This window comes from Streptomyces sp. NPDC004051 (assembly GCF_053604275.1).
On sequence record NZ_JBSGHG010000022.1, the window covers coordinates 1 to 56,931 of the forward strand.

The 56,931-nt window shown below is 68.9% G+C and carries 53 protein-coding genes and 2 rRNA genes (1 of these 55 only partly in view); 27 read left to right on the top strand and 28 right to left on the bottom strand.

What is annotated here, in order from left to right; all coding sequences use genetic code 11:
* The 3 genes from ACWEQO_RS21850 to ACWEQO_RS21860 all read left to right on the top strand — a co-directional run.
* Positions 1-212 (top strand): 23S ribosomal RNA (locus tag ACWEQO_RS21850); the annotation flags it as partial.
* A 90-nt stretch (positions 213-302) separates the two neighbouring features.
* A 5S ribosomal RNA gene (rrf, locus tag ACWEQO_RS21855) occupies positions 303-419 on the top strand.
* A gap of 108 nt (positions 420-527) precedes the next feature.
* Positions 528-1,082: a GNAT family N-acetyltransferase gene (locus tag ACWEQO_RS21860; protein ID WP_452984878.1), complete on the top strand. Its 555-nt coding sequence runs from the start codon at positions 528-530 to the stop codon at positions 1,080-1,082.
* A 10-nt stretch (positions 1,083-1,092) separates the two neighbouring features.
* Here ACWEQO_RS21860 and ACWEQO_RS21865 read toward each other — a convergent pair whose 3' ends face one another.
* From ACWEQO_RS21865 to ACWEQO_RS21900, 8 genes are all read right to left on the bottom strand, one after another.
* The gene (locus ACWEQO_RS21865) at positions 1,093-2,544 is read right to left on the bottom strand and encodes a type IV secretory system conjugative DNA transfer family protein (RefSeq protein WP_452984879.1); all 1,452 of its coding nucleotides are present in this window, start codon (positions 2,542-2,544) and stop codon (positions 1,093-1,095) included.
* Positions 2,545-2,599: 55 nt separating this feature from the next.
* Entirely contained in the window at positions 2,600-4,009 is a 1,410-nt protein-coding gene (locus tag ACWEQO_RS21870) for an ATP-binding protein (protein WP_452984880.1), read from the bottom strand.
* A 12-nt stretch (positions 4,010-4,021) separates the two neighbouring features.
* On the bottom strand, positions 4,022-5,581 hold the full coding sequence (locus ACWEQO_RS21875; RefSeq protein WP_452984881.1) for an SCO6880 family protein: 1,560 nt from the start codon (positions 5,579-5,581) through the stop codon (positions 4,022-4,024).
* Complete coding sequence (locus tag ACWEQO_RS21880; RefSeq protein WP_452984882.1) at positions 5,578-6,930, bottom strand: hypothetical protein; 1,353 nt, start codon at positions 6,928-6,930, stop codon at positions 5,578-5,580. Before ACWEQO_RS21880 ends, ACWEQO_RS21875 begins: the two co-directional genes overlap by 4 nt.
* Positions 6,920-7,747 (bottom strand): hypothetical protein, encoded by an 828-nt coding sequence (locus ACWEQO_RS21885; protein ID WP_452984883.1) that lies wholly within the window; start codon positions 7,745-7,747, stop codon positions 6,920-6,922. The genes ACWEQO_RS21880 and ACWEQO_RS21885 overlap by 11 nt, the downstream gene beginning before the upstream one ends.
* Positions 7,748-7,947: 200 nt before the next feature.
* Entirely contained in the window at positions 7,948-8,256 is a 309-nt protein-coding gene (locus tag ACWEQO_RS21890) for a hypothetical protein (RefSeq protein WP_042174769.1), read from the bottom strand.
* A gap of 208 nt (positions 8,257-8,464) precedes the next feature.
* On the bottom strand, positions 8,465-8,821 hold the full coding sequence (locus ACWEQO_RS21895; protein ID WP_452984884.1) for a DUF397 domain-containing protein: 357 nt from the start codon (positions 8,819-8,821) through the stop codon (positions 8,465-8,467).
* A gap of 15 nt (positions 8,822-8,836) precedes the next feature.
* Complete coding sequence (locus ACWEQO_RS21900) at positions 8,837-9,688, bottom strand: helix-turn-helix domain-containing protein (RefSeq protein WP_452984885.1); 852 nt, start codon at positions 9,686-9,688, stop codon at positions 8,837-8,839.
* A 203-nt stretch (positions 9,689-9,891) separates the two neighbouring features.
* On the opposite strand from ACWEQO_RS21900, the gene ACWEQO_RS21905 reads away from it, so the two are divergent.
* The 4 genes from ACWEQO_RS21905 to ACWEQO_RS21920 all read left to right on the top strand — a co-directional run bounded on the left by ACWEQO_RS21905 (position 9,892) and on the right by ACWEQO_RS21920 (position 13,537).
* Positions 9,892-10,299, top strand: coding sequence for an ATP-binding protein (locus ACWEQO_RS21905; RefSeq protein WP_452984886.1), 408 nt, complete (start codon positions 9,892-9,894; stop codon positions 10,297-10,299).
* Between the two features lie 129 nt (positions 10,300-10,428).
* Entirely contained in the window at positions 10,429-11,439 is a 1,011-nt protein-coding gene (locus tag ACWEQO_RS21910; RefSeq protein WP_452984887.1) for a C40 family peptidase, read from the top strand.
* Between the two features lie 212 nt (positions 11,440-11,651).
* The gene (locus ACWEQO_RS21915; protein ID WP_452984888.1) at positions 11,652-12,344 is read left to right on the top strand and encodes a phosphatase PAP2 family protein; all 693 of its coding nucleotides are present in this window, start codon (positions 11,652-11,654) and stop codon (positions 12,342-12,344) included.
* Positions 12,345-12,682: 338 nt separating this feature from the next.
* A complete protein-coding gene (locus ACWEQO_RS21920; RefSeq protein WP_452984889.1) occupies positions 12,683-13,537 on the top strand; it encodes a hypothetical protein in 855 nt (284 codons plus the stop codon).
* Positions 13,538-13,715: 178 nt separating this feature from the next.
* Here the strand turns inward: ACWEQO_RS21920 and ACWEQO_RS21925 are convergent, their stop codons facing one another.
* From ACWEQO_RS21925 to ACWEQO_RS21950, 6 genes are all read right to left on the bottom strand, one after another.
* Positions 13,716-14,945 (bottom strand): SufS family cysteine desulfurase, encoded by a 1,230-nt coding sequence (locus ACWEQO_RS21925; protein WP_452984890.1) that lies wholly within the window; start codon positions 14,943-14,945, stop codon positions 13,716-13,718.
* 110 nt (positions 14,946-15,055) lie between these two features.
* The gene (locus tag ACWEQO_RS21930) at positions 15,056-16,342 is read right to left on the bottom strand and encodes an MFS transporter (protein ID WP_452984891.1); all 1,287 of its coding nucleotides are present in this window, start codon (positions 16,340-16,342) and stop codon (positions 15,056-15,058) included.
* Positions 16,339-17,580 (bottom strand): ATP-grasp domain-containing protein, encoded by a 1,242-nt coding sequence (locus tag ACWEQO_RS21935; RefSeq protein WP_452984892.1) that lies wholly within the window; start codon positions 17,578-17,580, stop codon positions 16,339-16,341. The genes ACWEQO_RS21930 and ACWEQO_RS21935 overlap by 4 nt, the downstream gene beginning before the upstream one ends.
* 71 nt (positions 17,581-17,651) lie before the next feature.
* On the bottom strand, positions 17,652-18,875 hold the full coding sequence (locus ACWEQO_RS21940; RefSeq protein ID WP_452984893.1) for an ATP-grasp domain-containing protein: 1,224 nt from the start codon (positions 18,873-18,875) through the stop codon (positions 17,652-17,654).
* Between the two features lie 53 nt (positions 18,876-18,928).
* Positions 18,929-19,654, bottom strand: a complete 726-nt coding sequence (gene mtnC, locus ACWEQO_RS21945; protein ID WP_452984894.1) for an acireductone synthase — start codon at positions 19,652-19,654, stop codon at positions 18,929-18,931.
* The gene (locus tag ACWEQO_RS21950) at positions 19,651-20,244 is read right to left on the bottom strand and encodes a 1,2-dihydroxy-3-keto-5-methylthiopentene dioxygenase (RefSeq protein ID WP_452984895.1); all 594 of its coding nucleotides are present in this window, start codon (positions 20,242-20,244) and stop codon (positions 19,651-19,653) included. Before ACWEQO_RS21950 ends, mtnC begins: the two co-directional genes overlap by 4 nt.
* Before the next feature lie 490 nt (positions 20,245-20,734).
* Here ACWEQO_RS21950 and ACWEQO_RS21955 point away from each other — a divergent pair, with 490 nt between their 5' ends.
* From ACWEQO_RS21955 to ACWEQO_RS22005, 11 genes are all read left to right on the top strand, one after another.
* Positions 20,735-22,468, top strand: coding sequence for an amino acid adenylation domain-containing protein (locus ACWEQO_RS21955; protein ID WP_452984896.1), 1,734 nt, complete (start codon positions 20,735-20,737; stop codon positions 22,466-22,468).
* A 6-nt stretch (positions 22,469-22,474) separates the two neighbouring features.
* Positions 22,475-26,035 (top strand): SDR family NAD(P)-dependent oxidoreductase, encoded by a 3,561-nt coding sequence (locus ACWEQO_RS21960; RefSeq protein ID WP_452984897.1) that lies wholly within the window; start codon positions 22,475-22,477, stop codon positions 26,033-26,035.
* 140 nt (positions 26,036-26,175) lie between these two features.
* Positions 26,176-27,387, top strand: a complete 1,212-nt coding sequence (locus tag ACWEQO_RS21965) for an aminotransferase class V-fold PLP-dependent enzyme (RefSeq protein ID WP_452984898.1) — start codon at positions 26,176-26,178, stop codon at positions 27,385-27,387.
* A complete protein-coding gene (locus ACWEQO_RS21970; protein ID WP_452984899.1) occupies positions 27,384-28,133 on the top strand; it encodes a thioesterase II family protein in 750 nt (249 codons plus the stop codon). Before ACWEQO_RS21965 ends, ACWEQO_RS21970 begins: the two co-directional genes overlap by 4 nt.
* Before the next feature lie 44 nt (positions 28,134-28,177).
* The gene (metK, locus tag ACWEQO_RS21975; protein WP_452984900.1) at positions 28,178-29,401 is read left to right on the top strand and encodes a methionine adenosyltransferase; all 1,224 of its coding nucleotides are present in this window, start codon (positions 28,178-28,180) and stop codon (positions 29,399-29,401) included.
* Entirely contained in the window at positions 29,398-30,963 is a 1,566-nt protein-coding gene (gene mtnA / locus ACWEQO_RS21980; protein ID WP_452984901.1) for an S-methyl-5-thioribose-1-phosphate isomerase, read from the top strand. The genes metK and mtnA overlap by 4 nt, the downstream gene beginning before the upstream one ends.
* Complete coding sequence (gene mtnB, locus ACWEQO_RS21985; protein WP_452984902.1) at positions 30,960-31,676, top strand: methylthioribulose 1-phosphate dehydratase; 717 nt, start codon at positions 30,960-30,962, stop codon at positions 31,674-31,676. Before mtnA ends, mtnB begins: the two co-directional genes overlap by 4 nt.
* 35 nt (positions 31,677-31,711) lie before the next feature.
* A complete protein-coding gene (locus tag ACWEQO_RS21990) occupies positions 31,712-32,542 on the top strand; it encodes an S-methyl-5'-thioadenosine phosphorylase (protein ID WP_452984903.1) in 831 nt (276 codons plus the stop codon).
* Complete coding sequence (locus ACWEQO_RS21995; RefSeq protein ID WP_452984904.1) at positions 32,539-33,735, top strand: pyridoxal phosphate-dependent aminotransferase; 1,197 nt, start codon at positions 32,539-32,541, stop codon at positions 33,733-33,735. Before ACWEQO_RS21990 ends, ACWEQO_RS21995 begins: the two co-directional genes overlap by 4 nt.
* A gap of 88 nt (positions 33,736-33,823) precedes the next feature.
* A complete protein-coding gene (locus ACWEQO_RS22000; RefSeq protein ID WP_452984905.1) occupies positions 33,824-34,153 on the top strand; it encodes a hypothetical protein in 330 nt (109 codons plus the stop codon).
* A 66-nt stretch (positions 34,154-34,219) separates the two neighbouring features.
* Positions 34,220-34,435 (top strand): hypothetical protein, encoded by a 216-nt coding sequence (locus ACWEQO_RS22005; RefSeq protein WP_361460162.1) that lies wholly within the window; start codon positions 34,220-34,222, stop codon positions 34,433-34,435.
* Here ACWEQO_RS22005 and ACWEQO_RS22010 read toward each other — a convergent pair.
* On the bottom strand, positions 34,424-34,873 hold the full coding sequence (locus ACWEQO_RS22010; RefSeq protein ID WP_452984906.1) for a metal-sensitive transcriptional regulator: 450 nt from the start codon (positions 34,871-34,873) through the stop codon (positions 34,424-34,426). The two genes, ACWEQO_RS22005 and ACWEQO_RS22010, sit on opposite strands and share 12 nt — an antisense overlap.
* A 241-nt stretch (positions 34,874-35,114) precedes the next feature.
* On the opposite strand from ACWEQO_RS22010, the gene ACWEQO_RS22015 reads away from it, so the two are divergent.
* A complete protein-coding gene (locus tag ACWEQO_RS22015) occupies positions 35,115-35,735 on the top strand; it encodes a DUF47 domain-containing protein (RefSeq protein ID WP_109379201.1) in 621 nt (206 codons plus the stop codon).
* Positions 35,736-35,743: 8 nt separating this feature from the next.
* On the top strand, positions 35,744-36,745 hold the full coding sequence (locus ACWEQO_RS22020) for an anion permease (protein WP_452984907.1): 1,002 nt from the start codon (positions 35,744-35,746) through the stop codon (positions 36,743-36,745).
* 112 nt (positions 36,746-36,857) lie between these two features.
* Here ACWEQO_RS22020 and pstB read toward each other — a convergent pair whose 3' ends face one another.
* The 8 genes from pstB to mshD all read right to left on the bottom strand — a co-directional run bounded on the left by pstB (position 36,858) and on the right by mshD (position 47,077).
* Positions 36,858-37,634: a phosphate ABC transporter ATP-binding protein PstB gene (gene pstB / locus ACWEQO_RS22025; protein WP_361460168.1), complete on the bottom strand. Its 777-nt coding sequence runs from the start codon at positions 37,632-37,634 to the stop codon at positions 36,858-36,860.
* Positions 37,635-37,677: 43 nt separating this feature from the next.
* Positions 37,678-38,736 (bottom strand): phosphate ABC transporter permease PstA, encoded by a 1,059-nt coding sequence (gene pstA, locus ACWEQO_RS22030; protein ID WP_452984908.1) that lies wholly within the window; start codon positions 38,734-38,736, stop codon positions 37,678-37,680.
* Positions 38,733-39,731: a phosphate ABC transporter permease subunit PstC gene (gene pstC, locus ACWEQO_RS22035; RefSeq protein WP_452984909.1), complete on the bottom strand. Its 999-nt coding sequence runs from the start codon at positions 39,729-39,731 to the stop codon at positions 38,733-38,735. Before pstC ends, pstA begins: the two co-directional genes overlap by 4 nt.
* Positions 39,732-39,837: 106 nt before the next feature.
* Positions 39,838-40,968: a phosphate ABC transporter substrate-binding protein PstS gene (pstS, locus tag ACWEQO_RS22040; protein WP_361460173.1), complete on the bottom strand. Its 1,131-nt coding sequence runs from the start codon at positions 40,966-40,968 to the stop codon at positions 39,838-39,840.
* Between the two features lie 604 nt (positions 40,969-41,572).
* Complete coding sequence (locus ACWEQO_RS22045) at positions 41,573-41,953, bottom strand: NUDIX hydrolase (RefSeq protein WP_452984966.1); 381 nt, start codon at positions 41,951-41,953, stop codon at positions 41,573-41,575.
* Between the two features lie 119 nt (positions 41,954-42,072).
* Positions 42,073-43,305 carry a CHAD domain-containing protein gene (locus ACWEQO_RS22050; protein ID WP_452984910.1) on the bottom strand — a complete coding sequence of 411 codons (1,233 nt, stop codon included), beginning with the start codon at positions 43,303-43,305 and terminating at the stop codon, positions 42,073-42,075.
* A complete protein-coding gene (locus ACWEQO_RS22055; protein WP_361460179.1) occupies positions 43,286-45,523 on the bottom strand; it encodes an RNA degradosome polyphosphate kinase in 2,238 nt (745 codons plus the stop codon). The genes ACWEQO_RS22050 and ACWEQO_RS22055 overlap by 20 nt, the downstream gene beginning before the upstream one ends.
* A 573-nt stretch (positions 45,524-46,096) precedes the next feature.
* Complete coding sequence (gene mshD, locus ACWEQO_RS22060) at positions 46,097-47,077, bottom strand: mycothiol synthase (protein ID WP_452984911.1); 981 nt, start codon at positions 47,075-47,077, stop codon at positions 46,097-46,099.
* Between the two features lie 279 nt (positions 47,078-47,356).
* Here mshD and ACWEQO_RS22065 point away from each other — a divergent pair, with 279 nt between their 5' ends.
* Positions 47,357-49,225 (top strand): bifunctional metallophosphatase/5'-nucleotidase, encoded by a 1,869-nt coding sequence (locus ACWEQO_RS22065; RefSeq protein ID WP_452984912.1) that lies wholly within the window; start codon positions 47,357-47,359, stop codon positions 49,223-49,225.
* A gap of 135 nt (positions 49,226-49,360) precedes the next feature.
* Here ACWEQO_RS22065 and ACWEQO_RS22070 read toward each other — a convergent pair whose 3' ends face one another.
* The 4 genes from ACWEQO_RS22070 to ACWEQO_RS22085 all read right to left on the bottom strand — a co-directional run bounded on the left by ACWEQO_RS22070 (position 49,361) and on the right by ACWEQO_RS22085 (position 51,068).
* On the bottom strand, positions 49,361-49,561 hold the full coding sequence (locus ACWEQO_RS22070) for a DUF1737 domain-containing protein (protein WP_361460184.1): 201 nt from the start codon (positions 49,559-49,561) through the stop codon (positions 49,361-49,363).
* A 65-nt stretch (positions 49,562-49,626) separates the two neighbouring features.
* Entirely contained in the window at positions 49,627-49,866 is a 240-nt protein-coding gene (locus tag ACWEQO_RS22075) for a hypothetical protein (RefSeq protein ID WP_279335185.1), read from the bottom strand.
* Positions 49,863-50,189 (bottom strand): DUF6247 family protein, encoded by a 327-nt coding sequence (locus ACWEQO_RS22080; protein WP_361460187.1) that lies wholly within the window; start codon positions 50,187-50,189, stop codon positions 49,863-49,865. The genes ACWEQO_RS22075 and ACWEQO_RS22080 overlap by 4 nt, the downstream gene beginning before the upstream one ends.
* Positions 50,190-50,471: 282 nt before the next feature.
* Positions 50,472-51,068, bottom strand: a complete 597-nt coding sequence (locus tag ACWEQO_RS22085) for a TetR/AcrR family transcriptional regulator (protein WP_452984913.1) — start codon at positions 51,066-51,068, stop codon at positions 50,472-50,474.
* Positions 51,069-51,132: 64 nt separating this feature from the next.
* Here ACWEQO_RS22085 and ACWEQO_RS22090 point away from each other — a divergent pair, with 64 nt between their 5' ends.
* Entirely contained in the window at positions 51,133-52,029 is an 897-nt protein-coding gene (locus ACWEQO_RS22090) for an SDR family oxidoreductase (RefSeq protein ID WP_452984914.1), read from the top strand.
* A gap of 108 nt (positions 52,030-52,137) precedes the next feature.
* Here the strand turns inward: ACWEQO_RS22090 and ACWEQO_RS22095 are convergent, their stop codons facing one another.
* A complete protein-coding gene (locus ACWEQO_RS22095; protein ID WP_452984915.1) occupies positions 52,138-52,767 on the bottom strand; it encodes a class I SAM-dependent methyltransferase in 630 nt (209 codons plus the stop codon).
* 164 nt (positions 52,768-52,931) lie between these two features.
* On the opposite strand from ACWEQO_RS22095, the gene ACWEQO_RS22100 reads away from it, so the two are divergent.
* The 5 genes from ACWEQO_RS22100 to ACWEQO_RS22120 form a co-directional block, all read left to right on the top strand.
* The gene (locus ACWEQO_RS22100) at positions 52,932-53,507 is read left to right on the top strand and encodes an immunity 49 family protein (protein WP_452984916.1); all 576 of its coding nucleotides are present in this window, start codon (positions 52,932-52,934) and stop codon (positions 53,505-53,507) included.
* 202 nt (positions 53,508-53,709) lie between these two features.
* Positions 53,710-53,853, top strand: coding sequence for a hypothetical protein (locus tag ACWEQO_RS22105; protein ID WP_452984968.1), 144 nt, complete (start codon positions 53,710-53,712; stop codon positions 53,851-53,853).
* A gap of 27 nt (positions 53,854-53,880) precedes the next feature.
* On the top strand, positions 53,881-54,267 hold the full coding sequence (locus tag ACWEQO_RS22110; RefSeq protein ID WP_452984917.1) for a DUF6507 family protein: 387 nt from the start codon (positions 53,881-53,883) through the stop codon (positions 54,265-54,267).
* Positions 54,264-56,462, top strand: a complete 2,199-nt coding sequence (locus ACWEQO_RS22115) for a hypothetical protein (RefSeq protein WP_452984918.1) — start codon at positions 54,264-54,266, stop codon at positions 56,460-56,462. The genes ACWEQO_RS22110 and ACWEQO_RS22115 overlap by 4 nt, the downstream gene beginning before the upstream one ends.
* A 24-nt stretch (positions 56,463-56,486) precedes the next feature.
* Positions 56,487-56,931: the 5' portion of a hypothetical protein gene (locus ACWEQO_RS22120; RefSeq protein WP_452984919.1), read on the top strand. Its footprint extends 20 nt past the window's final position; the window shows 445 of its 465 coding nt (coding positions 1-445); its start codon is at positions 56,487-56,489; its stop codon lies beyond the right edge, outside the window.

Below are 56,931 nucleotides of genomic sequence, written 5' to 3' on the forward strand. Positions count from 1 at the left end.
TGCCAGTTGTTCTGCCAAGGGCATGGCTGGTTGGCTACGTTCGGGAGGGATAACCGCTGAAAGCATCTAAGCGGGAAGCCTGCTTCGAGATGAGGGCTCCCACCCACTTGATGGGGTAAGGCTCCCAGGAGATGACTGGGTTGATAGGCCGGATCTGGAAGCCCCGTAAGGGGTGGAGGTGACCGGTACTAATAGGCCGAGGGCTTGTCCTCAGTTGCTCGCGTCCACTGTGTTGGTTCTGAAACCACGAACGACCCCGCACCCCTTTGGGGGGTGTGGTGCGGTTGAGTGTTTCATAGTGTTTCGGTGGTCATAGCGTGGGGGAAACGCCCGGTTACATTCCGAACCCGGAAGCTAAGCCCCAGAGCGCCGATGGTACTGCAGGGGGGACCCTGTGGGAGAGTAGGACGCCGCCGAACAATTTGTGGGAGAGCCCCGCACCGACAGGTGCGGGGCTTTCTGCATTTCAGGGGTGCCGGCAGTAATTCGGGTGAGGACGGTGGCGCCCCGGTACTACGGTGGCCGGCATGACTACTTTCGGGGACTGTGTGGTCCGGCAGGTGCGGGCCGAGGAGTGGGCCGCGGTGAAGGAGCTGCGGCTCATCGCCTTGCGGGACCCGGTCGCGGACATCGCCTTCCTGGAGACGTACGAGACGGCGGTGACGCGGCCTGACACGTACTGGCAGGAGCGGACGGCGCGGGCGGCCGAGGGTGCGGACGGGATGCGGCAGTTCATCGCGGAGACGACGGACGGCACCTGGGCCGGGTCGGTCGCCGTGGTGGTTGAGGAGGCCGGTACGAAGGACTTGGCCGGCTTCACCGTCGAGCAGAGGCAGGGGCATCTCTTCGGGGTGTTCGTACGGCCCGAGTACCGGGGCGGCGGGCTCACCGAGGCGTTGTTCGAGACTGCGCTGGAGTGGGCGTGGGGGGTGGGGTTGGAGCGGGTGCGGCTCATCGTGCACCCGGACAACGCGCGTGCTCTCGGTTTCTACCGCAAGGCGGGCTTCGTGGAGAGCGGGGTGAGCCTGCCGCTGGCGGGAAGGCCGGGCGAGCACGAGGTGGAGATGGCCGTCGAGCGGTGACCTGCGGTGTCTACACCGGTAGTTCGTCGTGGGGCCAGCGGGTGCGGGCCTGCTCGGGGGAGCGGAGGAGGGCCAGGGTGGGCATGCCCCGGTCCGCGCCGGTGGACAGGAGCTCCGGGAGCTGGGGGAGGGGGGCCACGGCCGCCACGTCGTCCAGGACCAGGGTGAGTGGTGGGTCGAGCCGACCGGAGGATGACCGTTCGGCCATGCGCCGGCCGTGCTCGACCACGCTTGCGGTGAGGGCCGTCAGGAACGGCATCGCACCCGGCTGGGTGCGGGGATCCTCGTTGGATTCACCCACCACATAAAGCGTGCCCGTTTCGTGGACGAAGGAATCCAGGGCGAGGGCATCAGTTCGGTTCGGGGTGCAGGCTTCGCGGATGTTGACCGTGAGCAGGGCGGAGAGCGCACGCGTCGTCAGTTGCTGGGCGATGTCCCGGCGTTCCGGGTACGCGGTGAGGGCCGCCTCGAGTTCGCCCGCGGCGCCCGGGGCGGCCTTGGGGTTGGTCCGCAGGACGCGTACCGCGTCCTGGACCTGGGCGCCCTGCGCCCAGCGGTGGACGTGGCGGACGGTGCGGCCGTCGATGGCGGCGGCGTGCAGGTAGCTCCGCAGCAGGGTCTGGGCGGTGTCGCTGACGGCCTGGTCGAGCCGGGAGGCGGGGCGGACCGGGGCCAGCAGGGCGGCGGCGCGGGCGACGGCCGTGTCCTTGTCCTCGCAGCCGGCCGTGGGAGACCAGTGGAGGCGGGCCGGGGTGTCGCAGCGGTGGGTCGGGTCGTAGAGGTGGGTGGGGCCGAGCTTGGCCCGTGCGTCCTTGGTCTCCGCCCAGAGGGAGGCGTCGGAGGTGACGACGAGGACGGGGCCCTCCGCGTCCCGTACGACCGAGGCGGCGGTGGTGTGCCGGGTGTCCGGGGATCCGTAGAACACCGGGTGGGTCGAGAGGGCCGGAGGTGCCGCCGGGTGCGCTGGGGCCGCCGAGGGGGTGGCTTCCTGGGGTGGCACCGTTTCCCGTTCCCGTACGGGCTCGGGCTCGGGTGCCGTTCTCGGTGTGGGTACCTCGTGCCGGATCGGCGCCGGCGCCGCCCGTTCGGCCTTCCGGCGGGCCCGTACCGCTCGCCAGCGGGCCACCGTGCCCAGGACGAAGAGGGTGAGGACCAGCAGCAGCATCAGCTGGCCGATGAACAGGCCCCAGAACAGCCCGTACCCCGAGAGGGCGGAGGCGGGGGCGTCCGGCCAGGCTCCCGGGATGTCGTGGGGTTCGGCGACGAGGTGCCGTATGGCGACCGGGGTGCGGGTGAAGGTGACGCCGGACGGCCAGGAGCCGCGGGCGACGAGGCCCGCGAGGCCGGTGGCCGTCCAGACCAGCAGGGTGATGCCGAGCAGGAACGCGAGCAGTCCGACCAGGAGCCCGTCCGGGACGCCGCCCTGGCCGTTCCGGACGTTGCCGTTGCCGTCAGGTCTCATGCGTGTCGCTCTTCCCTGTCGCCCGAAGCCTCGAAGCCCCGCAACCTCGACGTCCTTACGCCACCGTCGACCGTGAGTCGCCGACGTGCTGTTCCACGAAGGCCGCGGCCCGCTCCTCCGCCTCCAGTTCGGCGGCGAGCAGGGCGTCGTGGGACGGGGCGGTGGAGGACTCGGTCATCGCGCGGTCGGTGAAGACCAGCGGACGCTCGGTCTCGGTGATCAGGTGCTTGACCACCTGCACGTTGCCGTTGACGTCCCAGACCGCGATGCCCGGGGTGAGCGAGGGGATGATCTCCACCGCCCACCGGGGCAGGCCCAGCACTCTGCCCGTCGCCCGTGCCTCGTCGGCCTTCTGGGCGTAGATGGTCCGGGTCGACGCCATCTTCAGGATGGCCGCCGCCTCCTTGGCCGCCGCCCCGTCCACCACGTCGGACAGGTGGTGGACGACCGCGACGAAGGACAGGCCGAGCCGGCGGCCGAACTTCAGCAGCCGCTGGAACAGCTGGGCGACGAACGGGCTGTTGATGATGTGCCAGGCCTCCTCGACCAGGAAGATGCGCTTCTTCCGGTCGGGGCGGATCCAGGTGTGCTCCAGCCAGACGCCGACGATCGCCATCAGGATCGGCATGGCGATGGAGTTGCGGTCGATGTGGGACAGGTCGAAGACGATCAGCGGCGCGTCCAGGTCGATGCCGACCGTCGTCGGGCCGTCGAACATGCCGCGCAGGTCACCGTCGACGAGCCGGTCGAGGACCAGGGCGACGTCCAGGCCCCAGGCCCGTACGTCGTCTATGGCGACGTTCATCGCCTCCGCCGACTCGGGTTCGGGGTGGCGCAGCCGCTCGACGATGTCGGTGAGGACCGGCTGGCGTTCGACGATCGTCTCGGTGACGTAGGCGTGTGCGACCTTGAGGGCGAAGCCGGAGCGCTCGTCGAGGCCGCGGCCCATCGCGACCTCGATGATGGTGCGCAGCAGCGCGAGCTGGCCCGTGGTGGTGATGGTCGGGTCGAGCGGGTTGAGCCGGATGCCGTGGTTCAGAGCGGCCGTGGGGTCCAGCCGGATGGGGGTGATGCCCAGTTCCTGCGCGATGAGGTTCCATTCGCCGACCCCGTCCTCGCCCTGGGCGTCCAGGACGACGACCTGGCGGTCGCGGAAGCGCAGCTGGCGCAGGACGTACGTCTTCTCCAGGGCCGACTTGCCGTTGCCGGACTCGCCGAGGACCAGCCAGTGCGGCGCGGGCAGCTGCTGGCCGTAGAGCTGGAACGGGTCGTAGATGTAGCCCTTGCCGGAGTAGACCTCGCGGCCGATGATGACGCCGGAGTCGCCGAGGCCGGGGGCGGCCGTCGGCAGGTAGACGGCCTGCGCCTGGCCGGTGGACGTGCGCACCGGCAGCCGTGTCGTCTCGACCTTCCCGAACAGGAAGGACGTGAAGGCGTCGGTGACGACGGACAGCGGATCCCGCATCGGACTCAGCCCCTACCTTCGAATGCCGGTGGCGAACGGGAGTGTGTTCACGAAGGCGCGGTGGTGCTCGCGGTCGCACCACTCCAGCTTCAGGTACGACTTTCCGGCCGAGGCGCGGATGGTCCGCTTGTCGCGGGCCAGCGCCTCGGGGCTGCGGGAGGAGACGGTGATGTAGCCGACGAGGTTGACGCCGGCCGCGCCGCTGGCGAGGTCCTCGCCGCGCTGGTCGAGCCTGCCGTGCGCGGCGATGTCCCGCGGGTCGACCGTGCGGTTCATCTTCGCGGCGCGGGACGCCTCGGCCTCGTCGTTGGTCTTCTCCGTCAGCATCCGCTCGATGGCGACCTCGGTGGGTTCGAGGTCCATCGTGACGGCGACGGTACGGATCACGTCCGGCGTGTGGACGAGGAGGGGCGCCAGGAAGTTGACGCCCACCGGGGTCATCGGCCACTCCTTGATCCAGGCCGTGGCGTGGCACCAGGGGGCGCGGGTGGAGGACTCGCGGGTCTTGGCCTGGAGGTAGGTGGGCTCCATGGCGTCCAGCTCGGCCGGCCAGGCGTTGCGCTTGGTCATCGCCTGGATGTGGTCGATCGGGTGGTCCGGGTCGTACATGGAGTGGATCAGCGAGGACAGCCTGCTCTGGCCGAGCGGCTGCCGCACGCGGATGTCGGCCTCCTGGAGCCGGGAGCAGATGTCGGTCAGCTCTCGGGCCATGACGACGGCCAGTCCGGCGTCCCGGTCCACCTTGCGGCGGTTCTGGGTGCGCATCGCGCGGGCCATCGCGTTGGCCTCGGCGGCCAGCTCCCGCGTGTAGTGCATGCAGGCGACCAGGTAGGCGCGGTGCTGCTCGCTGCTGGTGGACACCATCGACTGAAGCTGGTCGTACGACTGCTGGAGCCACGGCGGCGCCTTCTCGTCCCCGCGCAGGGCGACGTCCTTGGCGTGCGCGTCGGGGTCGGCGGGCAGGGTGCGGGCGAGCATTTGGATGCGGGTCACGAAGCCGTCGCCGTTCGCCACGTGCTTGAGCAGCGTGCCGAAGCGGTCGACGAGCGCCTCCTGGTCCTCGGAGTCGCGCAGGCCCACGCCGGGGCCCTCGATCTCGATGGCCGCGGTGACCGTCTTGCGGTCCGCGTGCAGCTGTACGGCGATCTCGTCGGGCCCGAAGGGGGCGGAGAGCCAGGTGATCCGCCCGATCCCGGGCGGCGGCCCGACCTCGACCTCCCGGCCGTCCAGCCGGGTGCCCGCTTCCACGACGTCCGAGCGGTACGTGGTGCCCTGGCGCACGGTCCGCCGGTAGCTCCGGTTGATCTCGAACCACTTGTAGAACGTGCGGCCCCGGTACGGCACGTACACGGCGGCCAGCGCGATCATCGGGAGGCCCGCGAGCAGCACGATCCGCAGGGACAGCACGGGGACGAGGAGACCGGCCATCATGCCGAAGAACGCGCCCAGGACGATCAGCGCGATCTCCCCGGTCTCCCGATTGCGGCCGACGATCGCGTTCGGCCGGGCCCGGCCGATCAGATACGTACGGCGGGGCGTGACCGGATGGGACAGGTGGGAATCGGTCGTCAACGCCCTTCACCTCCCGTGCTGTTGGTACTGCTGCTGTTGCTCCGGCCGGCGTGCGGCGTGGTCACCGGGCTGCCCGAGCGGGGTGCGGGTGCGGCGGGTGCGGCGGAGGGGACGGATCCGCCGCCACCGTTCGAGGGGCGCGAGCTGTGCGCGGCGACTCCGCCGGAGGCGGGGTTGGAGGGGCGCGCGCCGCCGGACGACGAGGACTGGCCGCCCCCGTGGCTGTCGGCGCGGGTGCTGTGGGTCTTGATGCCCTGCGCGACCATGGTCGCGGGGGAGCTCATGACCGCGGCGGCCTTGCTCTCGGCGCCCTGCATGATGCGGTTGTGGCGGGAGTTCGCGATCTCGTCGCCGAAGCCCGGCACGAAGCGGTAGATCATCGCGCTGGCGAAGATGGCCAGCAGGATGATGGCGAGGCCCGACACGATCGCGGCGAGCGAGTCCGGACCCTCGTCCGACGCCAGCGCGCCGGCGAGGCCGAGCACGATGACGATCACCGGCTTCACCAGGATCACTGCGATCATCACACCGGCCCAGCGGCGGACGTGACCCCACAGGTTCTTGTCCACCAGCCCCGCGTACACGACGACACCGAGCAGGGCACCGACGTACAGGAGCACCGCCCGCAGATACAGCTCCAGGTAGAGGACGCCCGCCGCGACGATCGACACCAGCGAGACCACGATCAGCATGATCGGGCCGCCGCCGATGTCGTTCCCCTTGGACAGCGCCTCGGAGAACGTCCCGAAGAACGCGTCCGTCTGGTTCCCGGTCGACTTCGCCAGCACGTCGGAGACGCCGTCGGTCGCCGAGACGACGGTGTAGAGGATCAGTGGTGTGAACGCCGATGCGAGCACCGTCAGCCACAGGAACCCGATGGCCTCGGACATGGCCGTGACGAACGGCACACCGCGCACCGCGCGCTTGGTGACCGCAAGCAGCCAGAGCAGCAGCGTCAGAATCGCCGAGGCGCCGAAAACGATCGCGTAGTGCTTCAGGAACTGCGGATTCGTGAAGTCGACGTTCGCCGTCTCCTGCACGGCCTCGCTGAGCTTGTCGACGGTCCAGGCGGCGGCGTCGGCGCAGCCCTTTGCCAGGGCGGCGAGGGGGTCGAGGGTGGTGGTGGGGTCGTTGAACCTGTCGGCCCCGCTGGACCCGCCGCTGCCGTCTCTGCCGCGGTCACAGTAGTCCTTGGCGGGGCCGTGGATCAGGTCGCAGGGGTCGTTGCTGCCCGTCGGTGTCGGCGTCGGTGTGGGCGCTGCGAAGGCACGCGTGGCGAAGAGGACGGTTGATGCCTGAACAGCCGCGACTACGCCGACCAGCTTGAGCAGGCGACATTTACCGGGCATATGTGAACCCTCCGTACTCCTCGACGGCCTTCGCCATCTCTTCGGCGCTGGAGGCCCGCTCGTCGCCGGGAACCGGCACGGGGCCATCCTTCTGGGAGTGGGTCACGATCTTCCAGTCGTCGTTGGTCCACTCAAGCTGAATGGCGATGGTGAACCAGCTGCTGGTAACCGGGTTGGTGGAGCTCTCGCCCGCGAGGCCCAAGAGGCCACTGCACCAAACTTCGACCGTCGCGGTGTTGTCAGACGACTCGATGACCTTGGTACCGATCGGGCTTGTACGAGAGACGAACGTGGCGCCCTTGGGTGCGGTGCCGTCCTCGTTCAGGCCCACGTTCTTGTTGAACTCTGGCGTGTACGCCTTGTCCAGGCTGGCCTTGAAGTCCGCGACCCGTGCAGGGACGATGACCGCGCCCAGTATGGCGTCGCGCCGAATCTTGTTGAACATCTCGGCAGAGCCCAGCGCCACCGCGTAGTTCGCTGCCGCGCTCTCCGCGCCCTGGCGGTTGTGGGCGAAGCCTGAGGGGATGCCTGCCGCCTTCGACTGGACCGGCTTCTCTCCGGAGGGGGCCGTCGCGGCCGCCTTCGGGGAGTCGTCCTCCTCGCCCGATGAGGAATCGTCTCCTCCACGGTTCGCGAAGGCGATCGCGGCGATCAGGAGCACCACCACGCCGACCACCGTGACCAGGCTGCGCGACGACGTACGGCCACCTCTGCGCCCACCGGCGTACGGGCTGACGTCGGTCTCCGGCAGGCGGGTGTGGGTCTGGCCCGTACCGCCGTACCCACCGGAGTTCCCGTGTTCGTCTCCGAGACTCATGCCGCGTACGCCCCCTCAGCGTCGTGCGGAAACACCTCGTACTCCGCGTACTCCATGTACGACGGTAGCCGTGCTGGTCTCCGCGCGGGCGCGGTGTTATGAGTCGACATCAGGGAAACGCAACCTCAACCGGTGGGCGCGACGGGCGGGTGGGGTGGAAGGAGAGGCCGGACGGGCCCGGTCGGAGGCATGGGGGTCCCCTACACGGCCATTCCGTACACGATGGTGAACACCGTGCCGAGGGAGCCGATGATGAAGACCCCTGTCAGGCCCGCGATGATCAGGCCCTTGCCCTGCTCCGCGCTGAAGGTGTCGCGCAGCGCCGTCGCGCCGATGCGCTGCTTCGCCGCTCCCCAGATGGCGATGCCCAGGCAGATCAGGATGGCGAGCGCCATGACCACTTCGATCATGACCTTGGCCTCGTTGCCCAAGCTGCCGAAGGGGCCCCAGTCGGGAGCGATCCCGCCGATGATGGTGTTGATGTCTCCCTCGTCGGCCGCAAAGAACATGTAAGTCACCGCCCCTGTCGGGTCGTTCCGTGCCCCCTGCGGGCATGCAGAGGTCAGGCCTCATTGTCGCCGACGATGACGCCGTCGGACGTCGACTCGGCGTCATTAGTTGGCGGGTTTCATATGAAGAAAGCTTCTCACCGGCGCGCGCCGGTCCCTGGGAGGGGAGCACACCGATGGGTGATGAGTCGTATCGTCACTCTGTGTATCACGGTTCGGCCACGAAATGGTCGAACTCACCCGCGCGTACGCCGAGGACGAAGGTGTCCCACCGGTGTCGGTCCGTGGTGACGGTGGTCCCGGGGGTCGCGCCGGCGTGGATACGGACGGTGAGGTCGTCGTCGACGGTCACGTCGACGGCGGTGGACCGGTCGGCGGCCACCGCCCGTTCCTCCTTGAGTTCCTGAAGGAGGATCAGGAAGTCGTCCGGCGTGGTGGTGAGGATCGCTCCGCCGGGATCGGCGGACTCGGTTATGTGGATGGCCGCCCGGGGAGCGGTGGTGGCTGCGACGTGTATGCAGGATTCGCCTTCGCCGCAGTACGAGGACTTCTGCCAGTGGAACATGGGCGTGACTGCCTCTCAGATCGACTGGATGATGCGGTGGATGAGGGCCCGGGACTCGATCTCGATCAGGCTGAGGGCCAGCAGGCGGTCGAGGACCTTGCGGTACTTCTCCAGCTGGGCGTCGGCGTCCAGCAGGGCGATGCCGTGGGACTGGTCGAGCTGGACGGTGTCGAGCGCCGGTACAGGGCCGTGCACGTAGTAGATCGGCTGTCCGGCTCCGGGAAAGCCGCCCGCGTCGAAGGGGATGACGTGGATCGAGATGTTGGGGTGCTCGCTCATCTTGAGCAGGTGTTTGAGCTGCCGTTTGGCCACATCCCGCCCGCCGAACCTCATCTGCAGGGCCGCCTCGTGAATGATCGCCTGGTAGGGGGCCGGCTGCTGGCGGAAGATGACGGCCTGGCGCTTGATGCGGAACGAGGTCCGGTGCTCCACCTCGGGGGGTGAGAGGTCGGGGACGACCTGGAGGAACACCTCGCGGGCATGGTCCATCGTCTGCAAGAGGCCGGGGATGCCCGAGGTGTGGGCAGTGCGCAGGGCGGTGCCGTGGTGTTCCAGTTCGGCCAGATCCAGCAGGCCCGACGGCAGGATGTCCCGGTACTCCTCCCACCAGCCGCGTCGGCGCTCGCCGGTCATTGCGGCGAGCCCTTCGACGAGGTCCTTGTCGGGGCAGTCGTATTGGCAGGCCAGAGTGCGCACGCGATCGGCGCTGACCGGCTGTCGTCCTGACTCCATGTTGCTGACCTGGGCTTGCTTGGTCCCCAGGAGTTGTGCGGCCTCCGTCGAGGTCAGGCCGGCGCGCTCGCGCAGTTTGCGCAGCTCGACACCGAAGCGGCGCTGCCGGGCAGTGGGGTTGGTTCTCACGGGCATGCCCGTCGCTCCTCCGTACCACTCGTCACCCACACAGGTGGAAAGAGTAGTTATAGCTCCGATCGGGACAAAGAAAATAGTCCCTGACTGCTAGCTTCCTTCGTGGCGCCCCACCCCAGAAGTGCACTGGTCGACGGACCGGCATGCCACTGGGGAGCAACCGTACGCAACCCTCCAACTTCCCACGGTGATCGGAGACTTCCATGCCCACCGTAAACCCGCCCTGGTCGTACGTCCTTCAACTCCCGCACGATCCCCGTGCTCCGCGCATCGCGCGGGTCACCCTGCGGACCGTGCTGGGGGCGCACGGTCTCGCCGAGCTCGCGCCCACCGCCGAGCTGGTGGCCGCCGAACTCCTCGCCAACGCCCATGTGCACACCACCGGTCCCTACGCCCTGCGGCTGCGCTCCGTCGAGGACGGGCGGCTGCGGATCGGGGTGTGGGACACCGATCCGCGGGTGCCGCCCGGGTTCGGCGACGGGGCGCCGCTCGACGTGCCGCCGGACGAGGCCGAGAACGGGCGGGGGCTGCCGCTGGTGCGGGCCTGCGCCTCCTCGTGGGGCGTAGGGGCGCTGACCGGGGGGAAGGTCCTGTGGGCGGAGTGCGGCTGACGTCGTGCGTCCTGACCCACGCGGCACAGGTGTTCCCGTCCCTCCCGTGATCACCCCGGAGAGGGACGGTCGCCTCTATGCTGACGTGACGCCGGCATGGGCAGCGGACTTTGGTACGCAGAGGGGCGGTTGACGGTGCGTAAGGCCTGGATCGCGGCAAGCGTCGCTGTGGGTTCCGCGCTCGCCTTCGTCATGCTGCTCGCCGTCGGCGTCTTCCTCGTCGCCGGGAACCTCGCGGGCGGGGTCGGCGGCGGTGCCGCCAAGACGCTGGCGAAGGGGACCGTGCCGGCCGCGTACCAGGCCCTCGTGCAGAAGTGGGGCAATCTCTGCCCGGCCATCAACCCGGCTCTGCTCGCCGCGCAGTTGTACCAGGAGAGCGGGTTCAACCCGAGGGCGCAGAGCCATGCGGCGGCGCAGGGCATCGCCCAGTTCATCCCCGGCACCTGGGCCACCCACGGCGTGGACGGGGACGGCGACGGCGACCGGGACGTATGGGACCCGAACGACGCGATTCCCTCGGCGGCGACGTACGACTGCGCCCTCGCCGGCTACGTGAAGGACGTGCCGGGGAATCTGACCGAAAACATGCTGGCCTCGTACAACGCCGGGGCGTACGCGGTCATCAAGTACCAGGGTGTGCCGCCGTACAAGGAGACGCAGAACTACGTCAAGCGCATCCTCTCGCTGGAGGAGAGCTTCGCCGCGCCGGTCGGCCGGGTCGACCCCTCCAAGCAGGCCGCCGGAGCCATCGACTACGCGCAGAAGAAGCTCGGCACGCTCTACCTCTGGGGCGGCAACGGCACCGCTGACCAGGGAGGACGCTTCGACTGCTCGGGGCTGACCAAGGCCGCGTACGAGAGCGTGGGCATCACCCTCCCGCGGGTGGCGAACGATCAGTACAACGCGGGACCGCACCCCGCGCGGGACGAACTGCTCCCCGGCGATCTGGTCTTCTTCTCGGACGACCTCACCGATTCGCGGGCCATCCGGCATGTGGGCATTTATGTCGGCGGCGGGTACATGATCGACGCGCCGCGTCCAGGCGCCGTGATCCGATTCGACCCGATCGACACACCTGACTACTTTGGTGCCACCCGCGTCACCGAAGATGGCGCGAAAGCACTCCCCACGACGGTCTGAGCGATGCCTGAACCAGCCTCCTGAACTGCGGCGACGCATCTCTCTTCGATAACGTCTGAGTGATCATTCGATGGAGGACGGAACGTATCGGCTAGGGCCGTGCGTTCCTGTTGTCGTAGCCGAACAGGCCAGCGGATCTACACCACGGGGGTGGGGTAGCGGCGTACGCACGGTGCGCCGGAGGAAAGATATGACGAAGGGGCCTCAGCAACATGGCTGGACTCGCAGAATCCGGGTCGAACCCCGACGTCGACCTGCTCTATGACATCAACGGGCTGGCGAAGGCCGCACCGCCGTGGTTCGACCGCCTCATGGAGTTCGTGGGCGAGTTCGGTCTGCTGTTCGCCTTGTTGGGAATGCTGTTGTGGTGCTGGTGGGGCGTCAGGAAGCGGGGCGGCGAGGAAGCGGCCCCGACCGTGGCGGCCCTGGTGTGGGCCCCGCTCGCGGCGGGCGTCGCGGTCCTGGTGAACGTGCCGATACGCGAGTTCGTGGAGCGGCGCCGGCCCTTCCTCGACCACGAGGGGCTCGAGGTCCTGGTCGACGGCAAGACCGACTACTCGTTCGTCAGCGACCACGCGACGCTCTGCATGGCGCTGGCGGTGGGGCTGTTCCTGGCCAACCGGAAGCTCGGGCTCATCGGCCTGGTGTTCGGGGTGCTGGGCGGGTTCATCCGGGTCTACATGGGAGTCCACTACCCGACGGACGTCGTGGGCGGGCTCGCGCTCGGTACGGCCGTCGCGCTGCTGCTGTCGCCGCCCGCCATGGCGCTGCTGACCCCGCTGATGCGGGCGATCGAGCAGTCGCGGCGGGGGGCGTGGCTGATCCAGGGGAACGGGGCCGGGGCGCGGGTGACCCCCGGAGAGGCCCGGCGGTCCGGTCCGGGGGAGCGCGACCTGGCGGCGTAGCCGTCGTCCCGGGTGACGGGTGACGGGTGACATGAGGTGGAGTGGCCCCGGGGTGGTTCCCCGGTCAGGGTCACTCCACCGAGTGTTTCTGGGCGTCCGTACGGGCCTGGCTTCTGGCTCTCCTCGCGGGGCCGCGCCAGCCACAGGCGCAGCGGGCGACGCAGAAGCGCCCCTGCTCGGAGGTGGTGGTGCTGTGTTCCTGGAGGCTTACCGGGGCTTCCTGCTGTTCCACCCGACCAAGGTACCGCTCCGGGTGTGTCTGCGTGACGGGGTCCCCCACCTGTCGTTAACCGGGGGGACAGGCGGCCCGTGTCGGACGTAGCGGGGGTAGGCGGAGCATGGCAGGACGGGAACTGCGGCGTGGGCGGACCGGTGGTGCGGTCGTCGCCCTCGGGGCTGTCGGCTGTCTGCTGCTCGGCGGCCTGGCGGGGTGCGGTGGCAGGAGCGGGGCCGCGACCGGTGGTTCGTCCGGCGGCTCGGCGGCGGTGGAGGCGGTGCGGGAGGCCGCGGACGCGCTGGTGGAGGCGGGCAGTTCCAAGGCGCGCACCTCGATGGAGATGGCCACCGGCGGCACCCGGGTGACCATCCGCGGGGAGGGTGTGTACGACTACCGGAAGCGGCTGGGGCGGCTGAAGGTGCTGCTGCCGCAGGACCCGTCCGGTACGTCGGTGCGCCGGCCCATCACCGAGCTGCTCGCTCCGGGCGCGCTGTTCATGAAGAACCGGGGCGCCGGGGTGCCCGCCGACAAGTGGGTGCGGGTGGACACCCGGACGCTGTCCGACGGGAACCTCGTCACCGGGGGCGTCACCGACCCGTTCGCCGCCGCCGAGCTGCTGCGCGGGGCGCGGTCCGCGACCTTCGTGGGCAGGACGGAGCTTGCCGGGGCCGAGGTGCGGCACTACCGGGGCACGGCGGACCTGCGCGAGGCCGCGCGCGCCGCCTCCGAGGCGAACCGGGGGCCGCTGGACGCGGCGGCGACCGGCTTCGCCACCGCCGAGGTCCCCTTCGACGTCTACCTGGACGGCGAGGGGCGCATCCGGAAGGTCCGCCACCGGTTCAGCTTCATGAACGGGGAGCGGGAGGAGCCGGTCGCAGTCGCCTCCACCACCCTCCTCTACGACTTCGGCGCCCCCGCCGACGTCCGCCTCCCGGAGCCCGCCGACATCTACGCGGGCCGGATCGCCGAGGAATGAGGAGTGCGGGTCTCGCTTTTTTCGGACGGTGAAGTTGCGCCCGACGAGGTCCGGCACCGGGATCGGCGCCACCCGGGTGAGCGACCACCGCTTCGGATGGGGGATGCTCTGCGGGCACCACTCAAGATCTGTGCCGGTGCCCGCAGAACCTCTTCTTGGCTGACCGGGGACCGCCACGTCACCCGAAGTACTCCTGCGCGGCGCGAATTCCGGCTGCCAACGCATCTACGTCATCAAGGGTGTTGTACAGATAGAAGGTCGCCCGTGTCGTAGCGGGAACGCCATAGCGGCGGGTGATCGGTCGGGCGCAATGATGCCCGACCCGGACCGCGACGCCACGACTGTCCAGTACCTGCCCGATGTCGTGCGGGTGGACGTCTTCAACGGTGAAGGAGACCGCCGAACCTCGGTCGGTGAGGTCGGTCGGGCCGATGATCCGCACGCCTGGGATCTCAGAGAGGAGTTCCAACGTGCGAGCGGTCAGCGCGTCCTCATGGGCGGCCACCTCTGCCATACCCACCGCGTTCAGATAGTCCACGGCCGCAGCCAGTGCCACCGCCTGCGCCGTCATCGGCACGCCGGCCTCGAAGCGCTGAGGCGGCGGCAAGAAGGTGGTCCGGTCCATCTCGACGATCTCGACGATCGAACCACCGGTCAAGAACGGCGGCAGTGACTCCAGGTGCGGGCGGCGACCCCACAGCACCCCGATACCGCTGGGTCCGAGCATCTTGTGACCGGAGAAGGCGACGAAGTCAGCACCCAGTTCCGCGACATCGACCGGACGGTGCGGCACGGACTGGGCGCCGTCGACCAGTACGAGTGCACCGACGGTGTGCGCCCGGTCCGCGATGAGGCGTACCGGATTGACGGTGCCGAGTACATTCGACTGATGGGTGAGGGCGACGAGCTTGGTGCGGTCGTCGATCAGTTGATCGAGGTCGTCCAGATCCAACCGCCCGTCGTCGGTCAGTGTGAACCACTCAAGACGGGCGCCGGTCCGTTCGGCAAGTTGTTGCCAGGGCACCAGGTTGGCGTGATGCTCCATTTCGGTGACCACGATCTTGTCGCCGGGGCCTACAAGGCGAGCGTTGCCAAGCCCATACGCGACGAGATTGATGCTCTCGGTCGCGTTCTTGGTGAAAACGATCTCTCCCTCATCGGCGCCCAGGAAACCAGCGATCACCCGCCGAGCGTCCTCGTACGCCTCGGTGGCCTCCTCTGCCAGCTGATGCGCGCCTCGGTGAACGGCAGCGTTTCGGGTCACATAGAAGTTCCGCTCGGCCTCCAGGACTTGCACCGGCTTGTGAGTCGTGGCGCCGGAGTCCAGGTAGACCAGTGGCGCTCCCTCACGGATCTTCCGCTCCAGGATCGGGAAATCCTTGCGGAGCGCACCGAAGTCGACAGTCACGAAAAACCGCCCCTCATGTCAAATTGTCATTTACGCTATCCAGCCGGGACAATCTTGGTCATTCTAGTGGGGAAACGCGGAGCCTTGAATCTCGCATCCGCCCGATTCCGTCACTTGGCGACGGACCGGGCCGCGAAGACGATGACCAGCGTCGCAGCCGCGAACAAACCGGCAAGCGCCAGCCAGCCAAGGGCACCGACCGGAAGGAGCACGGCGGTCATGAGGAACGGCCCCACCACGAGTTGCACACTCATCCCGGTGCTGAAGACCGAGAGGTACTGAGCTCGGGCTTTGGGCGGTGACATCTCGTACGACAGCTCCCAGCGCGCGATCGCGTGCAGGTTCTCCCCTGCGGTGAGCAGGACCACGGCCGCGATTGCACCGCCCAGTGCCAGCAGCGGACCACGTCCGTCCGCACCGGCGAAACAAGCACAGGCAAGAACCAGGAAGAGGCATGCGAACCGCAGGATCCGCACGGACTTGTTGATGCCCTGGGCGAAACGGCTGAGACTCACCTGGAAGACGACCGTCAGCACGGTGTTGATGGCCAGCAGGCCGGAACTCACACTGGGGGGCAGGCCGGCGCGCTCCACGACCCACAGCGGCAGCAGAATGAACAGCACGCAGTCGTGCAGCATCAGGATGCCGTTGGCACAGGTGACAATGAGGAAGCGGAGGTCGCGGTAGGGCGAGGGCGTGGAGGACTCCGGTGCCGCGGTGTCCGGTGGCGTGGTCTCGACGGGCATCGGCTTGGACGCGGCCGCGACCCGGCCCGCGGTGACGACCGAGAGGGCAACGCCCACGAAGACGACGGCGTTGAACGAGAAGAGCGAGATGAAGGCGACCCGGGACTCGGTGGCCTGAACCACGGCGGCCAGGAAGAACCCGATGGTCAGGCCGATGTTGCCGATGGCGCGTAGTGATGCCATGGTCCGGGTGCGTTCAGTGCCCGCCTCGAATTCCCCGACGATGACCTGCAGCAGGGGCGAGCAGGCGCGGGTGGCACCGGTGACCAGACACGTAACGATCAGGTAACCGACGTAGTTCGTGACGAACCCGTAGGCGACGAAGCCGGCTGCGCGCACCAGGGTGAGCCCGACGTAGACGGTGCGGGAGCCGAGCCGGTCCGCCAGCGGCCCGAAGATCATCGGTGTAATGAGGCCGATGACGTTCGCGACCGCGATGGCGCTGCCGATGGCCACGGCGGACACACCGAGGAAGTGCACGAAGTAGAGCGTTGCCGCGGCCAGATAGAGGCCGTTGGCGATCGAGTCCGCTGCCGCACCCATGGCGACGATGCGGCCGTGCTTCGACCTGGGGAACAGGGAGTTGCCGACCGATCGGAGCACCTTGGCAGCCACCGCCGTACGTGGCGGAGCCGGTGCGGTGGACGTCATGACTCCACCACGAACCGGACGGAGGAGGTCAGTTCCCGCGCCAACTGCCGGGCTTTTGCCGGAGTGTCCGCGCCGACGACCACAACGCCCGCTCGGTCGCTGGACGTCCGCACCGGACGGATCTCTTCTCCGACCTCGGCTGTCAGGCCGGCGTACAGCACGGCCGGATGCGCGCGCACTTCGTCCCAGCCCTCGACGGCCACCAGCCTTCCGGGCGGCGGGGTCAAGTAACGGGCCGCCGCGCCGCGTACCGGCCTCAGTGCTCCGATGTCCTCCGCCCTCCCGAGCATGTCGTCGTAGAGGACGCCGAAGAGTTCCAGGCCGGGGACAGCGTGCGCAAGCATCCGATGGATCCAGTCGCCGCCGAACCTGCCATGCACCTCTCCGAGCACAACCCCGGCGGGGGTAAGCCAGAGTTCGACGTGGAAGGCTCCGCAGCGCAGGCCCAGAGTGACCAGGGCGGCGCCGACCTGCTGCTCGATCTCGCTCTGGACCGCCGACTCCAGCTCGGCCGGCAGTACGTGCTCCACCTCGACGAAGTACGGCGGCGGTACCTTCTCCTTGGCGGTGACCGCGAGGATCGTGGGTTTGCCGTCCTGGAAGACGCCTTCCACGCTGTACTCGGGGCCTTCGACGAACTCCTCCACCAGGAACGGGTCATTGTGTGGCAACAGCTCCACCGCGACGGGAAGTTGTGCCGACTCGAAAACCTGACTCACTCCCGTGCTGCCCATCGCGTCGCGGGGCTTGACGATCCATGGCCCGGTCGTCTCGTGCAGGAATGCCTCCGCTTCCCTCAGATCGGAGCAGAGCCGCACGGCGGGTTGCGGGAAGCCCGCAGCGGCAAGCGCCTCCCGGCAGGCGTCCTTGGTCCGGATCCGGCGAATCGCCTCCGGAGGATTGCCCGGTGCACCGATCGCCTCAGCGGTCTCGGCGACTGATGTCTGGGCCATCTCCTGGATGCCGAGCACCAAGTCGAAGGACTTCCCTTCGGACATCTGGTGCTGTGCCCACTGTGCGGTCTCGCCCGGACGGGAGAAATCCACCACGGAGGTGGCGTTCGCCAACGCACTGACTTCCGGCGTGCCGGCCAGTGAGGCTGCCCCATTGGTCAGGTGCGTGCGGAGGCCGCGCGAACTGGCTTGCTCCAGAGCCTGGACGTTCATGTCAATGCTGAGCGGAATCGCCCGAGCCCCGCCGACCAGCAGCAACGTGGGGGCAGTCGGTTCTGTGGTCATGCTGGTGTCTCCTGAATAGTTCCAACAGGGCGAGGCAACTGCGCGGACCTCGACTGCGCGTCACATGCGGACTAGGCGAGCCGGTAGACACGCTCCCTGAGCTGCTGGATGCGTTCGTAGTCCCGCTCCAGGGCGATCGCGGAGGCGCTGGCCATGTGGACCACCATGGTGGCGCTGGGAAGGTCGACGGTCGGATGGATCCGATCCCCGGCCTTGTGCTTGACGGTGAGCCGAAAGACGCTCTCCAGACCTTCGATCTCCTCGACCGCTCCTTGGTCGACGCCGCAGACCACACCTTCCGCCTCGGTCGGCACCAGGTACTGGCTCGCATGCCTGAGCATGCGATAGGAGCGACCTGCGAGTTGGCTCATGAAATCCTGCGGCCGGGCATATGCGAGGGCGGTGACATCGGCTTGGTTGGTGCCCAGGCACAGGTTGTGGAAGTCCGGGACTGTGCCACCGGCGATTCGGGTGCCGACCTCGACCAAGGTCGGACCTGCGGGCGTGACGATGACCTCGGCATGGCTGGGGCCGTACTCGATACCGAGCGCCGTAAGTACGGTGTCCACGTAGGCGATGATCTCTGGCACGGGACCCTGTTCGGGCGGGCAGAGCGAATCCCGGTCGTAGATGTTGCGGGTACCGACGAGTCTCTTGCCGTAGCGCCAGACGCCACAGGTGTACCGGCGTCCTTCGTAGGACACCATGTCGACCTTGTACTCCTCGCCTGCCAGGTACGACTGGATCAGTACCTGGTGGTTGGGTTGGCCGAAGAAGTTCGGGACGCTCAGCACCGCCTCGGCCGCCTTGCGCACCTCGCTCGGACTGTTGCAGACGGATACGCCGTTGCTTGCCGCGGACTGCAGCGGCTTGACCACCACCGGATACGCGCCGCGGGTCTCGGCCCAGTCAACGAGGTCCTCCGGGGAGCTGCTGCGGAATTGGTCGGTGCAGCGGACCCCGGCACACCTCAGTGCCTCGATCATCTCGAACTTGTCGCGTCGGGCCGACGAGAGCGATGTTCCGTTTGTCGGTAGGCCCAGCAGCTCGGAGAGGGCGTCGGCCAGGTTCACGCCCGGCCCTTCCTGTCCGGCGACCACACAGATCGGTGACAGTTCCGCCAGCCGGGCAAAGGTGCCGGGAAGTGTGTCGTGGATGACGTTCGCCCGGTAGGCGTCCAAATGGGGAGCCGGCATCGAGGTCAACAGCTCGGGGGTGCTCTGCACGTGGACGGTGTCCACGCCGAGTCCGGCGAAGGCCGGCGGCAGGTGGTTGGCCGTGGTGTAGCCGTCCACGACCACCGCGACCGGCCGCGACCCGGCCGGGGCCGGATCGATTCTCGTTGCTGTCATAAAAGGTTCCCAACGTTCATGACGTCGACATCGGCGAAGGACCCGGTCTCGGGATGCCCGCCGGTGCCCTGTGCGTAGTACGGCTCACCGCGGCGACGAACACCCAGCGTGAGCCAGTGCGCAGACTTGGCGGCGTCCAGTTCGGCCACGCGGTCGGACAGGAACAGCGTCCGGTCCGGGGCTGCGGCGATAGACCCGGTGATGGTCCGGTAGGAGTCGGGCGAGTGCTTCGGACCGGCGTTCTCCGTGTCGTACTGTCCGTCAAGCAGCGGCAACAGGTTGCCCTGGTCGCTGTGCGCGAACCACGCTCGCTGGGCGGCGACCGATCCGGAGGAGTACACGAAGAGCCGGACTCCCTGGGCGTGCCAGGTCCGGATGGCTGGTACGACATCGTCGTAGAAGTGCGCGATGAGTTCGCCCTTGGCGAATCCCTCAGACCACAGGATGCCTTGCAGGGTCTTCAGCGGTGTGACCTTGCGGTCCTCGTCCGACCAGTCGTTCAGTACCTGCTCGACCCGCGCGACGTCAGCGCCTGGTTCGTCGATCAGCTGCCGGATCTGGTCGACGGCGACTCGGACAGCGGGCTCGGCGGCACGTTCCTTCAGCAGAGCACCGAATCTGGCACGGGCGTACGGATAGAGCACGTCCACGACGTAGCCCGTGGCACTCGTGGTGCCCTCGATGTCCAGTACGACGCAGTCCGCTTCGAACCGTTGCGTCACGAAGCCTGCCCCTTGTACCCCGCATGGATCTCGTCGAAGTCGGGGAAGCGGGCGGCGATGTCGGTGCCGGTGAAGTTGCCGATCCAGCCGTCCTCCTCGTGGAAGAAGCGGATCGCCGTGAAGGAAGGCACGGTGCCCATGTCGAACCAGTGGGCGGTGCCCCGGGGGACGCCCAGCAGGTCACCCTTCTCGCAGTAGACGGCGTGCACTTCGCCGTTCACATGCAGATAGAAGATGCCGGCGCCGGCCACGAAGAAGCGGACCTCGTCGTCATCGTCGTGGGTGTGCTCACGCAGGAACTTCTCCCGAGCGGCCTTGGCCGTCTCCGGCCAGTCCGGAGCATCGTCGGGGTGGAGGGAGACGACGTCGACCGTACGGAAGTTCTCCTCCGCCACCAGCTTGTCGACCTCGGCGTTGTAGGCCGCCAGGACGGTCGCGCTGTCGGCCGTGCCCGACAGGTCCTCGCGGACCGGCCACTGCTCGTAACGGATACCGATCGCCGCGAGGGCGGCCGAGATTTCGGACGGGTCGGCGGTACGGCGGAGGATTCGTTCTGAATCGGAATCGGGCCACGTGGTGAGAAGTGTCATAACAGCTCCAGAGGTTCAGATGCGGGGGCGTACAGCCCGGTCCGAATTCGAACTGGATGCCTCCCCCTCGCGAAACTATACGTACCACACCTCCCGCGAGGGCAAATATTTCAGTTCGTGGCGCGTCTGTGTCCCTTCCCCGTAAACCCAGGGGCTTTGCGTCAACGAATATGGCAATGGGGTGCGATCTGTCTGCGCCTGCCCCTTTTGCCAGGGGTTGCTCTAAGTGGATTCGATGGTCAACTTGTCACGCTTAACGTTTGCCGAGGGGGGTCATTTTCGGCCACCTAGCTGCGCGTTCTCGAGGGGGTGATCAAGTGGCGGAGCTGGCTGAGGTGGGTTGACAAGCGAGCTGATCTTGGGGTGGACTCTTCGGTGGCTCCACAATTCCCGCTTATTTGTGCGGGCGGATGGGGAAGGCGATTGAATGACTGAAGCTCCACTGGAATGGGTGAAAGAAACACCCGCTTACTGTCTTCATGAATTATTCATGGAGCGGGCACGTGCTGCGCCGGAGGCGATCGCCGTTGTGCACGGGGAGCAGTCCATCAGCTACGGCGAACTGCACTCCAGAGCCCACCTCCTGGCTTCGCATCTGCGTGAACTGGGAGTAGGGCCCGATGTTGTCGTCGGGCTTTATTTAGAGCGCTCCATCGGCATGTTGGTGGGTATGCTGGGCATCCTGGAGGCCGGCGGCGCCTATCTGCCCCTGCGCACCGACGACCCGGTCGAACGGGTATCGACGATTCTCGGTGACTCCGGCGTGCAGGTCGTGCTGACCTCTGAGGCCACGGACGAGCGCCTGTCAGCCTTCGGCGGCACCCGGATCCGGGCAGACCTCACGCCGAAAGACTCGCGGCCCGACTCCGTCGTTCCCCGGGTGCGTACCACGCCGGAAAACCTCGCCTACGTCATCTACACCTCCGGGACCACCGGCACCCCCAAGGGCGTTGCCGTCCCCCACCGGGCTGCCGCAAGAATCGTCCGTACGGGGATCTACGGGGACTTCGACGCCGACCAGACCTTTCTGCAGGCGTGCCCGCTCTCCTTCGACGCCTCGGTGCTCGAAGTGTGGGGAGCCCTGGCCAACGGTGCCCGACTCGTGCTGCTGCCGGATCAGCGGGTCTCCGCGGAAGCCGTCATCGATGCCGTGCGCCGCTTCGGGGTCACCACGCTCTGGCTGACACCGACACTGTTCAACCAGATCGTGGACGACGGCTTGCTCGCCGACACCGGCCTGCGCCAGATCGTCATAGGCGGCGAAGTGGTGTCAACCGTACATCTGGCCAAGGCGATGCACACAACCGACATCCGGTTCTCCAACGGCTACGGGCCCACCGAGGCCGGAGTGTTCACCTGTTGCAAGGTGTTCGAGGAGTCGGACCTGTCGTACTCGCCGCCGCCGGTCGGCCCGCCTCTGCCGGGTACGCGGGTCTGGGTCCTGGACGAGCAGCTCCAGCCAGTGCCTGACGGTGAATTGGGCGAACTTTACATCGGCGGCAATGCGCTGGCCCACGGTTACCACCGGCGGCCGGATCTCACTGAAAAATCGTTTCTTCCGAGCCCGTTCGAAGAAGCTCCTGATGCCCGCGTCTACCGCTCGGGCGACCTCGCGCGCGTGCTGCCCGACGGACTGATCCAGATCCTGGGCCGGTTGGACAGCCAGGTCAAGATCCGCGGCAACCGGGTTGAGCTGACCGAAGTCGAGTCGGTGCTGCTCGAGACCCCAGAAGTGCAGCAGGCAGCCGTGATCGACCAGCCGCAGGGTGCCGAGCGAGTGCTGGTCGCCTATCTGGTTCTTGAGGAAGGCGCCACGCCCACCGTTACTGACCTGCGGGCACAGCTGGCCAAGAGCCTGCCCGAGTACATGATCCCGTCGAAGCTGTTCCGCCTCGACCGGCTGCCGACGAACGGCAACGGGAAGACCGATCGCAACGCCCTGCGCGCCGGCGTGCCGGCGACCGAACTGCCGCTCGGTGTCGCCTTCATTCCCGCTGCGTCCGATCTGGAGAAGATCATCGGCCGGATCTGGTCCGACGTCCTGCACACGACCAGCGTCGGAGTGGAGGACAACTACTTCGACCTGGGCGGTACCTCGCTCTCCATCAAACAGGCGCAGGCACGCCTGCAGGAACGACTCGGCATCAAGCTGCCCAGCACCGCACTGTACGAGTACCCGACGGTCCGGCTCCTGGCCGAGGCAATCAAGAACTCCGAGGTATAGACAACAGTGAAACGGACCACTAGCCGGAGCCGAACCGACATCGCCGTCGTCGGTATGGCAGCCACCCTTCCCGGCGCGGCGGACCTGGACGAGTTCTGGGCCAACATCCGCGAGGGCAAGGAATCGATCAGCCACGGCTCTCCCCGGGTCAGGGAGGACGCCGCCGGACGCAGCTGGGTCTTCGCCAGGGGGCAGCTGAACGACATCCGACGCTTCGATGCGGAGTTCTTCGGTATCCCCCGACGCGAAGCCGAGGTGCTCGATCCGCAGCACCGCCACCTGCTGGAGTGCGCCTGGAACGCGATGGAGGACGCCGGCTACGACCCCCACCGCGTGGGCCAGGATGTCGCCGTCTACACCTCGGTCGGCCCCAACACCTATTACGAGGGCCGGGACTTCGGTCTTCGATCGGCGGCCGAGCGCATGTTGATCCAGCTCTCCAACGGTCCGGACACACTCCCGACGAGAATCTCCTACAAGCTGGGTCTGACCGGAGAGAGCGTCAACGTCCAATCCGCCTGCTCATCCGCGGCAGCCGCCGTACATCTCGCCTGTGAGTCGCTGCGGGCGGGCCGGGTGGGCATGGTGCTGGTGGGCGCAGCCAGTATCGGCACCGCCGAGACCTTGGCCTACGAGCACCAGCAGGGATTCATCCTTTCCTCGGACGGCAGCACCAGGGCCTACGACAGCAAGGCATCGGGGTATGTGGAGGGCGACGGTGCCGGCGTGCTGGTGCTTCGCCGCTTGGACGACGCGCTGGCCGCCGGCGACCACATCCACGCAGTGATCAAGGGCAGCGCCATCAACAACGACGGGCGCGCGAAGGCGGGCTTCTCGGCTCCGGGAGTCGAGGGACAAGCGCGGGTCATCCAGGCCGCACTCCATGACGCCGGGGTGTCGGCCGATTCCATCGGGCTGGTGGAGGGCCACGGCACCGGCACTCTGGTCGGCGACCCGATCGAGGTACGCGCGCTGACCCGTGCGTACCGGCGCCATACCGCCGACAGCGGTTACTGTTCGCTCGGTTCGGTGAAGGCGAACATCGGGCACCTGTGCTTCGCCTCCGGCATCGCCGGTCTGCTCAAGGCGATCCTGTGCCTGCAGAACGCCGAACTGCCGCCCATGGCGGTCCTCGAGGAGCCCAACCCCGACATTGACTTCGACGCCACGCCGTTCTACCTGAACCGCGAGTTGCGCCCCTGGGAGCACAGCCCTCGGCGGGCCGGCGTGAGCAGCTTCGGCATGGGCGGGACCAACACCCACTTCGTACTCGAACAGGCCCCCGAGCGGGCGCCGGCCCCTCCGAGCACGGCGACACACCACGCAGTGCTGCTGTCCGCCCGGACCGAGGAAGCGCTGGCCGTGGTGAAGCAGCGGCTGCACACGTTCCTGACCACACGGCCCGAGGCGGAACTCGCAGACATCGCCTACACCCTCGCTGCGGGCCGCCGACCCCTGGCACGCCGCTGGGCCGTCGTGGTGAGCTCGGTCGGCGAGCTGACGGAAGCCCTCGTCGGCGGCACCGAAGATCTGTGCGTCTTCGAGACGTCCGGCCAGCCCGGCGTCGGCACGCCAGGCGCAGAAGCGGTCACTCCGGAGGAGATCGCGCGCAGCTGGGCGCTCGGCGAAAGCAGGGACTGGGCCGCGTTGTACCGGGGCGAGCAGCGCCGACGGATTCCACTGCCCACCTATCCCTGGCAGGGCGAGCATCTCTGGGTCGAGGCCACCGCACCGGAAGCGGCCGACGGCAGCAGAGTCCTCGAGCCCGAGGAACAGGCCCCGCTCACCGACTGGCTGTACCGTCCGGCCTGGTCCCGGACCTCGCTGCCGCGTCCCTATCACCTCGGCGACCTGGCGGACAGCGAGGGTACCTGCCTGGTGTTCGGCGACGGTGGGCAGCTGACCGAAGCGCTGCAAGCGGAGCTGACCGCGGCCGGCCTGGCCACGGTTCTGGTGGAGCCGGGCGACGAATTCGCGGTTCTGGCAGCCGACCGGATCAGCGTACGGCCTGGTGACGCGCAGGACGCCACCAGGCTGGTGGAGCGGACCGTGGCCGGGACGGGCCCTGTCCGCAAGGTGATCCACCTCTGGTCGTACGGCCTGCAACTGGGCGGTCAGGACGTCGGTATGCGGCGGGGCACGCTGACCATGCTGACCCTGGTCCAGGCCCTGGCCGCAGCCCGTCAGACCCCCGAGGTCTGGGTGGTGACCGAGAACGCCCAGACTGCCCAGGGCGAGGCGCACTCGCTTCACCTGGAGGCTTCTGCGCTGCTCGGTCTGAGCCGGGTGATCCCCCAGGAGCACCCCGGCATCAGCTGCCACTGCGTCGACTTCTCGACCGGCAGCACCAAGGCCGAGGTGGTACCGCGGCTCCTGGCGGAGATGGCGAACCCTCACGACGAACTGGAAGTGGTCTACCGCGGTGCAGACCGGCTGATCAGTACCGTTGAGCCGGTCGAGGCCAAGCCCGCCACTCCACTCCCGCTGCAGACCGACGGGGTCTATCTGATCACCGGCGGATCAGGGCGTATCGGACTGGTGATCGCGGAGCAGTTGGCCAGGGCGGCCCGGGTGCGCATCGTGCTGGTGTCCCGCCGCGGCGCTCCGCCCCAAGACAAGAACGGCAAGGACCCTGTTCAGCGACTGCGCGACCTGGGCGCCGAAGTGCTCACCTTTGCGGCCGATGTCGCCGACGAAGCACAGATGAGCCAGGTCGTCGCAGAGGTCAACGGGCGCTGGGGTCCCCTCAACGGCGTGGTGCACGCTGCCGGTATCGAAGAGGGCCGCAACTTCTCGCTGATCGCCGACACCAGCCCCGAGCGGGCCGTCGATGCGCTGCGGCCCAAGGTTCCCGGCGTCGCCGTGCTGGACAAGGTCACGCGCTCGCAGCCACTCGACTTCTGTCTGCTCTGTTCCAGCCTCGACACTCTGCTGGGCGGTATCGCCTTCGGTGTCTACACGACGGCCAACCGCTATCTCGACAGCTACGCCCACAGGCGGCGGGCGCAGGGAGCTCCTTGGGTCAGTGTGGACTGGGATTCCTGGCGCTTCGACGAATCCGTCGGCGCGCGGATCGGGGCTGCGGCCGCACGTACCGCGATCAGGGCCGACCAGGGCGGGGAGCTCCTCGGATCGATCATCGCGTCGGGCGAGCCTCAGTGCATCGTCTCGACCGTTCCGCTGGCGGAGCGGATCGAACGGGTTCGCTCGTCGTTCGCGCGGCGCAGGGAGGCCGCGGGGGCCGAGGCCGAACAGCGGTCCGGGCTGTCCCGGGACGAGGTCGGAGCGACGGTCCGCCGGATCGTTGCCGAGGTCACCGAGACGGACGAGGTGACGGACGAGGACGAGCTCCTGGCCGTCGGCTGCGACTCGCTCGCGCTGCTCGAAGTGATCACCCGGGTGGAGAACACGCTCCAGGCGAAGGTGCCGCTGGCGGAGTTCTGGGGCTGTACGAGTGTCGGTGAACTGATCGAGGTCGGCTGGCAGACGGTCGCTCCGGATCCGAAGGACGCGGAGGAAGAGAGAGAGGACGCCGGGCAGGAGGCCCTCCGGTACCTGGCCGGCTAGGCCCAGTGCCGGACGTCGGACCGGGCGGGGTGTGTTTCGGCCACCCCGCCCGGGCCCGGGCCACGCCGTCGGACGGCATACGGCACACGGTCCGCAACGCGAAACGCCACCCAAAGATTCACCCGATCGGGGACGCTCCCATGCTCTACGACAACCTCGACCTCGCCAGGGCCCGCGCTGACACACCTGGTGTGGATCACGTCGTCCATCTGAACAACGCCGGTGCCGCTCTGGTACCACGGCCAGTGGTCGACGCAATGACGAGCCACCTGAATCTGGAGAGCCGGATCGGCTCCTACGAAGCGGCCGAACACGCACAGGACGCGATCGACCACGCACACGACGCGATCGCCGCACTGCTCAACTGCACCCGGCACGAGGTCGCGATCCTCGACAGCGCCAGCCGGGCCTGGGGCCTGGCGCTGTCCAGCATTCCTCTGCAGGCCGGCGACCGGATTCTCACCTCGGCGGTCGAGTACGGCAGCAATTACATATCGCTGCTCCACTTGACCCAGCGTCTGGGGCTGGAACTGGAGGTTCTGCCGGTGGACGAGGACGGTCTGGTGGACGTGGCAGAGCTGGACTGTCTGCTCGACGAACGGGTGCGGCTGATAGCCGTGGCGCACGTGCCGATGCATGACGGCCTGATCAATCCCGTGGCCGAGATCGGCCGACTGGCCCGCCGGCATGGCATCACCTACCTGGTGGATGCCTGCCAGTCGGTGGGGCAACTCCTCGTGGACGTAGAAGAGATCGGGTGCGATCTGCTGGTGGGTACCGGACGCAAGTACCTGCGCGGGCCACGGGGCACCGGTTTTCTCTACGTCCGTCAGGAGGTCGCCCATCGGCTGACTCCGGCAGTTCTCGGCCTCGACGGCGCCGAGTGGCTCTCCGGCACCTACCGACTGGCGCCTGGTGCCCGCCGGTTCGAGACCTGGGAGACGAACTGCGCTTCCCGCATCGGGCTGGGCGTGGCGATCGACTACGCGCTCGGCTGGGGGGTGGAGCGCACCTCGCGGGTGCTCCAGCAACTCGCCGGGAATCTACGCGAAGACCTTGCAGGCATTCCCGGAGTGGTCGCGGAGGACCGCGGCAGGGAACGCTGCGGCACCATCGCGCTGACTTTCGAGGGGCGTGACGCGTTCGCAGTCAGGAGCAGTCTCCAAAGGGCGGGCATCAACACCTGGGTGTGCTTGGAGAACGCGGCCTGCGTCGACATGCAGAAGCGCGGCCTGAGCACCCTGCTCCGCGTCTCGCCCCACTACTACAACTCGCCGGAGGAGCTGGCCCGCTTATGCACAGCCCTGGAGGAGATCATGGCAGTACGTCAGCCCGCAACGGTGATCGCATGACGACATCACCGTGGATCAAGCGCCCCAAGCCGCTACCGGAAACGCGGGCAAGGTTGTTCTGCGTCCCGCACGGCGGAGGAGGGCCGTCCGCATTCGCCCGCTGGATACCGGAGCTGAGTCCCGACATCGAGGTCTGCCTGGTGCACCTGCCGGGCCGGGAGTCCCGGCTGCGTGAGCGCCCCCTGGACGACCTACGACTGATCGCGAAACTGTTGGCCGGTGAGCTGGAGCCCTTGCTGGATCGCCCGTTCTCTTTCCTGGGGCACAGCATGGGCGCGGTCATCGCGTACGAGACCGCGCATCTGCTGTCGGTCGAGCCGAACCGTCTTTTCGCCTCCGCTTCCTCAGCACCACACCGGCTGGAGGAAGAACCTCCGATCTCTCACCTGCCGGATCCCGAGTTCCTGGTCGAGGTGCGCCGCGCCTACGACGGCATCCCGGAGGCAGTGTGGCAGGACGCCGATCTGATGCGGCTGATGCTGCCTTCGATCCGGGCCGACTTCGCCGCCTACGAGAACTACCGCTGGCAGCAGCGCGAAAAGCTCAGCTGCCCCTTCACTGTCCTGGGGGGCGACACCGACCCGCTGGTACCCGTCGACTCCCTGGCACGGTGGGCGGAACTGACCCGTGGTGACTGCCGGACAGAGGTGTTCCCCGGCGGCCACTTCTACCTGACCGACGTGCGCGCCACGGTGCAGCAGCTCATCCGCGAGAGCCTCGGCCTGGCACAGGACCACACCCGCTGAGCGGGCTCGGCCGTCCTTCCTCTCACCCACACTCTTGGAGACTTGTGTCCCGCCGCCTCTTCACCTCGGAGTCCGTCACCGAGGGACACCCCGACAAAATCGCCGACCAGATCAGCGACACCATCCTCGACGCGCTGCTCAGCGCGGACTCCGCTTCCCGGGTGGCCGTGGAGACCCTCATCACCACCGGCCAGGTGCACGTGGCCGGCGAGGTGACCACCACCGCGTACGCGCCCATCGCCCAACTGGTGCGCGAGAAGATCCTGGAGATCGGTTACGACTCCTCCCACAAGGGCTTCGACGGGGCCTCCTGCGGCGTCTCCGTCTCGATCGGTGCGCAGTCGCCGGACATCGCCCAGGGCGTGGACTCGGCGCACGAGGTTCGCCACGGGAGCGTCGGTCAGCCGGAGGGCAGCGACGAGCTGAACCGGCAGGGCGCCGGCGACCAGGGCCTGATGTTCGGTTACGCGTGCGACGAAACCCCGGAACTCATGCCGCTACCGATCACTCTGGCGCACCGCCTGTCCCGCAGACTGACCGAGGTGAGGAAGAACGGTACCGTTCCCTGCCTGCGCCCGGACGGCAAGACCCAGGTCACCGTCGAGTACGACGGCGACCGGGCCATCCGGCTGGACACCGTGGTGGTCTCCAGCCAACACGCGCCGGACGTCGACCTCGATACGCAGTTGACGCCCGCCATCCGCACCCATGTGGTCGAGCACGTCCTCGCCGAACTCGGTGACCACGGCATCAAGTGGGAGACAACCGGGCATCGCCTGCTGGTGAACCCGACCGGCCGCTTCGAGATCGGTGGTCCGATGGGCGACGCCGGCCTGACCGGCCGCAAGATCATCATCGACACCTACGGCGGTACGGCCCGCCATGGTGGCGGTGCCTTCTCCGGCAAGGACCCTTCCAAGGTCGATCGCTCAGCCGCGTACGCGATGCGGTGGGTGGCCAAGAACATCGTCGCCGCCGGCCTGGCCCGGCGTGCCGAGGTCCAGGTCGCCTATGCGATCGGCAAGGCCGATCCGGTGGGTCTCTTCGTGGAGACCTTCGGCACTGAGAGAGTCCCGGTACTGGACATCCAACGTGCGGTCACAGAGGTCTTCGACCTACGCCCGGCTGCCATCATCCGCGACTTGGACCTGCTCCGCCCGATCTACGCGCAAACCGCCGCCTACGGCCACTTCGGCCGCGAGCTGCCGGCATTCACCTGGGAGCGCACCGACCGGGCCGAGGCACTACGCACGGCGGTGAACGCGTGAGCACCACCACCGACGCTCCGCGGGCGTCGCTCACCTGGGACGCAGGCACCATCGTGACCGTCGACCAGCGCGGGCTGCCGCACGAGTACCGGGAACTGCGGCTGGAGAACACCGATCAGCTGATCAGCGCCATCAAGTCCCTTGCCGTACGGGGGGCGCCCGCCATCGGCCTGGCCGGGGCGTTGGGCGTGGCCCAGAGCGCATACCGGCACTGCACGGACGAACACCGGGACGAAGCCGCGGTGCGGGCCGACGCCGAACGGATCGCCGCTGCGCGTCCCACCGCGGTGAACCTCGCCTGGGCCGTGCAGCGCGTACTCGATCGGCTGGGCGAAGGCCCGCAGGCCGTGCTGGCCGAGGCCATGGCCATGCTGGACGAGGACATCGCAGTGAACTCGGCGGCCGTCGCTCAGGCCGTCGAACTGGTGCAGTCAGTGACTCCGAACCGCCCGTTGAGGCTACTCACCCACTGCAACACCGGCCGTCTGGCAACCGCTGCCGTGGGTACAGCGCTGGGGACGATCGTGGAACTCGCGGCACGTGGGCGAGTGACCGAGGTGCTCGTCGACGAGACCCGTCCGCTGCTCCAGGGCGCTCGGCTGACGGCCTGGGAACTGGACGAGGCCAAGATCCCCTACCGACTGTGCATCGACTCGGCTGCGGCAGCGGCCATGTCCCGGGGACTGGTGGACTGCGTTCTCGTGGGCGCGGACCGGATCGCGTCCAATGGCGACACCGCCAACAAGATCGGCACATACGGACTCGCCGTGGCCGCCGCTCGGCACGGCATCCCGTTCGTGGTGGTGGCCCCGGAGTCCACGTGGGACGAGCGGCTGGTCGACGGCTCGGGAATCGTGATCGAGGAGCGGACGGCTGCCGAGGTCACCGGCTTTGCCGGGGCTCCGAGCGCACCCGCCGACGCCGAGGCGTACAACCCGGCCTTCGACGTCACGCCCGCTGATCTGATCACTGCGATCGTGACTGAGCGACGTGTGTTCCGGCCCAACGGCTCCGAGGACGCCGGGCGACAGGCTGCCGCGCTGTCCGAGCGGATCGCAGGACTGCTTGAGGAGTTCCCCGAGTACCCGACGCCGGGCGTGGTCTTCCGCGACCTGTCCGGTCTCTACGCCGAGCCCGGACTTCTGGCGGCGATGGCCGCCCGAGTAGCCGCCGAGTTCCACACCCGGTACGACCGTGTCCTGGCCGTCGAGGCCCGCGGTTTTCTGCTGGGAAGTGCCCTCGCCGTGCATGCCGGCCTCCCGTTGACGCTAGTACGCAAGCCGGGAAAGCTCCCGGGCGCAGTGCACTCGGCGAGCTACGCGCTGGAGTACGGGGAGGACCGGCTGGAACTGCAGGAGGGCAGTGTCTCTCCCGGTGATCGGGTTCTGTGCGTGGACGACGTACTGGCCACTGGCGGCACGCTCGCAGCCACGGCCGAACTGGTCGAAGCCTGCGGGGCGAAAGTCGCCGGTACGGCGGTGATCGTCGAGCTGACCGGACTCGGCGGAGCCGAGCGGCTGGCCCCGCACAAGGTCGTATCACTCTGTGAGGTGTCCTCATGACGACAGCCGCCGCGCGCAGTGCGGCCGATACCCAAAGCGGTCTCGGTGCCCCGGATGACCTGGGCGGGTACGAGAGCTGTGAGGCCGCAGCCGAACTGGCCGCCCTCGCACACGACCTGTACACACGTGGCTGGATGCCCGGAACCTCGGGAAACCTCTCGGTACGCCTGACCGGGGAGACTCCGAACAGCGCGCTGATCACCGCCAGCGGTCTGGGCAAGGGGGAGCTCACCGCCGACCACATGGTCACCGTCGACACCGAGAGCAGCGAAACAACACGGGCACCCGACGGGCTGAGAGCTTCGGCGGAAACCTCGATCCACACCGCCGTCTACCGCACCACGCGAGCCGGCGCGGTGATCCATGTGCACGCGCCGTACTCCACCGTGATCGCCTGCCGCGTGGGCGACCGCTCTCAGCAGACCGTCCTGGAGCTCACACGGTTTGAACTCCTCAAAGGCCTCGGACTTCCCGATCCCACCAGGGTCGGCGTGCCGGTCTTCCCGAACTGGCCGGACGTGCCTCGGATCGCCACCGAGGTGACCGACTACCTGGCCAGCCGTCCGAAGTCAGCTCCCGGACTGCTGATCGTGGACCACGGCATCACGGTCTGGGGCCGAGACCTCACGCAGGCGCGAAACCGTCTGGAGTGCTTCGAGGCCATCTGCCAGCTGCTCACGCTCGGCGCGACGGACCTGCGGACCTTGCCGTAACCGCCCGGCACATGACAAACCGAAGAGAAGAGGCCATGAAGAGTATGAACAGCGCGTCCGACAACGCTCCGATGGCAGAGGTAGCGGTGATCGGCGGCAGCGGCTTCTACCAGCTGCTGACCGATTCCCAGCACGTCGAGGTCGAGACCCCCTACGGCCGGCCGTCGGGCACGGTCTCGGTCGGCAGCGTCGCGGGCCGCCGGGTGGCGTTCCTGCCGCGGCACGGCCTGGGCCACGCGTTCCCAGCCCACAAAATAAACTACCGTGCCAACCTCTGGGCGCTGCGCTCCCTCGGCGTGCGCCAAGTACTGGCACCGTGCGCCGTCGGCTCGCTCCGGCGCGACCTGGGGCCGGGGGCCGTGGTGGTTCCTGACCAACTGGTGGACCGCACCAGCGGCCGGATCCAGAGCTATTACGACGAAGGTGCGGTGCACGTCTCGTTCGCTGATCCGTACTGCGCCGACGGCCGTGAAACCGTACTCAAGGCAGCGACCGCCTCCCGAGTCGAGGCGGTTGACGGCGGCGCCATGGTGGTGATCGAGGGACCGCGATTCTCCACCCGTGCTGAGTCCCAGTGGTACGCCGCGCAGGGCTGGTCACTGGTCAATATGACCGGCCATCCGGAGGCCGCCCTGGCTCGCGAACTGGCCCTCTGCTACACCTCCGTGGCCTTGGTGACGGACCTGGACGCCGGCATCGACGCTGAGGAGAGCGTGGCTCAGGAAGAGGTCTTCAAGGTGTTCGCAGAGAACGTCGAACGGCTTCGCGGCCTCATTATCGAAGCCGTCAAGCGCCTGCCCGAACAGCGGCAGTGCCGTTGCTCGAATGTGCTCGACGGGATGAACCTGCCACTGGAACTTCCGTGACGGCGACACCACGCAAGGGAAACCACCAGCGGCCCCTCCTGAACCGTCGGCTCGCCGAGTTCGGGACCACGATCTTCGCGGAGATGTCCGCCCTGGCCCTGCGGACCGGTTCCCTCAACCTCGGCCAGGGCTTCCCCGACACCGACGGCCCCGAGGAGATCAGGGAGGCGGCGGTGCGGGCGCTGCGCGACGGCCGCGGCAACCAGTACCCGCCCGGCCCCGGCGTCCCCGAGCTGCGCACCGCGATCGCCGCGCACCAGCAGCGCCGCTACGGCCTGTCCCACGACCCCGACACGGAGGTCCTGGTCACCGCCGGCGCCACCGAGGCGATCGCCGCCGCCCTGCTCGCGCTGCTGGAGCCCGGCGACGAGGTGATCGCCCTGGAGCCGTACTACGACTCCTACGCGGCCTGCATCGCCATGGCGGGCGCCACCCGCGTGCCGGTCACCCTGCGCCCGCGCGGGGGCCGTTTCCGCCTCGACCTCGACGAGCTGCGCGATGCCGTCACCGACCGCACCCGCCTGCTGCTGATCAACACCCCGCACAACCCGACCGGCACCGTCCTCACCCGCGAGGAGCTGTCCGCGATCGCCGCGCTGGCCGTCGAACGCGACCTGCTGGTGATCACCGACGAGGTCTACGAGCACCTGGTCTTCGACGACGCCGCACACATCCCCCTGGCCACCTTCCCCGGCATGCGGGAGCGTACGGTGACCATCTCCAGCGCGGGCAAGACCTTCTCCTTCACCGGCTGGAAGGTCGGCTGGGTGACGGGCGCCCCCGCCCTGGTCACCGCGGTCCGCTCGGCCAAGCAGTTCCTGACCTACGTCTCCGCGGGCCCCTTCCAGTACGCCGTCGCCGAGGCCCTCGCCCTGCCGGACGCGTACTTCGACGACTTCCGCACCGACCACCAGCGCAAGCGCGACCTGCTGGCGAAGGGTCTGGGCGCCGCCGGCTTCGAGGTCTACCGCCCCCAGGGCACGTACTTCATCACCACCGACATCGCCCCCTTCGGCGAGAAGGACGCCCACGCCTTCTGCCGCGCCCTCCCCGAACGCTGCGGCGTCGTCGCCGTCCCCAACTCCGTCTTCTACGACGACCCGGAAGCCGGCCGCAGCCAGGTCCGCTTCGCCTTCTGCAAGCGGACCAGCGTGCTGGAGGAAGCGGTGAAGCGGCTCAAGGTACTCATGTGAAGACCGCACGGAGGTGAGGGGGATCAGCGCAGCCGATCAGTTCCAAGACGGATGAAGCAACCGGCGAAGTACGGGTGCTGTCCGAGCGATGCTCGACATGCATCGCTCGGACAGCGAACCGTTTTGGACCACGATGCCGGGGGAGCTGACCGCACAGGAGGTCACCGGGGTCTGGAAGGGCTCCGGTGGCGGCCAGGTCGAGTTCGACGACGACCGCAGCGGTACCGTCGAGCTGAGCTTCGCCGCCGCGGGTTCCTTCTCGGACGACCCCGAGTTCACGCTTCTGCAGGTCCAGGAGGCGGGCGACCGTCCGGTGCTGTACTTCGACACGAACCCGGACAAGGAGTACGGCTACGAGATCCGCCGGGAGGTGGCCTCTTCACCCGGTCTCCCCGGTCGTCCGGGCGGAAGTGCCTAGTCCTTACGTGCCATGCGCGGGGCGGGGGACGCTGCCTAGGCTGGGGACCTCTGCCCGTATGACGGTATGGATGAGGTGACGGGTGTGGCCCCGCTCGGTGGTGGGTTGGTTCGGGACTATGTGGCCCTCGCCGAGATCGAGTTGTGCGGAGAGCTGATCATCGCCGCCTCCGCCGCCCAGGGCCGGCTCAGCCTGGAGAGCATAGACAAGGTGCTGAAGGTGGCCGAGGTGCGCACCGAGCCGGGGGTCGGTCCGGCCGGTCCGCGCGGCTCACGTCCGTAGCATGCGGGCGATCGCCTGGGTCGCTTCCTTCACCTTGGCGTCGATCTCGTCGCCGCCCTTGAGGGCCGCGTCGGCGACGCAGTGGCGCAGGTGCTCCTCCAGCAGTTGCAGGGCGAAGGACTGCAGCGCCTTGGTGGAGGCGGACACCTGGGTGAGTATGTCGATGCAGTAGACGTCCTCGTCGACCATGCGCTGCAGGCCCCGGATCTGGCCCTCGATGCGGCGCAGGCGCTTGAGGTGTCCCTGCTTCTGGTGATGGTAGCCGTGGATGCCCCGGTCGTGGTCGGTGACGGGGGCCGTGGGATCGGTCGCCCGGGTCGCGTCCGTGGTGTCCGTCACGCCGGTGCTGTCCGTCGCGTCCGTCACGCCGGTGCTGTCCGTCACGTCCGTGGTGTCCGGGGAGGAGGGCGCGCCGGCGCCGGCCTCGGTGGTCGTCATCGCGTCCTCCTGGTGCAGTGGCGGGCGACATATACCCCTGGCGGGTATATGGTAGCGAACTTTGTTGGGTATAGGCACTGTGGCTGATGTCCACGGGCAGCAGCCGCGCCACGGCCCCGGACCGCCCCCGTGCCTGTTGCCCGAGACCGAATGGGTGACACTGGTGGACGGCCCGACAGTCGTGGCTGGATGGTGCGCCCGGCACCAGCCTCACCGAACCGACGCATCACGAGGACCCCACGTGCGCTTTCGTCTGACCCCCAGGGAGACGAGCTTCTACGACATGTTCGCCGCGTCCGCGGACAACATCGTCACGGGCTCGAAACTCCTGATGGAACTGCTCGGGGCGGACGGCCCCGCCCGGGTCGAGATCGCAGAGCGTATGCGGGCCGCGGAACACGCGGGCGACGACGCGACGCACGCGATCTTCCACCAGCTGAACTCCTCGTTCATCACGCCCTTCGACCGTGAGGACATCTACTCCCTGGCCTCGTCCCTCGACGACATCATGGACTTCATGGAGGAGGCCGTCGATCTGGTCGTCCTCTACAACATCGAGGAACTGCCCAAGGGCGTCGACCAGCAGATCGAGGTGCTGGCGCGGGCCGCCGAGCTCACGGCCGAGGCCATGCCGAACCTGCGCACCATGGACAACCTCACCGAGTACTGGATCGAGGTCAACCGCCTGGAGAACCAGGCCGACCAGATCCACCGGAAACTGCTGGCCCATCTCTTCAGCGGCAAGTACGACGCCATCGAGGTGCTCAAGCTGAAGCAGATCGTGGATGTCCTGGAGGAGGCGGCCGACGCCTTCGAGCACGTGGCGAACACAGTCGAGACCATTGCCGTCAAGGAGTCCTGAGCCCCTTCATGGACACCTTCGCTCTGGTCGTGACCATCGGGGTCGCGCTCTTCTTCACGTACACGAACGGCTTCCACGACTCGGCGAACGCCATCGCCACCTCGGTCTCGACCCGTGCGCTCACCCCGCGGGTGGCCCTCGCGATGGCCGCCGTCATGAACATGGCCGGCGCCTTCCTGGGGTCCGGGGTGGCCAAGACGGTCAGTGAGGGGCTGATCCAGACCCCCGAGGGCTCGACGGGCATGGGGATCCTGTTCGCCGCGCTCGTCGGCGCGATCACCTGGAACCTCATCACCTGGTACTTCGGACTGCCGTCCTCCTCCTCGCACGCCCTGTTCGGCGGCATGGTGGGGGCGGCGCTGGCCGGCGGGACGGCCGTGTACTGGGACGGGGTGCTGGACAAGGTCGTCATCCCGATGTTCGTGTCGCCGATCGTCGGTCTGCTCGTCGGCTACCTGGTCATGACGGCGATCATGTGGATCTTCCGGCGGACCAACCCGCACAAGGCCAAGCGCGGTTTCCGCATCGCGCAGACGGTCTCCGCGGCGGCCATGGCGCTCGGGCACGGTCTCCAGGACGCGCAGAAGACGATGGGCATCGTGGTGATGGCCCTGGTCATCGCGGACGTCGAGGACTACGGCGATCCCATCCCGGTCTGGGTGAAGATCGCCTGTGCGGTGATGCTGTCGGCCGGTACGTACGCGGGCGGCTGGCGGATCATGCGGACGCTGGGCCGTAAGATCATCGAGCTGGACCCGCCGCAGGGGTTCGCGGCCGAGGCGACCGGAGCGTCGATCATGTTCGCCACGGCGTACCTGTTCAAGGCACCGGTCTCCACCACGCACGTGATCACGTCGGCGATCATGGGTGTCGGGGCGACGAAGCGCATCAACGCGGTGCGGTGGGGCGTCGCCAAGAACATCGTCATGGGGTGGTTCATCACCATGCCCGCGGCGGCGCTGGTGGCGGCGGCCTCGTACGGGCTGATCTACCTGGTGGTCCTCCGGTAGCACGATCCCCGCGCGGCGCCGGAAAACGCTCGGGCCCGCCCCCGCTACCGGGGGGCGGGCCCTTCGCGTCCTCACGGTGGCACCGCCATGCAGCACCGCGAGGGGTCTGTGATCAGCCGAAGCGGCCGGAGATGTAGTCCTCCGTGGCCTGGACCGACGGGTTGGAGAAGATGCGCTCCGTGTCGTCGAGCTCGATCAGCTTGCCCGGCTGGCCGACGGCCGCCAGGTTGAAGAACGCGGTGCGGTCGGAGACGCGCGCCGCCTGCTGCATGTTGTGCGTCACGATGACGATCGTGAACTGCTCCTTGAGGTCACCGATCAGGTCCTCGATGGCGAGGGTGGAGATCGGGTCCAGGGCGGAGCAGGGCTCGTCCATCAGGAGCACCTTCGGCTCGACCGCGATCGCGCGGGCGATGCACAGCCGCTGCTGCTGACCGCCGGAGAGGCCCGAGCCGGGCTTGTTCAGGCGGTCCTTGACCTCGTTCCAGAGGTTGGCGCCCCTCAGGGACTTCTCGACGATGCCGTCCAGCTCGGACTTCTTGTACTTGCCGTTCAGGCGCAGGCCGGCCGCCACGTTCTCGTAGACCGACATGGTGGGGAACGGGTTGGGGCGCTGGAAGACCATGCCGACCTCGCGCCGCACGGCGACCGGGTCGATGCCGGGGCCGTAGAGGTTCTCGTCGTCGAGCATGACCTTGCCCTCGACCCTGCCGCCGGGGGTGACCTCGTGCATGCGGTTGAGGGTGCGGAGGAAGGTCGACTTGCCGCAGCCGGACGGGCCGATGAAGGCCGTCACGGAGCGGGGCTCGACGGTCATCGAGATGTCCTCGATGGCGAGGAAGGAGCCGTAGTAGGCGTTGAGGCCGCTGATGTCGATGCGCTTGGCCATGGGGATCACTGCTTCTTTCGGGTCCGTGTCGCTGATGGCCGCGTCAGCGACCGGTCTTCGGGGCCTTCCAGCGGGCGATGCCGCGGGCCGCGAGGTTGAGGATCATGATGAACGCGATGAGCGTCAGAGCCGCCGCCCAGGCACGGTCGTAGGCCGGCTCGGAGCCGTTGTTGTACTGCAGATAGATGTACATCGGCAGTGACGCCTGGGGACCGTCGAAGGGGTTGGCGTTGATAGTGGCCGTGCCCCAGACCAGCAACAGCACCGGAGCGGTCTCACCGGTGATGCGGGCGATGGCCAGCATGACGCCGTTGACGATGCCGCCGATGGACGTCGGCAGGACGACCTTCAGGATGGTGCGCCACTTGGGGACGCCGAGCGCCAGGGAGGCCTCGCGCAGCTCGTTCGGGACGAGCTTGAGCATCTCCTCGGTGGACCGGACGACGATCGGGATCATCAGGATGCACAGGGCGAGCGAACCGGCGAAGCCGGAGTAGCCCATGTCCAGCATGATGATCCACAGGCTGAGGATGAACAGACCGGCGACGATCGACGGGATGCCCGTCATGACGTCGACGAAGTAGGTGACGGCCTGGGCGAGCTTGCCGCGCCCGTACTCGACCAGGTAGATCGCGGTCAGGATGCCGAGCGGGACCGAGATCAGGGTGGCGATGCCGACCTGCTCCAGGGTGCCGAGGATGGCGTGGTAGATACCGCCGCCGGGCTCCTGGTCGGCGACGACGCCCATGGAGTGGGTGAGGAAGAAGCCGTCGAGGACCTTCACGCCCTTCTTGACCGTCTCCCAGATCAGGGAGGCCAGCGGGATGACGGCGATGATGAAGGAGACCCAGACCAGGCTGGTCGCGGTGCGGTCCTTGGCCTGGCGCTTGCCCTCGACCGCGGCCGACAGGGCGTAGGAGCCGACGACGAAGAGGAGCGCGGCGATCAGCGCCCACTGGATGCTGCTGTGCAGGCCCGCCACGGCGCTGATGCCGAGGCCCAGCGCGATCGAGCCGGCCGCGACGGCGGCGGCGTACCACTTGGGGAGCCGGGCGCCGCGCAGGGAGCTCGCGGACTTGGGGGTGATGGTTGCGTGGCTCATGCGTTGGCCCCCGAGTACTCCTTGCGGCGGGCGATGATCAGGCGGGCGCCGCCGTTGACCACCAGGGTGATCACGAAGAGCACCAGACCGGACGCGATCAGCGCGTCCCGGCCCAGCGGGTTGGCCTCGTTGAACTTGCTGGCGATGTTCTGCGCGAACGTGCCGCCGCCCGTGTCGAGCAGGCTGAAGTTGATGTCGAAGGACGACGAGAGCACCATGGCCACGGCCATCGTCTCGCCGAGCGCGCGGCCGAGGCCCAGCATCGAGGCGGAGATCACGCCGGAGCGGCCGAAGGGGATCACCGACATGCGGATGACCTCCCAGCGGGTGGCGCCCAGGGCGAGGGCGGCCTCCTGGTGCATCTGCGGCGCCTGCCGGAAGACCTCACGGCTGACGCTGGTGATGATCGGCAGGATCATCAGGGCGAGCAGGACGCCGACCGTGAACAGCGAGCGCGCGACGCCGCCGTTCCACTCGAAGAGGCCGGTCCAGCCGAGGTAGTCGTCCAGCCAGCCGTAGAGACCGCCCAGGTGCGGTACCAGCACGAGGGCTCCCCACAGGCCGTAGACGATGGACGGCACGGCGGCGAGCAGGTCGATCACGTATCCGATGACGCCGCTGAGCCTGCGCGGGGCGTAGTGCGTGATGAACAGCGCGATGCCCACCGAGACCGGGACCGCGATGAGCATGGCGATGACCGACGACACGACGGTGCCGTAGGCCAGTACCGCGATGCCGAACTCCGGCGGGTTGCCGCTGGGGTTCCATGCGAACGAGGTGAAGAAGTTGGCCTCGTTGCTGCTGAGCGCGATCACCGTGCGGTAGGTGAGGAAGGCCGCGATCGCGGCCATGAGCACCAGCACGAAAATGCCGGACCCCCGGGAGAGCCCGAGGAAGATCCGGTCACCGGGGCGGGTGGCGCCGCGGGCGGCGCGCTTCTGCTCGGCCGGTGGGGGGACGGGGGGTGGGGCGGTCTGTGTTGTGGATATGTCCATCAGGGTTCTCCGGTCTGCGGGGCCTCTCACTGTTCGAGGCCCCATGGCGGCGGTGCACCGGACGGTGCGGTCCGGCCCCTGGTGGGGAGCCGGACCGCACTCGGGGTCAGCTCAGGCTCGAGATGGTGTCGCGAACCTTGGTGATGATCTCCTCGGGCATCGGGGCGTAGCCGGCGTCCGCCAGCAGGGCCTGACCGTCCTCGGAGGCCATGTAGTTCAGGAAGGACTTCGTGGCGGGCAGGGTGTCCGCCTTGTTGCCCTTGTCGCAGGCGATCTCGTAGGTCACCAGGACGAGCGGGTAGGCGCCCTCGGCCTCGGGGGTGTAGTCCAGCTCCAGCGCGAGGTCCTTGCCGGTGCCGACGACCTTGGCGGCGCCGATGGCGGCCGTGGCGTTCTCGATGGTGGCCTTGACCGGCTCGGCGGCCTCGGTCTTCACGTCGACGGTCTTGATGCCCTCCTTGGCGTAGGAGAGCTCGAAGTACGAGATCGCACCCTCGACCTGCTTCACCTGCTGCGCCACACCGGAGGAGCCCTGGGCGGACTGGCCGCCCTTGGCCTCCCACGACTTGCCCGGCTCGTAGGGCCAGGCCTTCGGCGCGGCGGCCTTCAGGTACTTGGTGAAGTTGTCCGTGGTGCCGGACTCGTCGGAGCGGTGGAACGCCTGGATCTTCAGGTCGGGGAGCTTCGCGTCGGGGTTCAGCTTCGCGATCTTCTTGTCGTTCCAGTTGCTGATCTTGCTGTCGAAGATCTCCGAGATGGTCGCGGCGTCCAGGACGAGCTCGTCGACGCCCGGGACGTTGTAACCGATCGCGATCGGACCGCCGACCATCGGCAGGTCGATGGCCTGGCCGTCGGTGCAGATCTTCTTGGAGTCCTCGATCTCCTCCGGCTTGAGCGCCGAGTCGGAGCCGGCGAACGCGGTCTGACCCTGGAGGAAGGCGGTGATGCCGGCGCCGGAACCGTCAGGACGGTAGTTGACCTGCACGTCCTTGCAGGCGGCCGTGTAGTTCTTGACCCAGGCGTCGATCGCGTTCTTCTGCGCGGAGGAGCCGGAAGCCTGAAGCTGACCCTTGGCGTCGTCGCACTGGATGTTGCCGGTCTGCGCGCTGGCGGAGGAGTCGCCGCCGCCGTTGCCGCCGCTGGTGTCGTCCGACCCGCACGCCGTGAGGGCCAGGGCGCCGGAGACGGCGAGAGCGCCGAGAGCGAGGGCCCGCCGGTTCTTGCGCTGAAGCTTCACTTGAGTTCCTTCCAGGTGCCGCCGGCCTGAGTGCGGCGGCGTGCGAAGTCTGAAGTCAGAAGTCTGGGCGATGCCGGCGCCCGATCGGCGGGCGGTTCGCATCGCGTAAGGCCGAAATTAGGCAGAAGAGGTGACGGCGCCGATGGGCGTAAATGAACGAGAGGTGAACCCCTGAGGACGGTGCGGTGAGGTCACGGAACGCTTACGCCAAGGACACGGGTGGATACCGGGCCGGAACGGGGCACTCCCGCACGGCGGGGGGCCGCGGCCGGATCGTCGTCCGGGCGTCGTCGGACGGCTGTCCGCGTGTTGCCTGGAGGTGGGCCGGGTGGGGCGGGTGGTCTGAGGGGGCAGATGGTCTGGGCGAGGCGGGTGATGCGGGTGGCATGTGTGGCGTGCGTGGCGTGCGTGGTGCAGGTGGTGCGGGCGACGTGCATGGCACGGGTGGCGCAAGTGGTGCAGATGGTGCGGGTGGTGTGCGTAACACAGGCGGTGCGGATGGCGTGCATGGCGCAGGTGGTGCGCGTAGTGCAGATGGTGCGGGCGGCATGGGTGGTGCGGGTGGTGTGGGTGGTGGAGGGGGTGCGGCAGGGGCGGGCGGGTGTCAGCGGGCCGGGCGGAAGGTGGCGAGCAGGGCGTCCACCAGGTCGGCGTCCCTCGGCTCGGTGAGCCGGCGGCGGGCCATGTGCGGGGGGAGCCAGAGGAGGCGGTCCACCTCGTCGTTGGGGGTGAACGTGCCGGCGACGGCCTCGGCGGCCCAGTACCGGACCCGCTTCGGCCTGCCGTTCGCCAGGTAGTGCGCCGACGGGAGTTCCACGGCCGGCACCGCCCAGTGGCCGGTCTCCTCCGCGACCTCGCGCAGCGCTCCGGCGAGCGGGTCCTCGCCGCGCTTCAGCTTGCCCTTGGGCCAGGACCAGTCGTCGTACTTGGGACGGTGCACGAGACACAGTTCGAGCGTCCCCCCGACCGGGGCGCGCCGCCACAGGACACAGCCGGCCGCCTGGACGGTGAGGGGGACGGCGGCCGGGGCCGTCTTCGAGGCCGGTTTCGGGTCCGGGTCCGCGGGTCGGCCGGAGCTGTCGGACGGGCTCACCGGGCGCCTCCCTACGACGAGCCGACGACGTCCGTCTGCCAGCAGTGCTGGAACGCGTACCGGGCCGCCTCCACGTCGTGCCGCTGGTCCGCGTGGAGCACGCCGAGCGCGTACGCCGTGACCGGGGCGATCCGCGGGGTCCGGGCGGCGTGCGCCGCGGCCGCCGCGGCCTCGGAGGCGTCCCGGTGCCGGTCCAGGGCTTCGCCCGCGGCGACGAGGCCGACGTTCGGGGGCGACGCCGGGGCGGCGGCGCTTTGTGCGGGGCCTTCGGCGCCGGTGGGGGCCGGGGCGGCGTACAGGACCTCGCGGGCGTACCGGTGCAGGCGCAGCAGCAGGCGGACCTGGTGCCAGGGAGCGTCCTGCGGATGCGGGGCCGGGTCCGGCGACAGCCCGTGCATCAGCGCCTCCGCGTTGTACGGGCTGCCCGCGGTGACCAGGGGCAGCGCGGCGACGGCGTCGACGAGCCGCTCCCGCGCGGCCTCGGCCAGCGGGCGCAGGTCGGCGGAGCCGGCGGCCGGGGCCAGCGGAACCTCGCTGGCCAGCACGGCGACCTTGTCGGCGACCGCGTGGAAACGGGAGGAGCCGAGGGCCTGCAGCGCCGTGGAGTGCGCCCGGGTCCGGGCCAGGGTGAGCTGCCGGTCCAGCAGGGCGCCCGCCTTCGCGGCGCCCACGGTGAGCTTGCTGCGTTCGGACACCGCGGTGGCGGCCGGCGTCCCGGCGGGGCCGGAGGCGGTCGCCGTACGCGTGCCGGTACGCGCGCTCGCCCCGGCGGAGGCGACGGCGGCCGGAGGGGCCGGCCGGGCCGTCCCGGTCCTGCTCCCGGGGTCCGCCTGGGCCGGGAAGGCCGTGCCCGACAGCCGGTGCAGGGCAAGGAGCAGCCGCTCCAGCCGCGCCGAGCAGGCGTGTTCCAGGGCCAGCGTGCCGGAGACCCAGGCCAGTTCCGGGCGCATCGCCTCGGACCAGTCGGGGTCCAGGACCGCCTGGAAGGTGTGCAGGCTGCCGCTGATCCGGCGGGCCGAACGGCGCAGTGCGAGCGCCGCCTCGACGGAACCCCCCGAGGACGCCGTGCCCGCCCCCGCCTCCCGGTGGAGACGGAGCGCGCGCAGGAACTCGGTGGCCTGGGCCCGCAGGTAACCGGCGAGGGCCGCCGCGTGCACCGGGCCGGGCACCGGGTCGGCCATCGGGCCGGGCACCGGGTCGGTCAGGGGGGTGGGGTTCGTCGGGTCAAGGTGTTGCTGTGCCACGCCGGCGCCTCCGGGCGTCAATGAGCATGTCCTGGACGTGCCGCAGGGGCCGGCCGTCCGCGTCCACCGCGTGTCGGGTCCACGTCCCGTCCGAGCCGAGGTGCCAGGACGAGGTGGCGTCGGACATGCCGGTCTCCAGCAGCCGGTTCAGCGCCGCCCGGTGGGCGGGGTCGGTGACCCTGACCAGGGCCTCGATCCGGCGGTCCAGATTGCGGTGCATCATGTCCGCGCTGCCGAGCCACACCTCGGGCTCACCGCCGTTGCCGAAGCAGAAGACACGGGAGTGTTCGAGGAAGCGGCCGAGGATGGAACGGACCCGGATGTTCTCCGACAGGCCCTCGACGCCCGGCCGGATCGCGCAGATGCCGCGCACCCACACGTCCACCGGCACCCCCGCCTGCGACGCCCGGTAGAGGGCGTCGACGACCGCCTCGTCCACCATCGAGTTGACCTTGATGCGGACGTAGGCGGGGCGCCCGGCCCGGTGGTGCTGGGCCTCCTTGTCGATCCGTGAGACCAGACCGTCGCGCAGGGACTTGGGTGCGACGAGCAGCCGCCGGTACGTCTCGCGTCGGGAGTAGCCGGAGAGGCGGTTGAACAGGTCGGAGAGGTCCGCGCCGACCTGCGGGTCGGCGGTGAGCAGGCCGAGGTCCTCGTAGAGCCGGGCCGTCTTGGGGTGGTAGTTGCCGGTCCCGACGTGGCAGTAGCGCCGCAGCGTCTCGCCCTCCTGGCGGACCACGAGGGACAGCTTGCAGTGGGTCTTCAGACCGACCAGTCCGTAGACCACGTGACAGCCGGCCTCCTCCAGCTTGCGCGCCCAGTTGATGTTGGCGTGCTCGTCGAAGCGGGCCTTGATCTCGACCAGGACGAGGACCTGCTTGCCGGCCTCGGCGGCCTCGATCAGCGCGTCGACGATCGGGGAGTCACCGGAGGTCCGGTACAGGGTCTGCTTGATGGCGAGGACGTCCGGGTCGGCGGCGGCCTGCTCCAGGAAGGCCTGCACGGACGTGGAGAACGAGTCGTACGGGTGGTGCAGCAGCACGTCCCGGCTGCGGAGCGCGGCGAAGATGTCGGGCGCCGACGCCGACTCGACCTCGGCGAGGTCGCGGTGGGTGCCGGCGACGAACGCGCGGTACTTCAGCTCGGGCCGGTCGAGGCGGTGGATCCGGAAGAGACCGGTGAGGTCGAGCGGCCCCGGCAGCGGGTACACCTCGGCCTCGCCGATCTTCAGCTCGCGCACGAGCAGGTCCAGGACGTCGCGGTCGATGGACTCCTCGACCTCGAGGCGCACCGGCGGCCCGAAGCGGCGCCGCATGAGCTCCTTCTCCAGGGCCTGGAGCAGGTTCTCCGCGTCGTCCTCCTCGACCTCCAGATCCTCGTTGCGGGTGAGCCGGAAGGCGTGGTGCTGCAGCACCTCCATGCCCGGGAACAGCTCCTCCAGGTGGGCGGCGATGACGTCCTCGAGGGGGACGTAGCGGCCCGGGGAGCTCTCCAGGAAGCGGGACAGCAGCGGCGGCACCTTGACCCGGGCGAAGTGCTTGTGGCCGGTGACCGGGTTGCGCACGACCACGGCCAGGTTCAGCGACAGGCCCGATATGTACGGGAACGGGTGCGCCGGGTCGACCGCCAGCGGGGTCAGCACGGGGAAGATCTGGTGCCGGAAGAGGGTGAACAGGCGGGCCTGCTCCTTCTCCGTCAGCTCGCTCCAGCGGACCAGGTGGATGCCCGCCTCCGTCAGCCCGGGCAGGACGTCCTCGTGGAAGCAGGCGGCGTGCCGCGCCATCAGCTCGCGCGAGCGGCTCCAGATCATCTCCAGCACCTCGCGCGGCTGGAGGCCGGAGGCGGAGCGGACGGCGACACCGGTGGCGATACGACGCTTCAGGCCGGCCACCCGGACCATGAAGAACTCGTCCAGGTTGCTGGCGAAGATCGCGAGGAAGTTGGCCCGCTCGAGCAGCGGGGTGGCAGGGTCCTCGGCGAGCTCGAGGACCCGCTCGTTGAACGCGAGCCAGCTGCGCTCCCGGTCGAGGAACCGGCCCTGGGGCAGCGGCTCGCCGCCCGGCTGCAATTCCTTGTAGGCGTCGAGATCCGCGTCGATGTCGGGTTCCAGGTCGGAGACCGTACCGGCCACGGTCTGCGGCCGGTGTGCGGCGAGGGAGCCCACGGAGGGCTGCGCGTGCTGTACCTGTGCCTTTGCTTCGGCGTTCGGCTGGCTCATGGCCCCATTGTTCCGCGCCCGCAGCCTCACGGGCGCGTCGGAAAGCGCGGGTGGGACGAATGGTGCCCCTGGGACGTCCCCGTCACCCCTCCGGGGCGGCGGTGGCTCTGAGGCGGCGGGATTCATTCGCCGAGCGTCGCAAGACTGTCTGAATCAGCGGTTACGGAGACATGACGTGCGGGATATCGGGGAGCGGCCCGCGGGAGCGCGCCGCGGGGAGCGGGCCCGGGGCGCGAACCGCGCGTTCCAGGCGGTGCGGCACCGTGTGGATCATGCGTCCCGTGCCGGAGCGACGGGGTGGCACGGCACGGGCCTGCCCCCGGCCCGCCCCGGGCCGGTTCCACGGCCTTCCGCCGACCGTATGCGCCGGCTTCGGGCGGGCTCGCGCCGGCTTCGGGCGGGCTCGCGCCGGCTTCGGGCGGGCTCGCGCCGGGGCCGGATGCGAACCCGCGGCGGAGACGGCGGGCCGGAGCCCGGCACGCGGGGCGCGAGCCCGGTCTCTCCGGCCCGTCGTCTGCGTCGTCTGCGTCGTCTGCGTCGTCTGCGCCGGGGGCGTCGGGGCCGCCGGGTCCGTCAGGTCTCCGTCCGGTACATCAGGTCCGTCTCGTGGGTGAGGAAGCCCAGCCGCTCGTAGACGGCCACGGCCGCCTTGTTGTCGGCGTCGACGTACAGCATCGCGGTGGGCAGCCCCTGCCCCGCCAGGTGGCGCAGGCCGATCGTCGTCAGGGACTTGCCGAGGCCGCCGCCCTGGGCCTGCGGGCTCACGCCGAGGACGTACACCTCGCCGAGTCCCTCCGCCCGGTGCACCTTGGTCCAGTGGAAGCCGACGAGCCCGCCGCCCTCCCGCTCGGCGAGGAAGAAGCCCTCGGGGTCGAACCACGGCTCGGCCTTGCGGTCGTCCAGGTCGCGTTGGGTCAGGGCGCCCTGCTCGGGGTGGTGGGCGAAGGCGGCGGCGTTCAGCGCCAGCCAGGCGGCGTCGTCCTGCCCGGGGACGAAGGTCCGCACGGTCACGCCCTCCGGCAGCACCGGGTCGGGCAGCTCCAGCCCGGCCAACGGCCGCCGCATCTGCCGCAGTTCGCGGAAGAGGGTGAGCCCGAGGACCTGGGCGAGATGGCGGGCGGCGGAGTGACCGCCGTGTGCCCACACCCGCAGCCGCTTGCCGGAGGCGGCGAGCAGCGCTGACCCGAGCGCCCGCCCGTGCCCCTGCCCCCGGTGGGAGGGGTGCACGACCAGCTCGGCGGCCGGCGGTTCGACCGGGTCGGTGTCCTCCAGCTGGGCGTACCCGACGAGTTCGCCGTCCTTGCCGCCGTCGCTCCCGCTCGCCTCGCTCGCCCCGCTCGTCTCGTGGGTGAGGAAGAGCAACAGATGGGTCACGCCCGCCCGTTCACCGCCGCGCAGCTGCAACCGCCCCTGCTCGGACACCGCCTGCTGCCCGTCGGTCTGGGCGGCCTCGTCGAGCAGGGCGAGAACCGCCTCGACCTGCTCCGGGGAGAGCGCGGTGTGGGTCCGGAGCGAGCGGGTGCGGCCCGGCCGTGCGAAGTCGTCGCTGGTCATGCGTACGAGGGTAAGCGGCGGGCGCCGAAAACGGGCGAAGACGGCGTCGGATGCGGAGCCGAAGGCACGTCCCGACCGGTCCCGACCGGTGCCGGGACGTGAAAGATAATCAGGATGTGACCATGAACCCCCTGTCGCGCTACGCGCGTTGACTCTAGGCTGCGCCGGGTGGCCGGCGCGCGCCTCACGCGGCTCCGGCCCGGCCCCGCGTAGACAGGCGCCGACCGACGCCGACCGACGCCGACCGACTCCGACCCACGCAGACCCGCAGGGGGGCGCATGCCAGCCACACCCAGGTCCACATCCTTGACGTACCGTCCGCGCCGCAGACGCCGTACGAACCGTCTTCTCGTGTCCGTCGCCGGTGTGCTCACCGTCGGCGCGCTGGCCGCGGCCACCCTGCCCGCGGAGGCGGCGACCGCGGGCGGGGGCAAGGGCGGCGCCTCGCACGGGCACGGCCACCACAAGGGCCACCACAAGGGCCACCCGGGCCGCTACCAGGACGTGCAGCTGCTGTCCTTCAACGACCTGCACGGCAACCTGGAACCCCCGACGGGTTCCTCGGGCCGGGTCACCGAACTGCGCCCGGACGGGACGACGGAGACCATCGACGCGGGCGGTGCGGAGTACCTCGCCACCCATTTGCGCGAGGCCCGCAAGGGCAACCGTTACTCCGTCACCGCGGCCGCCGGCGACATGGTGGGCGCGTCCCCCCTCCTCTCCGGTCTCTTCCACGACGAGCCCACGATCGAGGCGCTGAACAAGCTCGACCTGGACGTCTCCTCCGTCGGCAACCACGAGTTCGACGAGGGCGCCAAGGAGTTGGGCCGTCTGCAGAACGGCGGCTGCCACCCGGTCGAGGGCTGCTACACGGACAAGAAGTTCAAGGGCGCCGACTTCCCGTACCTGGCGGCCAACGTCCTGGACGAGAAGACGGGCAGGCCCGTCCTGAAGCCGTACTGGGTGTGGAAGCACAAGGGCGTCAAGGTCGGTTTCATCGGCGTGACGCTGGAGGCCACCCCCGACATCGTCTCCGCGGAGGGCGTGAAGGGCCTGTCCTTCAAGGACGAGGTCGAGACGATCGACAAGTACGCCAAGGAGCTCCAGCGCCAGGGCGTGAAGTCGATCGTGGCCCTGGTGCACGAGGGCGGCTTCCCCGCCTCGTCCTCCTACAACTACGACTGCGACTCCCCGGGCGCCGGCGACGGCGTCTCCGGCCCGATCGCCGACATCGCCGAGAAGGTATCGCCCCAGGTGGACGCGCTGGTCACCGGCCACACCCACGCGGCGTACGTGTGCACGATCCCGGACCCGGCGGGCAAGCCCCGCATGGTCACCTCGGCCGCGTCCTTCGGCCGCCTCTACACGGACACGACGCTGACGTACGACCGCGTGACGGGTGACATCGCCCGCACGGCCGTGAAGTCGGCGAACCACGTGGTGACGCGGGACGTCCCGAAGGCGCCGGACATGACCCGGCTGATCGGCAAGTGGAACACCCTCGCCGCCCCCATCGGCAACCGCCCGATCGGCTACATCTCCGGTGACATCACCAAGGACGGCACCACCGAGACCCCGCTCGGCGACCTGATCGCCGACGCCCAACTGGCCTACGGCCGGACGCTGGACCCGGAGACCGACCTGGCCCTGATGAACCCCGGCGGCATCCGCGCGCCCCTGACCTACGCGGCGAGCGCCGCCGAGGGCGACGGCGTGGTCACCTATGCCGAGGGCTTCACCGTGCAGCCGTTCGCCAACACGGTCAACCTCCAGGACTTCACCGGCGCGCAGCTGATCCAGGTCCTCGAGGAGCAGGTGAGCGGCGCCAACGAGGCGGCGCCGAAGATCCTCCAGGTCTCCGCCGGTCTGACCTACACCCTGGACCTGACCCGGACCGGAGCGGACCGGGTGGTCACGGACTCCATCAGGCTGAACGGCTCCGCGATCGACCCGGACGCCACCTACCGCGTCGCCACGAACAGCTTCCTCGCGGGCGGCGGCGACGGCTTCCCGACCCTCGGCGAGGGCACGGCGGACCTGGTCGGCGAGGACGACCTGACGGCCCTGGAGCAGTACCTGACGGCCCACTCCTCCCCCGCGAACCCGCTCGCCCCGCCCGCGGCGGACCGCATCACGGTCGTCCGGTAGCCCACGGACGCCCCCGGGAGGGGCCCGGCACACCCGGCAGGCCGCGAGGCCCGCGGGCGCGCCGGGCCCTTCCTTCCGGTTCCGGAGGCCCGGTCCGGCCGACCGTGCGCCTGCGTCTGCGCCGGGGCGTGTCCGTCACGTCGAGGCGGTGTCCGCCGCTCCGGGCCACAGGACCGCTTGCGCGACGATCACCCGGTCGCCGTCGAACGTGACCGACGGTCCCTCGTGGAGCCGGTACCCCATCGCCAGGGCCTCGCTCACCCGACGGCAGAACGCCACGTCGTCAGGACCGGTCAGCACGCGGTACACGGGCAGCCCGTCCGGCGGTGTCTTCATGATCTCAGCGTGTCACACGCGTCTCGGTTCCAGAGGGCTCAGAGGGCTCAGAGGGCTCAGAGGGCTCAGAGGGCCACGAGGTCGATGACGTTGACGACGACGTGGCGGTTGGACACGACGTAGGTGACGAAGCCGCCCTGGAAGCCCGCGGACCAGCTGTTGTCGCGGTTGCTGAGGGCCGGCGGGCCGAACGGGTTGAGGGTGAGCAGCTTCTCGAGGTTCTCGAGCGAGGTCCGCCGGGAACCCGGTAACGCGGCCTTCCGCGCCGCCGCGCGGTCCACGTACCGGATGGCGTAGGCGCTCACCGGCGTCCGCCCGCAGGGACGGGCCGGCCGTTCGCGTCGAAGCCGTGACCCTGCGCGTCCCGGAACACGAGGCCTTCGGTGTCGTCCGTCGTCATGCGTTTGACGGTCCGTTCGACGTCGTCGAGGTAGCCCGGTGTGGCGCAGGCGCAGGCGAAGGGGAACCACTTGTCGATCACGGCGTCGAGCGCCGACTGGTCGAAGTCGGCGGCGGCGCTCAGCCACTCCTGCTCGAAGGCCTGCAACCAGTCCCGGCGCCGCTGCAGGGCCGCACGGATCGCCTCGGGTGTCCTTGCGCAGGAGTTCGGATCCACCTCGTGGGCCATGGTCGGCTCCTCTCCTCCGGCCGGGGTGTGGCGTGTGGGCCGGAGGACCACGGTAGAACGCGCGAGACACCGGACGGGGACGGTCGGACGTGTCACCTGTCACCGTCCGCTCACCGGCCTCCGGGTGGCCGGGCACAGCCCCGGCCCCGGCCCCGCGAGCGCCTGCTCACCCGAGTGCAGCCGGGCCGCCACCGGCGCCCGCGCCGAGGAACCGCTCACTGTCGGGCGGGGCGGTGCGGTCCTCGCACCGTCGGAGTCCTCTTCGGCCGGGCGTGTCGCCTGTCACGGCAGTTGGTCGAATGCCCGGTCGGCGTCGGCCACGGCCTCGGGGTGAACGTCGTGGGCGGTGCGACCGTCGGCGATCTTCTGCCAGTTGGTGCGGGCGAGCACCCGTTGGACCGCGAGTACCTGGGCGGCCAGCAGGCGTGCCTGGATGCCTTCGCCGAGGGCGTCCGCCAGTGCCTCCTCGTCCTCGAGCTGGTACCGCGTGAGCCGTCCTGCCAGGCTCGGTGTGGTGAACACCAGCCGGTGGAACGCCACCACCTCGGGGTGATCGCTGAGGCCGGTGACGGGGTCGCACCGGTCCAGGCCGGCCCGGAAGTGCCGGTGCAGCGCCGTCACCGGCTTGACGCCGGGCCTGCGGCCGCGTACGACGCGTGCTGCCTCGCCCTGGTGGTCCGCGAACCGGTGCAGCACCAGGTCTTCCTTGGTGGGGAAGTACCGGAAGAGGGTCGGCTTGGAGATCTCGGCCGCCGCGGCGACGTCGTTGACCGAGACGCGGTCGAAGCCGTGCTCCAGGAACAGCGAGACGGCCGCGTCGCCGATGGCGTCGCGCGTCCGCTCCTTCTTGCGGGCCCGCAGCCCCGTCGACTCGCTCATTTGACCACCGTAACATTCGTGACCAGGTTGCTTTTTTAACCGAGTAACGTTTTCAATGGGCGGCATGCATCAGAGAGACACTCCTCCCGTGCTCGTCACCGGGGCGACGGGCCGGGTCGGCCGCGTCGTCATCGACCGACTCCTCGACGCGGGCGTGCCGGTGCGCGCCCTCATCCGTCGCTCCGAGGCGGCGGCGACGCTGCCGGCGAAGGCCGAGGTCTTCATCGGCGACCTCACCGCGCCCGAGACGCTCGACCCGGCGTTGAACGGCACCGGCGCCGTCTTCCTCGTCTGGACCGCCCCGCCTCGGACCGCCGCAGCAGTCGTCGAGCGGCTGGCAGCCCACGTGCGGCGGATCGTCCTCCTCTCCTCCCCGCACCGGACGCCGCACCCCTTCTTCCAGCAGCCCAATCCCATGGCGGTGCTGCACGCCGACATCGAGCGGCTCGTCGCGGCCACCGGACTCGAGTCGACGATCATCCGGCCGGGGATGCTCGCGTCGAACTCGCTGGCCTGGTGGGCGCCCGCGATCCGGGCCGGCGAGGTCGTCCGGTGGCCTCACGGCGCTGCCGAGTCGGCACCGGTCGACGACCGCGACGTCGCAGCCGTCGCGGCGCGGACGCTCCATCAGGACGGACACGTCGGGGGCGACTACGTCCTCACGGGCCCCGAATCGCTGACCCAAGCCGCGCAGGTGGACGTCATCGGTGACGTCCTGGGGCGCCGGATCGCGTTCGAGGAGATGACGCCGGACGCGTTCCGGAGCCTGTCGGAGGGTGCGGCGCCCGGCTCGGTCGTCGACATGCTGCTCGCCGCGTGGAGCGCGGCGGTCGGACAGCCCGCGTACGTCACCACTGCGGTGGCCGACATCCTCGGGACGGCACCGCGAACGTTCCGCCAGTGGGCCGCCGACCACGCCACCGCGTTCACGGAGGGCTCGGAGGGGCCGGAGGGGTCGTAGCCTCGTCGACCGCGATCTGCGCCCCTGGCCGCGGTCCTCGGTCCGTCGTCGCCCGGCCCCCGCTCCCGGGGTGTGCCGGACGCGTGTGCGCGTCGCCCGCGGGCGTCCTCAGGGGCGGCGGGCCAGCAGGTGGGCGTCGAGGAAGCCCCGCTCGGAGGCCGGGTCGTGGAGCAGGCGGGCGAACGGGACGAGCCCGGCCCCGGCCAGCAGCTCCGCGAACCGGTCCACCGGCCAGCTGTAGGCGGGCGTGACCTTGTGGTCGAAGCGGACCGGCTCCGGTCCGTCGGTCGCGAAGAACGAGACCAGGAGCAGGCCCCCCGGCGCCAGAACACGTACCTGCTCGGCGAGCAGCGCGGGCAGTTCCCCAGGAGGGGTGTGGATCACCGAGTAGTGGGCCAGCACGCCGCCGAGCGCGCCGTCCTCGACCGGCAGGGCCTCCATCGGCGCCTCATCGAACCGCAGCGCCGGACGGGCCCGCCGGGCGTGGGCGACCATGCCCGGGGACAGGTCGAGCCCGAAGGCGTCCAGCCCCAGTTCGTGCAACATGGCCGTCAGGTGTCCGGGTCCGCACCCGACGTCGGCCGCCCGCGGGTTCCCCGTCCCGCGCACCAGCTCGGCAAAAGTGCCGATCATGTTCCGTGAGAACGGGTGAGCCTCCAGCCGGTCGGCGAACATCGACGCGTAGAGCTCGACGACCCCGTCGTAGGCGGCCTTGGTCTCGTCCTGGTGTTCCGCCACGGGGAAGAAGCTAACACTCTTGCCGTTCGCGGCCGTTCTCCGGCTCCGTACCGCCCTGAGGCCGGTTCCATGAAGGGCATCGAAGGGGTTGCGCGGTGGCCCGACCCGGTTGTGCACGTACTGCCGTTCTCCGCGGGGATCCGTCACCTTATTTCGAGGCTGCGGTGGAGCACGCCTCCATAGCGAGGGACTGGCTGGATGCCTTTGCGTTGTGCCTGATAAGCGGCATGGTGTGGGGCCGGGACCGTGTCATTGGGCTCCTGCTGCATGAGCACGCGTCCACGATCCACGACGGGGTGCCGCACTCGAAGCTGGAATCGAAGTCGGATCCGGCGGAACTGGCGGAGATGGATACCCTCGCCTGCTACCTGACCCAGGATCGCGGGCACCTGCCACGGGACTGGCCGTCGGTGACATTGCGCATGCCGGAGGTCGACGAACGCCTCGATGCGGCGCTACGACTGAATGGCCTCGGCACTCTGACGCCGGACCAGCGGCTGCTGCGCGTGCTCCTGGAGGACAACCAGTCAGCCTTCGAGCAGGCCCTGGTGCATCGTCTGGCCCAGCATCGGGAGGGCGCACTGCCCGATGCGGCGCTCCGCAGCCTGCTTCCGCAGAAGACCATCGCCTTGGCCGCACTGGCAGTCCAGGTACACGGCTGGGACTTGCGCGTCCGATCCGCCTACCTGCCGCCCGTCTTGCTCAATGCCCCGGAAGGCGCTCCGTCAGACAGTAGGTGAATCAGCGTCCCGCCCCCTGTTCGGGTGGAAGTTCCGGGTGGGACTTCGACCGCCGGCCGGCTCGCTTGTCCCGCCTACGCAGCTGTCGCTCAGGGGGCGTGATGCTGACTGCCGGGAGCCGGAGCTGCCGGGTGTCGGTCAGCGTTCGGATTGCGCCAACTCGCCTTATCCACGTTGCGTTTGCAACATGTGATGCGACAGTATGTTCGAGGTTACGGGGCGTAACAGTGCGGCCGACGAGGTGCGCGAGATCATCCGGCTGGTCCGCACGACGATGGAGCAGAACGACGGCACCGCGCAGTCGGCCCTGGCCAGGGCACGCGCAGCCGTCGACAACATCGGCTGACGTCGGTGGTCTGAACGGGGGTTCGGAATGACGGGGTGGGACATATCGCCGTCGGGTGTCGAGTTCGTGACCTCGCTCGTCCAGGACGCGATGGACGACGTGGCCAAGGATGTGAAGGCGTATGGCACAGATGTGACGAGTGCGGCGGCCTCTGCCGGAACCATCAGCGGCATGTACTGCGGTCCCGTGCCGACGGGTCCCGTCGCTGCGGCGCTGTCGCTGTTCGTGGAGGGAACGGCGACAGACGTGCTGTTTCTCGGAGCGCGGGCGGCGAAGTCGGTGAACGGGGCGCGGGACGCGACGGAGCACTACGTGACCGGTGATCAGGAGATGGCCGCGCTTACGCAGCGTGCGGCTCTGGCGGCCCCGAAGGTCGAGCTGCCGGGGCAGGGCGAGAAGGACGGAAAGAAGTGATCAGCCCGTACGACATACCGCAGTTCACGGGCGACTTCGACCAGTTGGACAAGGACGTCTCCGGGTTGCGCAGCGATGCCATCGGTATCCGCAACGGCGGCATGGACGTGCACTCCCGCTTCCAGATGCTGGAAGCCTTCTACACCGCGCCTGAGGCCGAGGCGCTGTTCGCCACCACGCGGCCGGTGATGGACGGGGCCGAGGTCTTCGCCACGAAGCTGGAGACGGTGGCCGACGCGCTGGACACGTATGCCGTCGAGGCCCGTCCGTTGGCCAAGCGGCTGGAACAGCTCAAGACGGACGCCCTCGCGTTCACCCGCAGTGTGGAGGGTGACGACGACTGGACCGAGGACGAGAAGAAGGTCGAGCGTAACCAGCGGCTCATCAACGACGTCACCGCAACGCAGTTCGCGTTCCAGGAGGCGGAACGCCTGGCCGCCGACAAGATCTCGGCGGTCGTGGGTGGCCCGCGCTTCGTGGCGGACGACGGCAGCGGTCTCGTGGAACGTGGGACGGTGCGGTACGGCTTCGAGCTCGATCTCCTCGAGGAAGCCGAACAGTTGCCCTGGGGCACACCGGAGGAGCAGACCTATGAGGCGTGGAGCTGGGGTTGGTTCGGCCATGGTGCCAAGAGCTTCTTCTGGGACGGCATCTACAAGGACGGCATCGAGGCGGGCGTCGAGGGCCTGTGGGCACTGGCCAGTGGGGACGGGGAGGCATGGAGCGGCCTGAAGGACGTCGTCACCGGCATCGGCCTGTACACCATGACCCCGTACGACGCGTTCATGGACTGGGCGGTCGGCCCGGACGAGGAGAGCGAGGACGAGGTCCGGGCGAAGCAGGCGGCCAAGGAGTTCGGCAAGGCGCTCGTCGCGTGGGACATGTGGCAGGAGAACCCGACCCGCGCGGCCGGGACGGTCGTCTTCAACGGTCTCACCCTGGGCGCCGGCCCGCTTGCGGTCGCTTCGAAGGCCGGCAAGGGCGGCCTGGCCTCCCGGACCGCCGGAGTCGTGGGCAAGGCCGGGCTGTTCATGGACCCGGTCCATGTCGGCCTCAGAGCCACCACTGCGGCGACCGGCAAGCTGCCCAAGCTGTCCGAACTCACGCATCGGATCACCGCGGGCGCCGGGGCGTCGGCGGACGCCCAACGCGTGCACAGCGTCATCGAGCTGGAGGACGGCTCGAAGGTCGTCATTGAGAACGGCGAGTTCATCCCCTACGACAGACATGGCCATGAGATGGCCGAGGCCGCTCGGCGGGAGCCTCCTCTGGCTGTCCAGGTGGCACCGGAGCGGACGTCGGTGCCGAATCGAGAGTTCGTCGGGGCCGGTGCTGGTGCGCGGATGCATGACGGCCCGACTGCCACAGGCGTCTCTTCTCGCGCTGTCGACGGTAGTGGAACCTACGAGCCAGCTCGTGGAGCGGGCTTGGATGCAGGCGGTGGCTCAGGTCATAGCGATGGGGCAGTCACGCGGGAAGGAGTGCGAACCGGTGAGAGAGCCGGGGGGCCCGGACGCGGAGTTGGCTCCAGCGACCCGACTGCGCCTGCTGGCGATGGTGAGCATGGCCTGGCGAAGACCGACGACATTGACGATCAGGCTACCGCCGATGGTGACGAGAACAGCGGCAGGGCACCGAGTGACACCGATGGCGTGGGACTGTCCTCCACTGACCACAGGCAAGGAACCGGGCAACCCGACTTCACGCGTCCGGTGCTGCCGCCAGGGCAGGCGGAGCTGTCTCTCAGGGAGCTTCGCGCGCTGCGTGCCGGGCGGCATCGCTACACGATGGCGGAGGAGATAGGCCGACAAATGTACGGCGGTGGGAGTGAGCGTGGCTACCCGGTACCCACACATGACCACCCTTACTACCCTGTAGAGACTCCGGGTGGCCGTAAAGTGGATGTCCCTGTGGACCTTCCAGGAGGACGGACACTGGCAGTTGAGATAAAACACTACCTGTCGTTCCGTACGATCAAGCTTGCCGACGGGACAAATCAAGTCGTCAAGGGGCAGGTGCCGCTGAGTGACGGGATCAAGGAGCAGATCAACAAAGACTTGACGTTGCGTCGACTTGATCCGAGTTTCGATCCACGCTGGGTATTCATGGATGCGCCGCCATCCCAAGCCCTCAGGCGCTATCTCATTCAAGCTCGAATAATATTCATAGAATACGGACCTGCACCGAAGAAGTAGGGCCATTCGTAACTGGAGGGACTGATGATGGCGAGCGCGAGCACTCCTGGTCCGGAGCTCGACCGGTGGATTGAGGAGGGGCGCAGGGCGATCCTCGACATTGCGGAAATGTTGGGGGTTTCCGCGGATGCTTACACCGCTGATCCGGCCAGGCTTATTCCGTATCTCCAGAATTATGTTTCACGCTTGCCGCTCCGTGAGTTTGAGCAGCCTGACTGGATGACACTGCACGGTGACCTGTTGTCCTATGTGGCTGACTTCTTGATTCGAGTACACGGTGCCCGTTGGATTGTGGTGGAGGATCAGTCGATGCCCCACGGGTTTCGTTACGTGATCGAGGCGACCGGACGTGAGGGGGGCGTCCACAGGGTTGATCCTGCCGACGTCGTGGCGAACGAGTTGAAGAACCCGCCCATTGAAGTGGCGAGGATGCTGGCGAGTGCGGAGTTGACGCTTCATCTTGTAGCGC

Bases quoted from the DNA above. Each gene is read 5' to 3' on its own strand.
- ACWEQO_RS21885 (WP_452984883.1), bottom strand. From the start codon at position 7,747: ATGAGTCTCGGAGACGAACACGGGAACTCCGGTGGGTACGGCGGTACG.
- ACWEQO_RS22110 (WP_452984917.1), top strand. From the start codon at position 53,881: ATGACGGGGTGGGACATATCGCCGTCGGGTGTCGAGTTCGTGACCTCG.
- ACWEQO_RS22005 (WP_361460162.1), top strand. From the start codon at position 34,220: ATGGATGAGGTGACGGGTGTGGCCCCGCTCGGTGGTGGGTTGGTTCGG.
- ACWEQO_RS21890 (WP_042174769.1), bottom strand. From the start codon at position 8,256: ATGTTCTTTGCGGCCGACGAGGGAGACATCAACACCATCATCGGCGGG.
- ACWEQO_RS21930 (WP_452984891.1), bottom strand. From the start codon at position 16,342: ATGACGTCCACCGCACCGGCTCCGCCACGTACGGCGGTGGCTGCCAAG.
- ACWEQO_RS22080 (WP_361460187.1), bottom strand. From the start codon at position 50,189: ATGGCCCACGAGGTGGATCCGAACTCCTGCGCAAGGACACCCGAGGCG.
- ACWEQO_RS22000 (WP_452984905.1), top strand. From the start codon at position 33,824: ATGCTCGACATGCATCGCTCGGACAGCGAACCGTTTTGGACCACGATG.
- ACWEQO_RS21935 (WP_452984892.1), bottom strand. From the start codon at position 17,580: ATGACCACAGAACCGACTGCCCCCACGTTGCTGCTGGTCGGCGGGGCT.
- ACWEQO_RS22010 (WP_452984906.1), bottom strand. From the start codon at position 34,873: ATGACGACCACCGAGGCCGGCGCCGGCGCGCCCTCCTCCCCGGACACC.
- ACWEQO_RS21920 (WP_452984889.1), top strand. From the start codon at position 12,683: ATGGCAGGACGGGAACTGCGGCGTGGGCGGACCGGTGGTGCGGTCGTC.
- ACWEQO_RS22070 (WP_361460184.1), bottom strand. From the start codon at position 49,561: ATGAAGACACCGCCGGACGGGCTGCCCGTGTACCGCGTGCTGACCGGT.
- pstA (WP_452984908.1), bottom strand. From the start codon at position 38,736: ATGAGCCACGCAACCATCACCCCCAAGTCCGCGAGCTCCCTGCGCGGC.
- ACWEQO_RS21900 (WP_452984885.1), bottom strand. From the start codon at position 9,688: ATGCCCGTGAGAACCAACCCCACTGCCCGGCAGCGCCGCTTCGGTGTC.
- ACWEQO_RS21895 (WP_452984884.1), bottom strand. From the start codon at position 8,821: ATGTTCCACTGGCAGAAGTCCTCGTACTGCGGCGAAGGCGAATCCTGC.
- ACWEQO_RS21965 (WP_452984898.1), top strand. From the start codon at position 26,176: ATGCTCTACGACAACCTCGACCTCGCCAGGGCCCGCGCTGACACACCT.
- ACWEQO_RS21880 (WP_452984882.1), bottom strand. From the start codon at position 6,930: ATGCCCGGTAAATGTCGCCTGCTCAAGCTGGTCGGCGTAGTCGCGGCT.
- ACWEQO_RS21950 (WP_452984895.1), bottom strand. From the start codon at position 20,244: ATGACACTTCTCACCACGTGGCCCGATTCCGATTCAGAACGAATCCTC.
- pstB (WP_361460168.1), bottom strand. From the start codon at position 37,634: ATGGCCAAGCGCATCGACATCAGCGGCCTCAACGCCTACTACGGCTCC.
- ACWEQO_RS22020 (WP_452984907.1), top strand. From the start codon at position 35,744: ATGGACACCTTCGCTCTGGTCGTGACCATCGGGGTCGCGCTCTTCTTC.
- ACWEQO_RS21860 (WP_452984878.1), top strand. From the start codon at position 528: ATGACTACTTTCGGGGACTGTGTGGTCCGGCAGGTGCGGGCCGAGGAG.
- ACWEQO_RS22065 (WP_452984912.1), top strand. From the start codon at position 47,357: ATGCCAGCCACACCCAGGTCCACATCCTTGACGTACCGTCCGCGCCGC.
- ACWEQO_RS21865 (WP_452984879.1), bottom strand. From the start codon at position 2,544: ATGAGACCTGACGGCAACGGCAACGTCCGGAACGGCCAGGGCGGCGTC.
- ACWEQO_RS21915 (WP_452984888.1), top strand. From the start codon at position 11,652: ATGGCTGGACTCGCAGAATCCGGGTCGAACCCCGACGTCGACCTGCTC.
- ACWEQO_RS22105 (WP_452984968.1), top strand. From the start codon at position 53,710: ATGTTCGAGGTTACGGGGCGTAACAGTGCGGCCGACGAGGTGCGCGAG.
- ACWEQO_RS21970 (WP_452984899.1), top strand. From the start codon at position 27,384: ATGACGACATCACCGTGGATCAAGCGCCCCAAGCCGCTACCGGAAACG.
- pstC (WP_452984909.1), bottom strand. From the start codon at position 39,731: ATGGACATATCCACAACACAGACCGCCCCACCCCCCGTCCCCCCACCG.
- ACWEQO_RS21905 (WP_452984886.1), top strand. From the start codon at position 9,892: ATGCCCACCGTAAACCCGCCCTGGTCGTACGTCCTTCAACTCCCGCAC.
- ACWEQO_RS22085 (WP_452984913.1), bottom strand. From the start codon at position 51,068: ATGAGCGAGTCGACGGGGCTGCGGGCCCGCAAGAAGGAGCGGACGCGC.
- ACWEQO_RS22090 (WP_452984914.1), top strand. From the start codon at position 51,133: ATGCATCAGAGAGACACTCCTCCCGTGCTCGTCACCGGGGCGACGGGC.
- mtnB (WP_452984902.1), top strand. From the start codon at position 30,960: ATGACGACAGCCGCCGCGCGCAGTGCGGCCGATACCCAAAGCGGTCTC.
- ACWEQO_RS21990 (WP_452984903.1), top strand. From the start codon at position 31,712: ATGAAGAGTATGAACAGCGCGTCCGACAACGCTCCGATGGCAGAGGTA.
- mshD (WP_452984911.1), bottom strand. From the start codon at position 47,077: ATGACCAGCGACGACTTCGCACGGCCGGGCCGCACCCGCTCGCTCCGG.
- ACWEQO_RS21870 (WP_452984880.1), bottom strand. From the start codon at position 4,009: ATGCGGGATCCGCTGTCCGTCGTCACCGACGCCTTCACGTCCTTCCTG.
- ACWEQO_RS22055 (WP_361460179.1), bottom strand. From the start codon at position 45,523: ATGAGCCAGCCGAACGCCGAAGCAAAGGCACAGGTACAGCACGCGCAG.
- ACWEQO_RS21955 (WP_452984896.1), top strand. From the start codon at position 20,735: ATGGAGCGGGCACGTGCTGCGCCGGAGGCGATCGCCGTTGTGCACGGG.